At 63.0% G+C, this 55,831-nt stretch carries 53 protein-coding genes, 1 tRNA gene and 1 pseudogene (1 of these 55 cut by a window edge); 16 read left to right on the top strand and 39 right to left on the bottom strand.

Annotation, left to right across the window (positions count from 1 at the left end; translation table 11 throughout):
• Nucleotides 1-421: the 3' end of an acyl-homoserine-lactone acylase QuiP gene (gene quiP / locus HMPREF3014_RS02345; protein ID WP_003112526.1), read on the top strand. It extends 2,123 nt beyond the left edge of the window; the window shows 421 of its 2,544 coding nt (coding positions 2,124-2,544); the start codon falls outside the window, past its left edge; it ends in the stop codon at nt 419-421.
• Nucleotides 422-575: 154 nt separating this feature from the next.
• On the opposite strand, the gene rmuC is transcribed toward quiP, so the two are convergent.
• The 5 genes from rmuC to HMPREF3014_RS02320 form a co-directional block, all read right to left on the bottom strand.
• Nucleotides 576-1,937, bottom strand: a complete 1,362-nt coding sequence (gene rmuC / locus HMPREF3014_RS02340) for a DNA recombination protein RmuC (protein ID WP_073647918.1) — start codon at nt 1,935-1,937, stop codon at nt 576-578.
• Nucleotides 1,938-2,704: 767 nt separating this feature from the next.
• Nucleotides 2,705-3,460 (bottom strand): RES family NAD+ phosphorylase, encoded by a 756-nt coding sequence (locus tag HMPREF3014_RS02335; protein ID WP_003112528.1) that lies wholly within the window; start codon nt 3,458-3,460, stop codon nt 2,705-2,707.
• Nucleotides 3,461-3,594: 134 nt separating this feature from the next.
• On the bottom strand, nt 3,595-3,963 hold the full coding sequence (locus tag HMPREF3014_RS02330) for an antitoxin Xre/MbcA/ParS toxin-binding domain-containing protein (RefSeq protein ID WP_003086329.1): 369 nt from the start codon (nt 3,961-3,963) through the stop codon (nt 3,595-3,597).
• A 72-nt stretch (nt 3,964-4,035) separates the two neighbouring features.
• Nucleotides 4,036-5,322, bottom strand: coding sequence for an L-pipecolate oxidase (locus HMPREF3014_RS02325; RefSeq protein WP_003163134.1), 1,287 nt, complete (start codon nt 5,320-5,322; stop codon nt 4,036-4,038).
• Between the two features lie 55 nt (nt 5,323-5,377).
• Nucleotides 5,378-6,871, bottom strand: coding sequence for an L-piperidine-6-carboxylate dehydrogenase (locus HMPREF3014_RS02320; protein WP_003086325.1), 1,494 nt, complete (start codon nt 6,869-6,871; stop codon nt 5,378-5,380).
• A gap of 174 nt (nt 6,872-7,045) precedes the next feature.
• Here HMPREF3014_RS02320 and HMPREF3014_RS02315 point away from each other — a divergent pair, with 174 nt between their 5' ends.
• The gene (locus tag HMPREF3014_RS02315; protein ID WP_003112531.1) at nt 7,046-7,522 is read left to right on the top strand and encodes a GreA/GreB family elongation factor; all 477 of its coding nucleotides are present in this window, start codon (nt 7,046-7,048) and stop codon (nt 7,520-7,522) included.
• Nucleotides 7,523-7,524: 2 nt separating this feature from the next.
• Here the strand turns inward: HMPREF3014_RS02315 and HMPREF3014_RS34745 are convergent, their stop codons facing one another.
• The 13 genes from HMPREF3014_RS34745 to HMPREF3014_RS02255 form a co-directional block, all read right to left on the bottom strand.
• Entirely contained in the window at nt 7,525-7,800 is a 276-nt protein-coding gene (locus tag HMPREF3014_RS34745) for a zinc ribbon domain-containing protein (protein ID WP_010792073.1), read from the bottom strand.
• 98 nt (nt 7,801-7,898) lie between these two features.
• Nucleotides 7,899-9,149: an OprD family porin gene (locus HMPREF3014_RS02310; protein ID WP_003120635.1), complete on the bottom strand. Its 1,251-nt coding sequence runs from the start codon at nt 9,147-9,149 to the stop codon at nt 7,899-7,901.
• 78 nt (nt 9,150-9,227) lie between these two features.
• Nucleotides 9,228-10,214, bottom strand: a complete 987-nt coding sequence (locus HMPREF3014_RS02305; protein WP_023087686.1) for an NADH:ubiquinone reductase — start codon at nt 10,212-10,214, stop codon at nt 9,228-9,230.
• 15 nt (nt 10,215-10,229) lie between these two features.
• Nucleotides 10,230-11,147, bottom strand: coding sequence for an SDR family NAD(P)-dependent oxidoreductase (locus HMPREF3014_RS02300; protein WP_023087687.1), 918 nt, complete (start codon nt 11,145-11,147; stop codon nt 10,230-10,232).
• A gap of 40 nt (nt 11,148-11,187) precedes the next feature.
• The gene (locus HMPREF3014_RS02295) at nt 11,188-12,333 is read right to left on the bottom strand and encodes an acyl-CoA dehydrogenase family protein (protein ID WP_034016864.1); all 1,146 of its coding nucleotides are present in this window, start codon (nt 12,331-12,333) and stop codon (nt 11,188-11,190) included.
• Between the two features lies 1 nt (nt 12,334).
• Entirely contained in the window at nt 12,335-13,096 is a 762-nt protein-coding gene (locus HMPREF3014_RS02290; RefSeq protein WP_003086299.1) for an enoyl-CoA hydratase/isomerase family protein, read from the bottom strand.
• Nucleotides 13,096-14,160, bottom strand: a complete 1,065-nt coding sequence (locus HMPREF3014_RS02285; RefSeq protein WP_023087688.1) for an acyl-CoA dehydrogenase family protein — start codon at nt 14,158-14,160, stop codon at nt 13,096-13,098. The genes HMPREF3014_RS02290 and HMPREF3014_RS02285 overlap by 1 nt, the downstream gene beginning before the upstream one ends.
• Nucleotides 14,161-14,300: 140 nt before the next feature.
• On the bottom strand, nt 14,301-14,708 hold the full coding sequence (locus tag HMPREF3014_RS02280; RefSeq protein ID WP_003158192.1) for a PaaI family thioesterase: 408 nt from the start codon (nt 14,706-14,708) through the stop codon (nt 14,301-14,303).
• Between the two features lie 23 nt (nt 14,709-14,731).
• Nucleotides 14,732-16,087, bottom strand: coding sequence for an MFS transporter (locus HMPREF3014_RS02275; protein ID WP_003158190.1), 1,356 nt, complete (start codon nt 16,085-16,087; stop codon nt 14,732-14,734).
• A gap of 81 nt (nt 16,088-16,168) precedes the next feature.
• Entirely contained in the window at nt 16,169-17,035 is an 867-nt protein-coding gene (locus HMPREF3014_RS02270; RefSeq protein WP_023084536.1) for a MaoC/PaaZ C-terminal domain-containing protein, read from the bottom strand.
• Nucleotides 17,019-19,166 (bottom strand): acetate--CoA ligase family protein, encoded by a 2,148-nt coding sequence (locus HMPREF3014_RS02265; protein WP_023087689.1) that lies wholly within the window; start codon nt 19,164-19,166, stop codon nt 17,019-17,021. Before HMPREF3014_RS02265 ends, HMPREF3014_RS02270 begins: the two co-directional genes overlap by 17 nt.
• Nucleotides 19,167-19,275: 109 nt before the next feature.
• A complete protein-coding gene (locus HMPREF3014_RS02260) occupies nt 19,276-20,427 on the bottom strand; it encodes a thiolase (protein ID WP_003448986.1) in 1,152 nt (383 codons plus the stop codon).
• Nucleotides 20,424-20,810 carry a Zn-ribbon domain-containing OB-fold protein gene (locus tag HMPREF3014_RS02255; RefSeq protein WP_003086280.1) on the bottom strand — a complete coding sequence of 129 codons (387 nt, stop codon included), beginning with the start codon at nt 20,808-20,810 and terminating at the stop codon, nt 20,424-20,426. Before HMPREF3014_RS02255 ends, HMPREF3014_RS02260 begins: the two co-directional genes overlap by 4 nt.
• A 157-nt stretch (nt 20,811-20,967) precedes the next feature.
• On the opposite strand from HMPREF3014_RS02255, the gene HMPREF3014_RS02250 reads away from it, so the two are divergent.
• Nucleotides 20,968-21,768, top strand: coding sequence for an IclR family transcriptional regulator (locus HMPREF3014_RS02250; RefSeq protein ID WP_003120643.1), 801 nt, complete (start codon nt 20,968-20,970; stop codon nt 21,766-21,768).
• A gap of 39 nt (nt 21,769-21,807) precedes the next feature.
• On the opposite strand, the gene wapB is transcribed toward HMPREF3014_RS02250, so the two are convergent.
• The 6 genes from wapB to dapA form a co-directional block, all read right to left on the bottom strand.
• Complete coding sequence (wapB, locus tag HMPREF3014_RS02245; RefSeq protein WP_073647917.1) at nt 21,808-22,800, bottom strand: 1,2-glucosyltransferase WapB; 993 nt, start codon at nt 22,798-22,800, stop codon at nt 21,808-21,810.
• A gap of 350 nt (nt 22,801-23,150) precedes the next feature.
• Nucleotides 23,151-23,240 (bottom strand) — tRNA-Ser (locus HMPREF3014_RS02240).
• A 93-nt stretch (nt 23,241-23,333) separates the two neighbouring features.
• Nucleotides 23,334-24,044, bottom strand: a complete 711-nt coding sequence (purC, locus tag HMPREF3014_RS02235; protein ID WP_003108622.1) for a phosphoribosylaminoimidazolesuccinocarboxamide synthase — start codon at nt 24,042-24,044, stop codon at nt 23,334-23,336.
• A gap of 28 nt (nt 24,045-24,072) precedes the next feature.
• Nucleotides 24,073-24,831: an MBL fold metallo-hydrolase gene (locus HMPREF3014_RS02230; protein ID WP_003120645.1), complete on the bottom strand. Its 759-nt coding sequence runs from the start codon at nt 24,829-24,831 to the stop codon at nt 24,073-24,075.
• Nucleotides 24,770-25,960: an outer membrane protein assembly factor BamC gene (gene bamC / locus HMPREF3014_RS02225; RefSeq protein WP_003086271.1), complete on the bottom strand. Its 1,191-nt coding sequence runs from the start codon at nt 25,958-25,960 to the stop codon at nt 24,770-24,772. The genes HMPREF3014_RS02230 and bamC overlap by 62 nt, the downstream gene beginning before the upstream one ends.
• A gap of 17 nt (nt 25,961-25,977) precedes the next feature.
• Entirely contained in the window at nt 25,978-26,856 is an 879-nt protein-coding gene (gene dapA, locus HMPREF3014_RS02220) for a 4-hydroxy-tetrahydrodipicolinate synthase (protein ID WP_003086270.1), read from the bottom strand.
• 183 nt (nt 26,857-27,039) lie between these two features.
• Here dapA and HMPREF3014_RS02215 point away from each other — a divergent pair, with 183 nt between their 5' ends.
• Entirely contained in the window at nt 27,040-27,597 is a 558-nt protein-coding gene (locus HMPREF3014_RS02215) for a glycine cleavage system transcriptional repressor (protein ID WP_003086267.1), read from the top strand.
• Nucleotides 27,598-27,608: 11 nt separating this feature from the next.
• Nucleotides 27,609-28,082, top strand: a complete 474-nt coding sequence (locus HMPREF3014_RS02210) for a peroxiredoxin (protein WP_003086262.1) — start codon at nt 27,609-27,611, stop codon at nt 28,080-28,082.
• 60 nt (nt 28,083-28,142) lie between these two features.
• On the opposite strand, the gene HMPREF3014_RS02205 is transcribed toward HMPREF3014_RS02210, so the two are convergent.
• Both HMPREF3014_RS02205 and HMPREF3014_RS02200 read right to left on the bottom strand, forming a co-directional pair.
• Nucleotides 28,143-29,216 (bottom strand): AI-2E family transporter, encoded by a 1,074-nt coding sequence (locus HMPREF3014_RS02205; RefSeq protein WP_003108615.1) that lies wholly within the window; start codon nt 29,214-29,216, stop codon nt 28,143-28,145.
• 33 nt (nt 29,217-29,249) lie between these two features.
• The gene (locus HMPREF3014_RS02200; protein WP_003086258.1) at nt 29,250-29,501 is read right to left on the bottom strand and encodes a sulfurtransferase TusA family protein; all 252 of its coding nucleotides are present in this window, start codon (nt 29,499-29,501) and stop codon (nt 29,250-29,252) included.
• A gap of 162 nt (nt 29,502-29,663) precedes the next feature.
• Here HMPREF3014_RS02200 and HMPREF3014_RS02195 point away from each other — a divergent pair, with 162 nt between their 5' ends.
• On the top strand, nt 29,664-31,097 hold the full coding sequence (locus HMPREF3014_RS02195; RefSeq protein WP_003112546.1) for a tetratricopeptide repeat protein: 1,434 nt from the start codon (nt 29,664-29,666) through the stop codon (nt 31,095-31,097).
• Between the two features lie 108 nt (nt 31,098-31,205).
• Here HMPREF3014_RS02195 and nadA read toward each other — a convergent pair whose 3' ends face one another.
• Complete coding sequence (gene nadA, locus HMPREF3014_RS02190) at nt 31,206-32,264, bottom strand: quinolinate synthase NadA (RefSeq protein ID WP_003112547.1); 1,059 nt, start codon at nt 32,262-32,264, stop codon at nt 31,206-31,208.
• A gap of 747 nt (nt 32,265-33,011) precedes the next feature.
• Between nadA and mvfR the strand changes: the two genes are divergently transcribed.
• Nucleotides 33,012-34,010 (top strand): multiple virulence factor transcriptional regulator MvfR, encoded by a 999-nt coding sequence (mvfR, locus tag HMPREF3014_RS02185; RefSeq protein WP_003108614.1) that lies wholly within the window; start codon nt 33,012-33,014, stop codon nt 34,008-34,010.
• Here the strand turns inward: mvfR and phnB are convergent.
• The 7 genes from phnB to pqsA all read right to left on the bottom strand — a co-directional run bounded on the left by phnB (nt 33,963) and on the right by pqsA (nt 41,645).
• Nucleotides 33,963-34,565 carry an anthranilate synthase component II gene (gene phnB / locus HMPREF3014_RS02180; protein ID WP_023086516.1) on the bottom strand — a complete coding sequence of 201 codons (603 nt, stop codon included), beginning with the start codon at nt 34,563-34,565 and terminating at the stop codon, nt 33,963-33,965. The two genes, mvfR and phnB, sit on opposite strands and share 48 nt — an antisense overlap.
• Nucleotides 34,543-36,135, bottom strand: a complete 1,593-nt coding sequence (locus tag HMPREF3014_RS02175; protein WP_003123211.1) for an anthranilate synthase component 1 — start codon at nt 36,133-36,135, stop codon at nt 34,543-34,545. The genes phnB and HMPREF3014_RS02175 overlap by 23 nt, the downstream gene beginning before the upstream one ends.
• 117 nt (nt 36,136-36,252) lie before the next feature.
• Nucleotides 36,253-37,158, bottom strand: coding sequence for a 2-aminobenzoylacetyl-CoA thioesterase PqsE (gene pqsE, locus HMPREF3014_RS02170; protein WP_003086247.1), 906 nt, complete (start codon nt 37,156-37,158; stop codon nt 36,253-36,255).
• Nucleotides 37,152-38,165: an anthraniloyl-CoA anthraniloyltransferase gene (pqsD, locus tag HMPREF3014_RS02165; RefSeq protein ID WP_003117014.1), complete on the bottom strand. Its 1,014-nt coding sequence runs from the start codon at nt 38,163-38,165 to the stop codon at nt 37,152-37,154. The genes pqsE and pqsD overlap by 7 nt, the downstream gene beginning before the upstream one ends.
• A gap of 42 nt (nt 38,166-38,207) precedes the next feature.
• On the bottom strand, nt 38,208-39,254 hold the full coding sequence (gene pqsC / locus HMPREF3014_RS02160) for a 2-heptyl-4(1H)-quinolone synthase subunit PqsC (RefSeq protein WP_003108612.1): 1,047 nt from the start codon (nt 39,252-39,254) through the stop codon (nt 38,208-38,210).
• Complete coding sequence (pqsB, locus tag HMPREF3014_RS02155) at nt 39,247-40,098, bottom strand: 2-heptyl-4(1H)-quinolone synthase subunit PqsB (protein WP_023087690.1); 852 nt, start codon at nt 40,096-40,098, stop codon at nt 39,247-39,249. The genes pqsC and pqsB overlap by 8 nt, the downstream gene beginning before the upstream one ends.
• A complete protein-coding gene (pqsA, locus tag HMPREF3014_RS02150) occupies nt 40,092-41,645 on the bottom strand; it encodes an anthranilate--CoA ligase (RefSeq protein ID WP_003112552.1) in 1,554 nt (517 codons plus the stop codon). The genes pqsB and pqsA overlap by 7 nt, the downstream gene beginning before the upstream one ends.
• 557 nt (nt 41,646-42,202) lie before the next feature.
• Between pqsA and HMPREF3014_RS02145 the strand changes: the two genes are divergently transcribed.
• The gene (locus tag HMPREF3014_RS02145; RefSeq protein WP_003086236.1) at nt 42,203-42,724 is read left to right on the top strand and encodes a methylated-DNA--[protein]-cysteine S-methyltransferase; all 522 of its coding nucleotides are present in this window, start codon (nt 42,203-42,205) and stop codon (nt 42,722-42,724) included.
• A gap of 79 nt (nt 42,725-42,803) precedes the next feature.
• On the opposite strand, the pseudogene HMPREF3014_RS02140 reads toward HMPREF3014_RS02145, so the two are convergent.
• Nucleotides 42,804-43,094, bottom strand: a pseudogene (locus HMPREF3014_RS02140) (FimD/PapC C-terminal domain-containing protein); the annotation flags it as partial.
• 226 nt (nt 43,095-43,320) lie between these two features.
• Between HMPREF3014_RS02140 and HMPREF3014_RS02135 the strand changes: the two are divergent.
• Nucleotides 43,321-43,623 (top strand): hypothetical protein, encoded by a 303-nt coding sequence (locus HMPREF3014_RS02135; protein WP_010794183.1) that lies wholly within the window; start codon nt 43,321-43,323, stop codon nt 43,621-43,623.
• Between the two features lie 32 nt (nt 43,624-43,655).
• On the opposite strand, the gene HMPREF3014_RS02130 is transcribed toward HMPREF3014_RS02135, so the two are convergent.
• Both HMPREF3014_RS02130 and HMPREF3014_RS02125 read right to left on the bottom strand, forming a co-directional pair.
• On the bottom strand, nt 43,656-43,877 hold the full coding sequence (locus tag HMPREF3014_RS02130) for a BPSL0761 family protein (RefSeq protein WP_010792965.1): 222 nt from the start codon (nt 43,875-43,877) through the stop codon (nt 43,656-43,658).
• Between the two features lie 38 nt (nt 43,878-43,915).
• Nucleotides 43,916-44,917, bottom strand: a complete 1,002-nt coding sequence (locus tag HMPREF3014_RS02125; protein ID WP_003131864.1) for a DNA-binding protein — start codon at nt 44,915-44,917, stop codon at nt 43,916-43,918.
• 105 nt (nt 44,918-45,022) lie between these two features.
• On the opposite strand from HMPREF3014_RS02125, the gene HMPREF3014_RS02120 reads away from it, so the two are divergent.
• From HMPREF3014_RS02120 to HMPREF3014_RS02095, 7 genes are all read left to right on the top strand, one after another.
• Nucleotides 45,023-46,069 carry a site-specific integrase gene (locus HMPREF3014_RS02120; RefSeq protein WP_077488341.1) on the top strand — a complete coding sequence of 349 codons (1,047 nt, stop codon included), beginning with the start codon at nt 45,023-45,025 and terminating at the stop codon, nt 46,067-46,069.
• 29 nt (nt 46,070-46,098) lie between these two features.
• On the top strand, nt 46,099-46,842 hold the full coding sequence (locus HMPREF3014_RS02115) for a DUF5131 family protein (protein WP_003111049.1): 744 nt from the start codon (nt 46,099-46,101) through the stop codon (nt 46,840-46,842).
• 21 nt (nt 46,843-46,863) lie between these two features.
• Nucleotides 46,864-48,180, top strand: coding sequence for a three-Cys-motif partner protein TcmP (locus tag HMPREF3014_RS02110; protein ID WP_003131866.1), 1,317 nt, complete (start codon nt 46,864-46,866; stop codon nt 48,178-48,180).
• A gap of 411 nt (nt 48,181-48,591) precedes the next feature.
• Nucleotides 48,592-50,001 (top strand): saccharopine dehydrogenase NADP-binding domain-containing protein, encoded by a 1,410-nt coding sequence (locus tag HMPREF3014_RS32950; protein ID WP_003111047.1) that lies wholly within the window; start codon nt 48,592-48,594, stop codon nt 49,999-50,001.
• Nucleotides 50,002-50,016: 15 nt separating this feature from the next.
• Nucleotides 50,017-50,745, top strand: coding sequence for a hypothetical protein (locus tag HMPREF3014_RS02105; RefSeq protein WP_003111046.1), 729 nt, complete (start codon nt 50,017-50,019; stop codon nt 50,743-50,745).
• Nucleotides 50,742-51,647, top strand: coding sequence for an EamA family transporter (locus HMPREF3014_RS02100; protein ID WP_003120172.1), 906 nt, complete (start codon nt 50,742-50,744; stop codon nt 51,645-51,647). Before HMPREF3014_RS02105 ends, HMPREF3014_RS02100 begins: the two co-directional genes overlap by 4 nt.
• A 7-nt stretch (nt 51,648-51,654) precedes the next feature.
• Nucleotides 51,655-52,119, top strand: coding sequence for a GNAT family N-acetyltransferase (locus HMPREF3014_RS02095; RefSeq protein WP_003120171.1), 465 nt, complete (start codon nt 51,655-51,657; stop codon nt 52,117-52,119).
• Between the two features lie 169 nt (nt 52,120-52,288).
• Here HMPREF3014_RS02095 and tnpC read toward each other — a convergent pair whose 3' ends face one another.
• On the bottom strand, nt 52,289-52,651 hold the full coding sequence (gene tnpC / locus HMPREF3014_RS02090; RefSeq protein ID WP_003111043.1) for a Tn3 family transposase post-transcriptional regulator TnpC: 363 nt from the start codon (nt 52,649-52,651) through the stop codon (nt 52,289-52,291).
• Nucleotides 52,648-55,662, bottom strand: a complete 3,015-nt coding sequence (locus tag HMPREF3014_RS02085) for a Tn3 family transposase (protein WP_003120170.1) — start codon at nt 55,660-55,662, stop codon at nt 52,648-52,650. The genes tnpC and HMPREF3014_RS02085 overlap by 4 nt, the downstream gene beginning before the upstream one ends.
• Nucleotides 55,663-55,831 lie beyond the last annotated feature (169 nt).

The following is a 55,831-nucleotide window of genomic DNA, read 5'->3' as shown; positions in this document are numbered from 1 at the left end:
GCGCAAGGCCTGGCAATGGGGCAAGCTGCACACCTACGAATGGCAGAGCGACAGCTCGAAAATGGCCCCCTACCTGGGGGCCGGCGAGCGCGCCGGACTCGGCGCGATCAAGGGCTATCTCGATCGCGGGCCCTATCCGGCCGGCGGCGACCACACCACGCTGGACGTATCGGCCTACGGCTGGGGCCAGGACTTCGACACTTGGCTGATCCCGGCGATGCGGCTGATCGTCGACTTCGGCCAGAGCGAACCGATGATCGGCGTGAACAGCAGCGGCCAATCCGGCAATCCGGCCAGCCCGCACTACGCCGACGGTATCGACGCCTGGCTCAAGGGGCGCTACGTCAGCTTCCCGTTCCAGCCACAGAACCTCGATCGCGTTTACGGCAACAAGCGGCTGACGCTCACTCCCGCTCGCTGAACGGACGGCGCGGAACTTTCCTCCGCGCCGTGGCTCTGAACAGCCGACTTACTCCATGATCATCTTCAGGGCGTCCTTCCGGACGCCCTTCTTTTATCCCCCTCCCGGAAAGCCTCCGTTTTCTCGAAAGCCCGGGCACGGGATCGAACCGATCTCACTCCTCTCCGGCCTCTTCCACGGGCGCCACCAGCGCCCGGTCCAGCCAGTCCGTCGGCAGGCTCTTGCTGGCGCGGGCACCGAGCAGCTTGAGTTGCTCGCTGCGACTGATCAGGTTGCCACGTCCCTCGGTGAGCTTGTTGCGCGCCGCGGCATAGGCCTTGTCCAGTTGCTGCAGGCGCGAACCGACCTCATCGAGGTCCTGGACGAAGAGCACGAACTTGTCATACAGCGAACCGGCACGTTCGGCGATTTCCCGCGCATTCTGGTTCTGCCGCTCCTGGCGCCAGAGGCTGTCGATTACCCGCAGGGTGGCCAGCAGGGTGGTCGGGCTGACGATCACGATATTCTGCGCGAAGGCGTCCTGGAACAGGTTCGGCTCGGCCTGCAGGGCCGTCGAGAAAGCCGCCTCGATCGGCATGAACAGCAGGACGAAGTCGAGGCTGTGCAATCCTTCCAGGCGTCGATAGTCCTTGCCGGAGAGGCCTTTCACATGGTTGCGCAACGACGTTACGTGCTGCTTCAGCGCCTGCTGGCGCAGCAGATCGTCGTCAGCGGCGATGTACTGCTGGTAGGCCGTGAGACTGACCTTGGCATCCACCACCACCTGCTTGTCGCCGGGCAGGCGGATCAGCACGTCCGGCTGGAAGCGTTCGCCCTCGGCACCCTTCAGGCTGACCTGGGTCTCGTATTCCCGGCCTTTTTCCAGGCCTGCATGCTCGAGCACCCGCTCCAGCACCAGTTCGCCCCAGTTGCCCTGGGTCTTCTGGCCCTTGAGCGCGCGGGTCAGGTTGGTCGCTTCCTCGCCCAGGCGCAGGTTGAGCTGCTGCAGACGCTCCAGTTCCTTGCTCAGGGAGAAACGCTCGCGCGCTTCCTGCTGGTAGCTTTCCTCCACCCGCTTCTCGAACGCCTGGATGCGCTCCTTCAGTGGATCGAGCATCTGCCCCAGGCGCTGCTGGCTGGTCTCGGCGAAACGCTGTTCGCGCTCGTCGAAGATCTTTCCCGCCAGTTCGGCGAACTGTGCCCGCAACTCGTCGCGGGCCGACTGCAGGTCGGTCAGGCGCTGCTGGTGGCTTTCCTGCTGCTCGCGCAGTTCCGCAGCCAGCGCAGCCCGTTCGGAAGCCAGGCGACGCAATTCCTCTTCCCGGCCCTGGCGCTCGCTGGCCCAACGTGCCTCCGCCTGGGACGCCCGTTGCCGCTCCTCCCCCATCAACTCGGCTTCCCGACGCAGCGCGGCGACCTCACCGGCGAGCCTGGCATGGCGCTCGCCGAGTTGCTGGTAAGCCTCCCTGCTGGTCTCCAACTGCGCATTCAGCCCGTCCTGGGCCAGTTGCGCGGTCGCCAGTCGCTCGCCGAGCAAGGCTATCTCGCGCTCCGCCAGGCTGGCCCTTCTCTGTAGCTGCCATGCCAGGCCGGCCAGGGGAATCGCGGCAGCCAGCAGGCCAAGCAACAGGTTCGGTAGATCGACGGGCATGGGGCACTCCAGCGGAAAACGACGCAACACCCGCCTGGCAGGCGCGCGTGCAGCGGATTCTAGGTTCTTGGGAAAAGACCGTCGAGCGAATAGCGCCGCGCCGAACGAGCACTCCGCTTCCGAGCTGTGCGTACCCCATGCGCAGGACATCTCAGATACTTCCGTAACGGAAGCCATCGCCCTGCGCCCTTCGCCGCCAGGACATTTCTGCTTCCACGGCATTTTTGTCGCGGCTACAGGGCTTGCCTTGGAGCGTGCGATGTGCTGTCGAGCAAGCGCTTGGGAAATCCACAGATCCTGTGGATAACCCAGTGGAAAAGCCCCTAAAAAACTGCCGAACCCCCGATGGAGTGGGGCTATGGGACAGATTGACGATTTTTTCACCAACTATTTTTATCGTTATTTTTCAATAAGTTACGTTTCAAACATGAAAAATCAAGCGTTTAGAGCCTAACGCTCTCAACCCTTGACAAGCTGCTTTCCATTTGTGCACAAATTTTCGCCGAAGCCTCTTGCCGCCCCATTGCAGGGCAATGCCGTTCGAAATCCTCAGCCGCTCTTTCCCTCGGGGCATGCAGGCCAGCCCTGCCCAACAGGCAGGTGGCGGCCTTCAGACGGTGCCCCCGGATCGCTGGCAACCGAGCCCCCTCCACTCACGCCGGATGCGGCAACTTTCCGTCCACCAGGAACAGCTCCCAGGAGAAGATTTTCGGCGACCCCGGCACATGCGCCGGCTTGAAGGCCACGTAACCGGCCGTGGTTTCGCACAGCCAGGGCGTCAGGTTGCGAGGACGCTTTTCGGTGAAGGCCGCGGGCGTGAACAGGGCGACATTGCAGCCGCGCTCCGGGCAACGCGCCGAACGGTATTCGAATGCCTGCACCCCGGCGCTGCGCATGGCACTTCCCAGTTCCTGGGGAGCGCGGTAGTCGGCGATGTCGGTCAGCGCAGCCTCGTGATCGGAGAAAGGCGGCGCCTGCAGACGGATTCCCCGCTCCACCTTCCAGCCCGCCTCGAACGAAGCGTGCTCGGACAGAATCCTCCCGCTCGGTGGCGGCACCACCATGCCACTCCACAGGACGCAACGGTAATACGCGCTTTCGGCCATGGCCGTTTCCAGCTTCAGCGCGGCGTAGAACAGGCTTGGCTCGTGGCGACGGCCAAACCGCGACCCCCAGCGCAAGGGCGGATAACGGAACGGGGTCTTCAACAGGTAATGCAATGGCTCGGCATCCGCCGGCACCGGCGGCTTGCTCGACTCGAGCAGTTCCTCGAGCAACGCCTGTTCTTCCAGGGTGTCGACCAATTGCAGGGTCGCCACCTGCTCCTGGCTCTCCACCAACCGCACCAGGCGCCCCTGGAGCGGTCGGATATGCCGCTCACCCTTGCACTGTCGCCAGATCTCGCTCACCTTCCGCCCCTCGCTTCCTGTGGTGTCGGATGCCAGCGTAGCGGCACCGCAGTCTCCATTCAGCCAGGCTTGTCGCCTCTGGCTGCCAGCCTTTTCCGTGACAGGCGTAGGCCCCCGTACAGGCGCGCCGGGTATCAGACCTTGCCGCGGATCGCATCGAGGTATTCCAGCACATGAACCAGGCCCTGCACCTGTCCCATCAGTGCCAGCGGCTCGCCCGCCAGGTGATGGTTGGGAGTGCGCAGGAAGTGGCGCATGTCCTCCTGCTGCCCGCCGAACAGGGCATACAGTGCGCGATAGACTCGCACCAGCAGCAGAGCCAGCTCGCCGGTCTTGCTGTCCACCCGCAGGCCCTGGGTCTTCCAGCGGCTGATGGCGCTGCGATCGACGCCGACGATGCCGGCCAGTTCGAGCTGCGTCAGCCCCAATTGCTCGCGCGCGGCCAGGACGGCCTTGGCCAGGACGGCATCGGCGCTGGGACGTTCCTTGATGAGAGCGCTCATGACGACCTCCTCATGTGTGTTTACAACAAACTATCATTATTTTGCTGAAAACACACCTTGATTCGGTCGAGCCTAGAGAACCACGCGCAAGCATTGACCGGCGTGATAGAGAGAAAAACCCATCTCGTAGGCGCAACTGCGCAGCCTGGCCGCGGGGACGGGCTTCATGTCACTGAACGGCAACGGCAATGTCGCTCGCTCGCCGCTCAGCAAGTAGTCGGCGAACGCCTTGCCCACTACCGTACCGGTGGTCACGCCGCGTCCGTTGTAGCCGGTCACCGCCAGCAAGCCTTCCGCAGGCTCGAACAGGCGCATCAGATGATCGGGGGTGAAGGCGATGCAACCCGTCCAGCTGTACTCCCAGTTGACCTGGCCCAGGTCGGGAAAGTAATGGCTCTGGATTCGATCGGCCCATTGCCGCAGGAACCAGGCGGGCTTGTTCGCGCCATTGCCGAGGCTTCCCAGCAACAGGCGACCCTGGGCATCGCGACGAATGCTGCTGAGCACCGTCCTGGTATCCCAGGAACCCTGGCCGTGAGGCAGGATGCGCTCGGCCGCGGCGCCGTGCAGCGGCGCCGAAGCCACCTGGTAGTAGTAGCCGGGAAAGAAGTGCCGCCTCAGGTTGGTCCACTCGCCCTCGGTATAGGCGTTGGAGGCGATCACCACCTGTTCCGCCAGTACCGCCCCCGCGGCGCTGCGCACCGCCCACAGCGCGCCCTGCCGCTCCAGGGCGAGCACCGGCGAGCGCTGGTACAGTTGCCCACCCCGCTGTACGACGGCGGTAGCCAGTCCACGCGAATAGGCCATGGGATTGAGAGTGCCGGCGCGTCGGTCGAGCAACGCCGCGCTGATTCGCCGGGTGCCGCAGGCCTCGTGGCAAGCCGCGCCGGTCAGCAACTCCAGCGGAGCGCCGCGGCGCGTCCACTGCGCGTGACGGCGTTGCAGATCGGCCACGCCGCTGGCGTTGTGCGACATGTGCAGGGTGCCCTCGCGGCGCAACTGGCAATCGATGCCGAGGCGTTCGATGGTCTCCATCACCAGCGCCGGCGCCCGCCCCAGCACGGCGTTGAGCTTTTCTCCCTGCTCGGCGCCGAGGGTGGCGACCACCTCGTCCGGGGGAATCCAGGTGCCGGCGTTGATCAATCCGACATTACGTCCCGACCCGCCGTGGCCGACCTCGTACGCTTCCAGCACGCACACCGAACGGCCGGCCTCCAGCAGGTGGAGCGCCGCCGAAAGCCCGGTGAAACCGGCGCCGATCACACATACGTCGGCGCGCTGCTCGCCGTTCAGGCTCGCCGCTCCGGACAGGCGAGGCGTAACCACTTCCCACAGACACCGTTGCTGCAAACCGCCCATGCGCGACTCCGCTGCCAGCCTCATTGCCATGCGGCGGGAGCCCGCCGCGCCCCGTTCAATCGAAGGTGATGCCCTGTGCCAGCGGCAGCTCGCGGGAATAGTTGACGGTGTTGGTCTGCCGTCGCATGTAGGCCTTCCAGGCGTCCGAGCCGGACTCGCGGCCGCCGCCGGTCTCTTTCTCGCCGCCGAACGCCCCGCCGATTTCCGCCCCGCTGGTGCCGATGTTGACGTTGGCGATCCCGCAGTCACTGCCCGCCGCGCCCTGGAACAGTTCCGCCTCGCGCAGGTCGGTGGTGAAGATGCACGACGACAGTCCCTGGGGAACCTCGTTGTTCAGGCGCAGGGCCTCGTCGAAATCGCGGTAGCCGACCACGTACAGGATCGGTGCGAAGGTCTCCGTGCGCACCACTTCGGTCTGTCCCGGCATCTCGACGATGGCCGGCGACACGTAGTAGGCATCCGGATAGCGCTCCTGCAATTGCCGCTCGCCGCCGAACACCCGCCCCCCCTGCTCGCGGGCTCGCGCCAGGGCGTCCTGCATGGCCAGGTAGCTGCGTTCGTCGATCAGCGGCCCGACCAGGTTGCCCTCCAGCGGATGACCGATACGGACCCTGGAATAGGCTGCCTTGAGGCGCTCGACTATCTCGTCCTTCACCGACTCATGGGCAATCAACCGGCGCAAGGTGGTGCAGCGCTGCCCGGCGGTGCCCACCGCGCCGAACAGGATGCCGCGCACCGCCAGGTCGAGGTCGGCGCTTGGCGCCAGGATCATCGCGTTGTTGCCGCCCAGTTCGAGGATGCAGCGAGCGAAACGCGCCGCCACCCGCGGCGCCACTTCGCGCCCCATGCGAGTGCTGCCGGTGGCGCTGACCAGGGCGACGCGACGGTCGTCCACCAGCGCTTCGCCGGCCTCGCGGTCGCCGATCAGCAATTGGCTCAGGTGCGCCGGCGCATCGCCGCCGAAGGCCCGCGCGGCACGCTCGAACAGTGCCTGGCAGGCCAGTGCGGTGAGGGGGGTCTTCTCCGAAGGCTTCCAGACCACGGAATTACCGCAGACCAGCGCCAGCGCGGTATTCCACGACCACACCGCGACTGGGAAGTTGAACGCGCTGATCACGCCTACCACGCCCAGCGGGTGCCAGGTCTCGCGCATGTGGTGGCCGGGACGCTCGGATGCGATGGTAAGACCGTACAACTGGCGCGAGAGGCCCACCGCGAAGTCGCAGATATCGATCATTTCCTGGACTTCGCCGAGGCCTTCCTGGGTGATCTTGCCCGCCTCCCAGGACACCAGTTCGCCGAGTTCGGCCTTGTGCCGACGCAATTCCTCGCCGAACAGCCGCACCAGTTCACCACGGCGCGGCGCCGGCACCTGGCGCCAGGCGCGGAACGCCTGTTCGGCGCGCTCGACCTTGGCGGCAACGGCGGCGCGCCCCTCCAGTCGCACCGCAGCCAGGCGACTGCCGTCGATGGGGGTATGCACGGCAAGCTCGCCATCGCGAAAAGCATTGGGGTCGAGGCCGAGACTGCGCAGCAATCCGTCGATCATGTGAGGTTCTCCTGGCTGTTCGTTTCCGCTCGTTTTAGTCGGTTTGCCCGGTAGCGACAAACGACCTTTATTCGCCACGTCATTCCGAGTTTTCATACTGGCTCCGAGCTGTCGCGATCCGCCGTCTTTCCCGTACCATGCACGCCTTCGCCGGCCAGCCCCCGCCTACCCGACATGGACAAGAAAAAGCTGTTGCGCCTGATCACGGAAAAGCTCGCCGCGGACCTGGAAGTCGCCGTCCGCGCCGCGCAGACCGCCCATGAGACGGCAACCCACGAAGAGAACGTCGCCGAGAACAAGTACGACACCCTCGGCCTGGAAGCGGCCTACCTGGCCGCCGGGCAGTCGCGCCGGGTCGAGGAGATCCGCCAGGCGCTGGGCCTGTACCGCAACCTGGTGCTGCGCGATTTCGACGAGGAACAGGGCATCCAGCTCACCGCGCTGGTCACCCTGCTGAACGCCGACGGCAGCCGGCGAACAGTGTTCCTCGGCCCCGAGGCGGCCGGGCTGAAGATCGATTGCGAAGGTCGCGAGGTGTTGGTCATCACGCCTCGCTCGCCACTGGGCCAGAGCCTGATCGGCAGGCACCCGGGCGACGAGACCGGGGCGAAGGACTCCCCCCTTGCGGTGGAAATCCTCGCCGTCGACTGAGGCTACTGCTGCGGCGCACCGCAGGCGCCGCAGAACTTCGCGCCCGCCGCGAGATCGGCGCTGCAGGCGATACAGCGCAGCGGCGCCAGGGCGCCGCCGCAGCCCTGGCAGAATCGTGCCGTCGCCGCATTCGCGGTGCGGCAGGCGCGACAGGCCATTCCCGCCGCGACTGGCGCCGGCGGATAGCCGCCCTGACCGCGGTGATGACCGCCGCCGTGATGACCACCGCCCTGTCCATGATGACGCCCACCCATCAACAACCGTTCGAAGAACCCCATGGCACAACCCTCTCGTCTGGATCTGACGGCTTCCAGTGAAAAGGCTGTAGCCACTACAGGGTCAATGGCGCGGAAACATCGGGAAACTCAAGTCCGCTTCACCACAGCGGCAACGCGTAGCTGACGATCAGCCGGGTCTCGTCGATGTCGTTGCCGAAATCGCTGCGGAAGGTGCCGTTGCGCAACTTGATCCCCAGGTTCTTCAGCGGCCCCGATTGCACCAGGTAGGCGATATCGGTGTCCCGCTCCCATTCCTTGCCGCGCCCACCGCCGTCCAGAAGGTCGATGTGTTCGCCACGCAGGTAGCGGCTCATGAATGTCAGGCCGGGCAGGCCGATGGCGGCGAAGTCGTAGTCGTAGCGCAACTGCCAGGAGCGCTCGTCCTTGTTGGCGAAATCGCCGATCTGCACGAAGTTGACCAGATACGGATCGGTCCCGGCCAGGTAGGCGAAGCCGCTGTCGCCGGACATGCGCTGGTAGCCGAGGCCGAAGGCGTGGCCACCCAGGCGATAGGTGAACAGCGCATTCAGCGCGCGATTGTCGACGCGGCTGCCGCCCTCGTCGGTGGAACGCGCCCAGCGGATGTCGGACTTCAGCGACTGGTCATCGGTGAGCGGCAAGAGGTGCTGCACGCCGAGATAATGCTGGCGGTAGAAATCCTCCAGGTTGGCGTAGTGGTAGCTGCTGCTCAGTCGCTCGCTCCAGCGGTAGGTACCGCCGGCGAAGTCGAAGCGGTCGCTGCCGGGGTGCCGGCCCGCCAGTACGTTGCGCTTGTTGCCGCGGGTGATGCCGAGGTCTTCGGCGTTGGTCGAGTCGCGCTGCTTGACCTGGCGCAACTGGCCAAACTGCAGCGCCAGCCCGTCGATCTCGTTCACTTCCAGCAGTCCACCCTGGAAGGTTTGCGGGTGCAGGCGCGTGTCGTTGAACTGCACCACCGGCAGCCTGGGCATCAGGCTGCCGATCTTCAGCGTACTGTGCGAGACCCGTAGCTTGGCGGTCAGGCCCAGGCTGGAATAGTCGTGGGCGGCGCGCCGGTCGCTCGTCGAATACGGCAACAGACCACTACCGGATCGCTCTGGCGAGGAGTCCAGCCTGACGCCCAGCAGGCCCAGCGCATCGACGCCCAGGCCGAAGAGCCCCTCGGTGTAGCCGGACTCGTAGCGCAACAGGAAACCCTGCGCCCACTCCTCCGAATAGGACTGGCTGGCGCCGGGCTGGCGATAGTCGCGATTGAAATAGAAATTGCGCAGTTCGAGGCCGGCCTTGCCGTCGGCGAAAAACTCCGCCTGGGCGAACGACGGCAGCAACGCCAGCCCCGCGGCCAGCATCGGAACGGGAAGAATTTTCATTGTTGTTGTCTCTTCGTCGTCAGTGGATAGACACGGCGCCGCGACCACTCCCTGCCGCGACCGCCGTGGCGGAGCGGATCAGACCCCGGCGAGCATGCCCTCCAGGCGTTGACGCACCAGTTGGCGCGCCTGCTCGACGATGTCCCTGAGCAACTCGGCGCAGGCCGGTTCGTCGTCGATCAGGCCCTGGACCATGCCGGCCGACCAGATCCCCAGGTCGGCATCGCCCTGCTGGTACACCTGGCGACCGCGCTGGCCGCTGACCAGCGCGGCGATATCGGCGTAGCCGCCGCCGCCGCGTGCCTCGATCGCCAGTACTTCCTGGCTGATCGCGTTGCGCGCCACCCGCGCGGTATTGCGCAGGGAACGCATGATCAGGTCGGTGGAACGCTCGTCGGCCGCACGGATCGCCGCCTTCACCGCAGGGTGTATCGGACATTCGCGAGTGGCCAGGAAGCGCGTGCCCATGTTGATCGCGTCGGCGCCCAGCGCCAGCGCCGCGACCAGGCCACGTCCATCGGCGAAACCGCCGGAGGCGATGATCGGCACGCGTAGCCGGTTGGCCGCGGCCGGCAGCAACACCAGGCCGGGGATGTCGTCCTCGCCCGGGTGGCCGGCACACTCGAAGCCGTCGATGGAGACGGCGTCCACGCCCAGTCGCTCGGCCTTGAGCGCATGGCGCACGGCGGTGCACTTGTGGATCACCTTGACGCCGTGTCGACGGAATTCGGCGATGTGCTCGCCGGGGTCGTTGCCGGCGGTTTCGACGACGCGGATTCCCGTCTCGATGATGGCTGCGCGATATTCGGCATAGGGCACCGGCTTCTGCGTCGGCAGCAAGGTCAGGTTGACCCCGAACGGCCGATCGGTCAGCTCGCGGCAGCGGGCAATCTCCGCAGCCAGTGCCTCCGGGCTCGGCTGGGTCAACGCCGACAGCGTCGCCAGGCCACCGGCGTTGGCCACCGCCGCAGCCATCTCGGCACGGCCGACCCACTGCATGCCGCCCTGCATGATCGGGTGTTCGACGCCGAAGGTCTCGGTGAAACGGGTCCTGAACACGCCCATGGATTGCCTCCTCGGTCAGATCGGGTCCCAGGAGAACACGTCCGGGCTGCGCGCCAGGTCCATGAAGCTGCCGCGCAACGCCGGCATGCCGTGCTCGGCGATGCTCTGCGGGGTCCAGCCGTGCTCGCTATGCACACTGCGCAGCGGCCGGCTCTGGCTCATCAGGAAGAGTTCGTGGTGACGCGCGGCGAACACCTGGCCGGTGACCTCGCGGGCGGCGCCGGACGCCAGGTAGACGGCCAGCGGCGCGTTCTTCTCGGGGGTCATGCGCTGCAGCTTGTCGACGCGGGCCTTCTGCTCCGGGGTTGCGGCCGGGATCGAGTCGGTCATCCGGCTCCAGGCGAACGGCGCGATGCAATTCGAACGCACGTTGTAGCGCTGCATGTCGAGGGCGATGGATTTGCTCAAGGCGACGATGCCCAGCTTGGCCGCGGAATAATTGGCCTGGCCGAAGTTGCCGATCAGCCCGGAAGTGCTGGTCATGTGTACGAAGGCGCCGGCCTGCTGGGTACGGAAGCGTTCGGCGGCGGCCCGGCTGACGAAGAAGCTGCCGTTGAGATGGACATTGATCACCGACAGCCAGTCGTCGGCGCTCATCTTGTGGAAGATCGCATCGCGCAGGATGCCAGCGTTGTTCACCACGATATCCAGACGCCCGAAACCGTCCATGGCGCATTCGACGATACGCCGCGCGCTGTCCCAGTCGGCGACGCTGTCGGTGTTGATCAGACCTTCGCCGCCTCGCTGGCGGATCAGGCCAAGGGTCTCTTCGGCCGGCGAGGCCGACCCGCCCTCGCCCTGTAGCGATACGCCGATATCGTTGATCACCACCCGTGCCCCGGAATCGGCCAGGGCCAGGGCGATCTCGCGGCCGATGCCGCCGCCCGCGCCGGTAACGATCGCGACCTTGCCTTCATTGAGTCTGCTGCTCATGGGTAATCCTCTTCGTCCCGTGGATGTCGTTCGGTTGCGCTCAGCCCGGCAGGCCGAGGACGCTCTTGGCCAGGATGTTGCGCTGGATTTCGTTGCTGCCGCCGTAGATGGTGGTCGGCCGCGACTGGATGAAGATCCCCGCCGGATGCAGCTCGGGGTCTTCGGCGAAGGGCTGCAGCAGGGCCGAGTCCTCCCCGGCGACCTCCAGGCCCAGCTCGCTGATGCGCTGGAACAGTTCGGACTGGAAGATCTTCAGCATGGATACCTCCGGGCCGAGGCTCTCCCCACGCCGCAGGCGTTCGGCGAAACGCTCGTAGAGCGCCTTGTGGCTGTCCAGGTCCATGCTCAGCGCGGCGAAGCGGCGCACGAACAGAGGGTCGTGCCACAGTCCCAGGTGCCGGGCCAGGCGCTCCAGGCGCTGGAGAGCGAAGGTGGACTGCTTGGGCGAACCGAGGAAGATCCGCTCGAAACCGAGCAGCGCCTTGGCCATGCTCCAACCCTGGTTGATTCCGCCGACCAGGCTGTCGTAGGGCACCCGCACGTCGTTGAAAAACACTTCGCAGAACTCGCCGTGCAGCTCCAGGTTGAGGATCGGCCGCACCTCGATGCCCGGGCTGTCCATCGGCACCAGCAGGAAGCTGATGCCGTGCTGCGCCTTGGCGCTGCGCTCGGTGCGGACCAGCAGGAAGATCCAGTTGGCCTCAGAGCCCATGGTGGTCCAGGTCTTCTGTCCGTTGATCACCCACTCGCCGTTTTCCAGGCGCGCCTCGGTGCGCAGGCTGGCCAGGTCGGAGCCGGCGTTGGGCTCGCTGTAGCCCTGGCACCAGATGTCTTCGCCGCTGAGAATGCGCGGCAGGAAGCGCGCCCGTTGCGCCTCGTCGCCATAGCGGATCAACAATGGGCCGAGCATGGTCACGCCGCTGTCGGGCAGGCGCGCGCAGCCGTACTCCTCCATTTCCTCCATCATGATCAGTTGCTTGCCGGCGCTCAGCCCCATGCCGCCGTACTCCCCGGGCCAGCCGGGACACAGCCAGCCCTGGCGCGACAACAGCAGGTACCACTCGCGGGTTTCCTCGCGCCCCAGGCGACGGGGCGGATTGCGGATGCGCTGCGGATAGTTGGCGGCGATCCACTCACGGACCATCAGGCGAAAGGCGTTGTCGTCGAGACTGTCGTAGTCGGTCATCTCAGTTTCCTCTGAATACGGGGGGACGCTTGGCGAGAAAGGCCGCCTTGCCCTCGGCGTGGTCGGCGCTGAGAAACAACTGGCTCTGCAACTCGCCCTCCCGCTCCAGCAATAGGTCAAGGCCCTCGGCGAGCAACGCCTTGGTCATCGCCAGGGGCAACGGCGCCTGCTGCTCCACCCGCCCGGCCAGCTCCAGCGCCATCGCCAAGGCGCCGCCAGCGGCGCAGAGGCGGTCGGCCAGGCCGATGCGCAGTGCCTCCTCGGCCTCTACCACCTGGCCGAACATCAGGATCTGCCGTGCCCGCCCCCAACCGATGCGCGCCGGCAAGGTATGCAACTGGCCGAGGTCGGCGAGCAGCCCGACCTTGCCGAAGCCGGCGGCGAAGCGGGCGCCGGCGCCGCAAACGATGCTGTCGCAGGCCAGCGCCACGGACAGCCCGGCCCCCACCGCCCAGCCCTCGACCGCGGCGATCAGCGGCTTGCCCATGCGCACCATCTGCCGCACCAGCCGCGCGTTGTCCTGCATTCGCGCCCTGCCGGCGGCCAACTCGGTCACCCGCATGTCGCCCAGGTCGCCGCCGGCGCAGAACACCTCTTCGCCACCGGTCAGCAGCACGCTGCGGATCGATGGGTCGCATTCGGCCGCCTCCAGGGCCCGCAGCAATTCCATGCGCAGCGCCGGCGACAGTGCGTTGCGCCGGGCCGGGTTGTCGAAGCGCAACAGGCGCACCGTGCCGCGCGTTTCCTGCAACAAACCGCTCATCAGGCCACCTCCCGCTGTAGCAGCGCGGCGTAGCGCGCCTTGTGGAACGCCAGCGAGCCGTGGGCATTGAGCAGTACCATGGCGCGGCGCAGGAACAGGCCGATGTCCGCCTCGTCGGTGTAGCCGATGCCGCCGTGCAACTGGATGGCCTGGCGGGTCACCAGCAGAGCCGCTTCCGAGGCCCGTACCCGTGCGCTGGAAACCTGCCGCTGGCGCTCGCTTTCCGACGCCCCGGCATCGATCGCGGCGGCGGCCTGCTCGACCATGGCGCGCGACAGTTCGATCTGGATCCTCAGGTCGACCATGCGGTGCTGCAGCGCCTGGAAACTACCGATCTCGCGGCCGAACTGGCGACGTACCTTGAGGTACTCCAGGGTTCGCTCGAAGGCGCCATCCATCAGTCCGACCAGATAGGCCGCGCAGGCCAGCGCTGCCTCGTCCAGAACCTGTTCCGTTACCTCGCCGGACAACCACCGTGCCGGCGCATCGCGGAAACGCAGGCGCGCCAGGTGAGCGCCATCCTGGGTCGCCTCGCAGAGCAGTTCCACGCCATCGGCATCGCGCTCGACCAGCGCCAGGCCCTGCTCGCAGGCCACCAGCCAGGCATCGGCGGCACCAGCCAGATGTACGTGAGCGACTTCGCCGTGCAACCGCCCTTGCTGCATACGAGGGCGTCGCCGCCCATCGCGGTAGGCGATGCCCGCCGGCAGGACCAGCCGCTCAGCGGCCAGCAACGCAACGCGCTCGTCTTCCGGCAGCAGCGGCGCCACCAGCCCGGCCTCGATCAGCGGCTCGGGCAGCAGGCCGCGCCCCAGCGCCTCCAGCAACGCCGCGTATTCGCTCATGCCCAGGCCGCTGCCGCCCAACGCTTCATCCAGGCGCAGCGCCGGCCAGCCCATGGCGCAGACCTCGCGCCAGGCCTGGCGGTCCACCCCGCTACCGGTGAAACGACCGCGGCGCACGCGGGTCAGGTCGCCGTCGCGTAGCACCAGCGAAGCCGCGCTGTCGCGGATCATCCGCAGACGCTGCTCGCGCTCGCCGGCCCACTCGTCTTGCTCACTCATCTGTTCGCCCTCCTGTCGATACGCCGTCCGCCCGTCCGTCATCTGCACGGGAGGCGCCGGCTTGTCCGCGCGGAGCGACCGCGCAGGCCGTGGTCCGGACGCGCGACGGATGGCTCCGCTGCCGCGCCGCCGGAACTCCGCTACGGCTTAGCCGCGCGGTACCTGAAGCTGCCCGAGGCCATGGCGATGACCTCGCCGTCCTCGTTGCAGATTTCCGCCGTGCAGAAGCAGATCGTGCGGGTCCGTCGCACCACCCTGCCAACCGCACGAAGCTCGCCGCGGGCGCTACCCATGAAGTGGGTAGCCATGTCGATGGTCACCATCGAGCAGTCCGGCAGGCAGGCACGGATCGCCTGGGCCATGGCGGCGTCCAGCACCGACATCAACACCCCGCCGTGGAACTGTTGCAGGTAGTTCATCAGTTCCGGGCGATGCCCCAGGCGCACCCGCGCCACCCCGTCGGCATCGGTCCAGCGCTCGAGGCCGATGAACTCCTGGAAGCTGGCGGGCCGCTGCTCCGCCGCTGGCTGTCGTGGAAAAGAACTCATGGATGTGCACTCCTTCCGCAGGATCAGGCCTTGGCCGCGCGCCGCTCGGCGGTATCCCCGGCACTGCCCGGCGCTTGCCGTCGGGAAGCGCTCTCGGCATCGCGGGACTCGCGGTTCGGGTCGTAGAGCCGGTCCGCAATGAACAGCGCCGGGATCAACCCGGTGAGCACGTAGGTGATGCCCATCACCAGGAAACCCGCGCCGATCGACACGTGGGTGGCCAGCAGGCCGATGCCGGCGGGCGCCACCGCCGCGCCGATACGACCCAGGTTGTAGGCGGTGCCCACCGCCGAGCCGCGGACGCGGGTGGAGAAGCTCTCGGTCATGTAGGTGGCCAGCACCCCGACCGGAACGCCATAGATGAAGCCGAAGGTGATGAGGATCCAGAGGATGTTGGAAGGCGAGTGGTAGAACACGATCAACGGCATGAAGGCGGCGCTGCCGATGGCCCCGGCGGCGAAGGTCAGGCGCCGGCCGAAGAGATCGGCGCAGACGCCGGCGGCGACCTTGCCGAGGATCATCGCACTGTAGGTGCCGACCATGTAGCCGGTCATCGACTTGAAGTTCATCCCCAACTCGCTCTCCAGGTAGGACGGCATCCAGTTGTTGGTGCCGTAGTAGCCGAACAGCAGGAAGCAGGAGGTGAGGCTCCAGAGCAGGAACATGCCGCGCGTTTCCGGATCGCCCAGCATCCGTCCCAGCGGGCCGGCGCCGCCAGCCTCGGCGTGGCTCTGCGGAGCCGCGCCGGGACGCTGGCGCCCGGCCTGGGCCGCGAGCCAGGACGGCGACTCCGGCACCCAGGGCCGCAGGGCCAGGCAGACCAGCGCCGGCGCCACGGCGGTGAAGAACAAGGCGCGCCAGCCGAACTCGGGGATGATCTGCCCCGCCAGCAGGGTCGCCACCAGGTAGCCCACGGTCCAGCCGGCCTGCATGGCGGCGAGGATGGTGGTGCGGTACCTGGTTCCGACGCACTCGGACATCAGGATGTTGCAGGCGACGAACAGCGAGCCGAGGCCGAGCGAGGCGACGAAGCGGATCAGCGCGAACTGCCAGTAGTTCTGGGTCAGCCCCAGCAACGCGGTACCGATGGAGAACAGCACGATGGTCCAGGTCACCACTCGCACCCGGCCGAAGCGGTCGCAGCACCAGCCGCCATAGATACCACCGACGGCCATGCCGGCGAGAGTCAGGCTGCCGAGGGAGCCGGCTTCGAAGTTGCTCAGGCCGAATTCGGCCTTCAGGCTGTTGAGGCTGTAGGCCAGGAACATCAGGTCGACGCCGTCGGCGAGCAGGCCGAGGAAGCAGAAGACGAAGGCGATCAGCATGGTGCGCCGGGAAATGGCCGGCGCCGGGTTCGGGGAAAGCGCGGTTGCATTCATTATTCTTGTTCTCGCAAGCAGGATTTCGGTTGATCTTCACGGCAGCCCGACGGTCGTTCCCTCGCGCCGCCGCCCTTCGCTTCAGTCCGGCCGCTCTGGCGGCGGACCTACCCGGCCGTTGTCCAGCACCACCACATCGCGCTCGACGACGCGAGTGCGGAACGAGCCGTCGCTCCACATCTCGGTACGCAAGGTCTCGCCGGGAAACACCGGAGCCGAGAAACGCACCTGCAGATGTCCCAGTTGCTCCGCGCGGTAGTCGGCGAGCCCGCGCAACACCGCGTGGAATGCCACGCCGAGGGTGCACAGGCCATGCAGGATCGGCCGCGGGAAGCCGGCCCGCAGCGCTGCCGCGGGCTCCGCGTGGAGCGGGTTGTCGTCGCCGTTGAGGCGGTAGTACAGGGCCTGCTCCGGACGGGTCGGCAGGTCGAGTCGCAGGTCGGGTGTCCGTTCAGGCAAGCGATGCGGCGTTTCCGGCACCTGCCGGGAACCACCGAAGCCGCCGTCGCCGCGAAGGAAGGTGGTGCTGCGGGCGACAGCCAGCACCTCGCCGCTGAGCGCGTCGCTGAGCACCTTCTCGCTGTAGAGCAGCGCGCCCTTGTCGGCGCCCTTGTCTACCAGACCGGTGACCCGGGTCCGGCCGATCACCTCGCCTTCCGCCGGCAACGGCCGCCGCCACTCCAGGCGCTGCTCGCCGTGAACCAGGCGCAGCGCGTCCACGCCAGTCGCCGGATTGCCCAGCCAGAAGCCCGGATGACCGAGCACCAGGGCCATGCACGGCAATGCCTGGAGATCGCGGCACGGATCGACGTAGGCCAGTTGGCGCTCGTCCAGCGGGTCGCCGCCCAGACCGAGGCTCAATGCGTAGAAGGCGCTGTCGCGCCGGCTGTAGCGCTGGCGTACTTCGGGGATCGGGTAGTTCAGGAGCACCTCAGGATCGAGCGCCATCGGCCACCTCCTCGACTTCCAACACCGCATCCACCGCCCAGGCGCCCTGGCCCTCCGGCAAGGCGATGACCGGGTTGAGGTCCACCGAGCGCAAGCGCTCTCCCGCCTCCCAGGCGAACCGCGAGAGATTCGACAGCAGCCGTGCCAGCGCCGCGACGTCGGCCCGCGGCCGGCCACGCGCGCCGAACAGGAGCGGCGCGCCTCTGATGCTACGGATCATCGCCTCGGCTTCGTCGACCTCGAACGGGCAGCGGCGGAACACCACGTCCTGCAGCACTTCGACGAAGATCCCGCCCAGGCCGAACAGCGCCACCGGGCCGAACAGCGGATCGCGCTGGATCCCCATGAAGCACTCCACCCCGCCCTGCAGTTGGCGCGCCACCAGGACGCCATTGAGACGCGCCTGCGGCGCCTTCTCGGCGGCCCGGCGCAGGAGCAGTTGGAAACCGGCGCGTACCGCGTCCGCATCGCTTACGCCAAGCAGCACGCCGCCGATTTCCGACTTGTGCTGGATGTCCGCCGAGGCGAGCTTCAGCACCACCGGGTATCCGATGCCCTCGGCGAAGGCAACCGCCTCTTCGGCACTGCCCAGCACCGCCTCGGCGGCGGACTCGATACCGGCGCGCGCCAGCAGGCGCTTGGCCTCGGCTTCGCCGGGCGTGGAGGCGGGCAACTGTAGCCCGCCGGCAGGCCGGCGCAGGCGCAACGGCCGGGCGAAGGCTTCGCCGAACCGCCCCATGGCCTGGATCGCCACTACCGCCCGGGTGGGGTCTTCGAACAGTGCGAAGCCGGCCTCCTCGTAGGGTGCCAGCTCCTCCCCCTCGCCCATCACCGAGACCACGAACAGACGCTCGGGATGAGCCTCCTTGATCCGCCGGAACTGCTCGGCCAGACGCGCGCCGATGGAGGCGGCGGTGCCGGCCTGGGTGAAGAAGGCGAGCAGCGAACGGTAGCCACCGTCGACCACCATCGACTCGGTAAAGTCGCGCACCAGCGTCAGGTCGTTCAGGGCCTGCGCGGTGCAGTCCACCGGGTTGATCGGCGAAGCGAAGGACAGCCGTGCCTTCAGCCGCTCCTGGGCCATGTCCGGCATCGGCGGCATCGGCAGGCCGACTTCCTCGGCGACATCGCTGACGATGATCCCGGCGCCGCCGCTGACGGTGATCATGCCGAGGCTGTTGCCCACCGGATAGATACGCCGGGTGGCGAGGTAGGCGATGTCCATCAGTTCCTCGGTGGTCCTGGCGCGGATCACCGCATAGTCGCCCAGCACGGCGTCCAGCACCTTGTCGTCGCCGGCCAGCGAAGCGGTGTGGGACAGCGCCGCGCGGCTACCCAGGGCGCTGCGCCCGACCTTGTGCAGGATCACCGGCTTGCCGGCGCGATGCGCGGCCTCCAGGGCGGCGAGGAAGCTGTCGACGTTGCGGATGGATTCGGCGTAGGCCATCACCACGTCGATCTCCGGCGACTCCACCAGCCAGCCGATGCTGTCGCCCAGGGTGACGTCGGCCTCGTTACCGGTGGCCACGCAGATAGGGGTTCCCAGGCGGCGCTCGCGCGCCATGCCGAGCAGGTGCGCGCCGTATGCGCCGGACTGGGTGGCGATGCCTACCCGGCCGGGCAGCGGTACGCCACGTTCCAGGCTGGTGGAGAAGAACGCGTAGTAACCGAGGTTACTGTTGAACGCGCCCAGCGCATTCGGACCGAGCAGACGCATACCGTACTCGCGGGCAGCGGCTACCACCGCATCCTGCATCGCCGCGCCGGCCTCGCCGACCTCGCTGAATCCGGAAGAGAACACGATGGCACTGCGCGCCCCCTGGCGGCCCAGTGCCCGGACGGTCTCCAGCACCTGAGGCGCAGGCACCGCGACAATGGCCGCGTCCGGTGCCTGCGGCAGCTCCGCGACGCTGGCGAAGGCCGGTAGCCCCTGGATTTCAGCACGGTTCGGATTGACCGGGAGGATTTGCCCGGCATAGCCATGGCGCAGCATGTAGGCGATGGGTCGGCCACCGATGCGGGTCGGGTCGCTGGAAGCGCCGATCACCGCGACCGAGCGTGGTTCGATCAATGGAGTAAGACTGGCGAAACGGGGAGCGTCGATGAGCTGTTGCGAGTGGTTCGCTGACATGGGTTCACCTGATCCGTTTGTCTGTGGCCGGCACGACAACCTTCTCGCGGGCGAGCGCGCCCGCGGGACGCCGCCACGGCAGCGCCCGGAAGGCCTGTCGGCCAGGGGTCTAGAGCGTGTCGCCGGTACCGAGCAACGCGGTTACCTGGCTGGACAGCGTGCCGCCGTTGCCGTGCAGCAACGCCACGTCGGCCTTGGCCAACTGCCGCTCGCCGCCCTGGCGGCGGAGCTGGGTCACCGCCTCGATGATCAGGAACATCCCGTACATCCCCGGATGCACGCAGGACAGCCCGCCACCGTTGGTGTTCACCGCCAACTCGCCGCCGGGCGCGATGCGTCCGCCCTGGACGAATGGGCCGCCCTCGCCCTTGGCGCAGAATCCCAGGTCCTCGAGGAACAGCAGGGTGTTGATGGTAAAGGCGTCGTAGAGCATCACCAGGTCGATGTCGGCGTGCCGCACACCGGCCATCTGCATGGCTCGCGGAGCGCTTTCCGAGGCCGCCGTCACGGTGAGGTCGGGCATCGACACGATCGAGCGATGCCACTGCGCTCCGGCCGCGCCAAGGAAGTACACCGGCGCATTGGGCAAGTCGCGGGCGCGCTCGGCGCGCACTACCACGCAGGCGCCGCCGCCGTCGGTGACCAGGCAGCAGTCGGCGGCGCTCAGCGGGTCGCTGACCATCCGCGCGGCAAGGACGTCATCGACGCTCAACGGTCCGCGGGCGAACGCCTCGGGATTCAGGTTGGCCCATTGCCGGGCAGAGACCGCCACCTCGGCGAGCTGCTCGCGTGTGGTGCCGTACTGGTGCATGTGCCGGCTGGCCGCCAGGGCATAGGCGGTGATCGGGTGGCGCGGCTTGTAGGGCGTCTCGTGCCATTGTGGCTCGCTCATCGATACCAGGCGGCCGCCGGCGGTTCGCTGGTTGGAGCCGTAGCAGATCAGCGCAGCGTCGCAGAGACCGGCCTCCAGTGCCAAAGTGGCCTGCAGCAGGTGCAGCTCGAAACTGGAGCCGCCGATATTGGTGCCATCCACGAATTTCGGGCGGATGCCGAGGTATTCGGCGACCGACAAGGTGGGAAAGGCATGGGAGCTGGTGGCTGCGAAGATCGCGTCGATGTCGGAAAGCTTCAGGCCGGCATCGGCAATGGCCCTGAGCGACGCCTGGCCGAGCAGTTCGATGGCGCTGTAGCCCGGCGCCTCGCCGACGCCGGCGCTACCGATGCCGACGATGGCGGTCTTGCCACGGATGGCTGCGCTCATGGTCGTCCCTCCTGGTGGGGAACGAACACCACGACATTGGCACCATCCTGCTCGACGATGCGCGCCTGCACACGGGTGCCGATCGGCAGGCTCTGGTGCCCGTCGATCCGCGACATCATGCGCACGCCCTCGTCCAGGTCGACCAGCGCGACATTGTGATTGCCGCCGCGGGAGCGATTGACAGTGATCGCGTAGAGCGTACCCAGGCCGCTGGCGGGAACCCACTCGAGATCAGTCTCGCCGCTACCCGGCACCAACTGGCGCGGGTAGAACACATGGCGACCGCTGGAACGGCTGCGCTGCAACATGAAACGGCCCTGGGCGAGAAACGCAAGGTACTGCGCCTCAGGTCCCGGAGTACTGCCATCGGGAAGATCTGCCACGAGGTTTCTCCTTTGTTCTTGTCGACCTTTGCTGCAAAGTGCATCGCGCTGGACGCCGAACCGGATACTGCTTCCGCCCCCGGTTGTACGTTCCGGAAGGCCAGAATATATTCACTATCGTGAATGTCAATCACAATACTGAATGAAAAGAGGAAAAATGACCAAGGACGCCACAACCAAAGGCACCAGCAGCAAAGATGTCGGCGCGGTAGTGAACGCCATTCAGATACTTCGCCACCTGGCCCACGCCGACGGACCGCAAGGCGTGGCCGCCATCGCTCGCGCCACCGGTATCAGCCCGAGCAGCGCCTTCAATATCCTGCGCACCCTGAGCAACGAACGACTGACCTCCTTCGACGATGCGGGCAAGACCTACCAACTGGGCCTTGGCCTGTCGGAACTGGCCGTAGGATTCGTCGGACGCAGCTATGCCGACCTGATCCAGCCAGAGCTGGAGCGACTAAGCCTTGCCCACCACATCCTCATCGCCCTGTGGCAAGTCACCGACGATGCGCACATCCGCGTCATCGCCCTTGCCGCGCCGCCCGTCGCCCACGTCAACGTCGCCGTCGGCACGCGCCTGCCGGAACTGGTCGGCGCCGCCGGGCGTTGCATTGCCGGCCTGCGCGAACTGCCGGAGGACGAACTGCGCCGCCGACTGACCCGCGTGCGCTGGGAAAATCCGCCGAGCTTCGAGCGCTACCAGGCCGAAGCGACCGAGGCCGTCGAGCGCGGCTGGGCTATCGACCAGGAACACCTTTACCGCGGCGTGAGCATGGTCGCCAGCGCCATCACCGACCGCGACGGACAACCGCGCTTCGCCATCTCCGCGATCGGCATCAGCGCCCAGCACCAGCCCGACGACCTGGAACGGATCGGCACCAGCCTGCGGGATACCGCGCGCTTCGTGAGCCGCGCGCTATTTCCCCAGGGCGAGGCACTGAAGGGGAAATCCTGAAATGATATTCAACCCACTGAAAGATTAGCCGGCCCGCCGTTATCGACCCGCGACGTCGGTACCACCTTTCAACCCGAGGACCGGCAGATAACGGAGGAAGCGCCAGAATCGCTTCAGCGTCACCCGGTCCCACGCCCGCAGCGGCACCGAGCGGAACAGCTGCCAGGCATATCGCCCATCCTGGACAACAGCCTTCTTCAGCGCCTTGTTCAGGATCAGTTGCCGGGCCCGGCGATAATTCGGGTGAGCCCGATAAGGCTCGATGGCTTGCATATCCGCCTCGTAATTGAGCTTGTACCTGCCGGACAGACCGCTTCCATGCCGACGATAACGCCCCATGTAGGCCGGTAGTCGATGAATTTCATAGCCCTGCGCCGCGATCCTGAGGGTGATCTGGAAATCCTGCACGCGAATCGACGGGTCGAAGAAATCCGCCCGCTTCATCGCGTCCATGCGGTAGAGCGCCGTAAGCGGCATGACCACCAGGGTCTCGGCCAATGCTGCATCGAACCCCCAACGCTCCACACAACCCTCGCTGAAACCGTCTCGCGCCACTTCGTTACCGGCACTGTCGATACAGATATTGAAACCGCCCACGCACCCGACCTCGGGGTGCGCAAGCAAGTAGTCGACGCGCGTGTCGAGCACTCCAGGCAGGACAATGTCGTCGAGGTCGGGAGTCATCACGAACTCCCCCCGCGCATGACGCAAACCGTGATTGAGCGCATCGCTCACCCCTCGGTTAGCCTGGCGGTAGAGCTGGAAACCGTGACGCTCGCGGAGCATGGCGAGACGCTCATAGGTGTCGTCCGTGGATCCGTCATCCACCACGATCAACTCGAGATTGGGATAGCCCTGCGCGTAGATGCTGGCAATCGCCTCGTCCAGATACTTCGAGATATTGAAACAGGCGCAAACGACGGAAACGAGCGGTCGCATTTCTTCCTCCCCAGCCCCGGCTCCGGGACTCGGCACAAACCGATAACCTGGCTGTCCGCTGGAAGGAAACCGTGCCATGCAGCTCGGCCACACATCCGCGGCGCCTTCAAGCGCCGGGATACTAAGAAGAACCGCCCCGACCATCGAAACCGGCAGGTCGCCCGACCCGGCGCTCGAAGGACAGAAAATCGGAAGCAATGGAGAAATGAGCGCTCAGCGCACCCACGAAACCCAGACAGAGCGGGACGACCACCCAGAGGAGAAGGAAGGACAGAACGAAGGAAGGGCCCGCAGCATTCCTAGGAGAACTGCACGACCTGGCCAATACCCGAAACCATGGCACGGCTTTCTCGCCCGCCCCGCAGAGGGGACGCCCGAACGCTCGCCAGAAAAGACAAAGCCCCTGGAACGCCAGGCATTCCAGGGGCTTTGCTCATATGTAATGGCGGAGAGATAGGGATTTGAACCCTAGGAGCCATTGCTGACTCAACGGATTTCGAATCCGTCCCGTTCGACCACTCCGGCATCTCTCCGTGCGGCGCGCATGATACCAGCTTGTACGAAGAACGCGAAGCTTTCTTGAAGATTTTTTCGCGTTCTTTCAGATGGTTGCGCGCATTTAGAGGTTAAAGCGGCACGCCCAGGCGCTTGGCTACCTCTTCGTAGGCTTCGATCACATCGCCGAGGCCCTGGCGGAAGCGGTCCTTGTCCATCTTCTTGCGGGTTTCCTTGTCCCACAGACGACAGCCGTCCGGGCTGAACTCGTCGCCGAGGACGATCTGGCCATGGAACAGGCCGAACTCCAGCTTGAAGTCCACCAGCAGCAGGCCGGCGTCGTCGAACAGCTTGTTCAGCACTTCATTGACCTTGAAGGAATAGGTCTTCATCTGCGCCAGTTGCTCGGGAGTGGCCCAGCCGAAGGCCTGGACGTGGGATTCATTGATGAACGGATCGCCCAGGGCGTCGTTCTTCAGGAACAACTCGAAGGTGGGAGGAGTCAGGGCGATGCCCTCTTCCACGCCGAGGCGACGCACCAGGCTGCCGGCGGCGAAATTGCGCACCACGCACTCGACCGGGATCATGTCGAGCTTCTTCACCAGGCACTCGGTATCCGACAGCAGCTTGTCGAACTGGGTCGGAATGCCGGCAGCTTCCAGCTTCTGCATGATGAAGGCGTTGAACTTGTTGTTCACCGCGCCCTTGCGATCGAGCTGTTCGATGCGCTTGCCGTCGAAGGCGGAGGTGTCGTTGCGGAACAGCAGGATGAGACGATCGGCATCGTCGGTCTGGTAAACCGACTTGGCTTTGCCGCGGTAGAGTTCTTCGCGTTTTTCCATGATGGGCTCCGCTTACGGGTAATAGGGCCTAGGCGATCTCGCGCCAATCCAGGCCTGAATGCTGATCGGCCACCTGCAGCCAGTCCGGATCGCACCCGAGGGTGTCGACGAAGGTTTGCCGGGCCAGCTGCGGCGAGTTGTTCTTTTCGCTGAGATGGGCCAGCACCAGGTGCTGCATGCGGCCCCAATCCAGCTGCTTCACCAGTTCTGCGGACTGATGGTTGTTCAAGTGCCCTCGCGAACCGCCTACGCGGGCCTTGAGAAAATAGGGATACGGGCCACCGGCAAGCATCGTGCTGTCGTGGTTGGCCTCGACCACCAGAGCATCCACCGCACGATAGCACTCCAGCACCTCGGCCGTGGCCATTCCCAGATCGGTGAGCATGCCGAAGCGCCGCTGCCCATCGGACAGCACGAACTGGGTAGGCTCGCGGGCGTCGTGCGAGACGCCAACCACCTGCACTTCCAGCCCGCGGATCGCCAGGCGCTGGCCGGCCCTCAACAGCTCGGCGGGGTGCACCGGGCGGCGCATGCCGCTCAGGGTACCCGCACTGAGATAGACCGGGATTTGGTAATGCCGCGCCAGCAGTTCGACGCCATGGATGTGATCGGCGTGTTCGTGCGTGACCAGGATCGCGTCCAGCTGCGCGGGGCTCAGCCCCAGGCGCGCCAGACGCTTGATGATTTCACGCAGCGGGAAGCCGCAATCGATCAGTATCCGGGTGTCAGAACTGCTCACCAAGGCCGAATTGCCCCGGCTTCCGCTGCCCAGAACCGCGAACCGCATTGCGCATGCTCTCCTGGAGTTTTTCCAGTACGTTTTGCGCGACATCGGCCGGCGCAGAGGTGTTGATGTCCTTGTCGACGGTGACCTGCACGGCGTCGCTGACGGTGGTCAGGCGGACCTGGTAGCGCTGCGCCTTGGCGTCTTCCTCTTCCTTGGTCTTCTCGCCGCCGCCGAACAGGCGACTGAAGAACCCGGGCTTGTCTTCGTCGGGCTTCTTCGCCCCTTCGGCGATGTTCACGTAGTACACGCCAAGGCTGCGGTTGAGGTCGTCGACGCGGATATCGGCGTTATCCAGGGCACGCCCGACACTGACCCAGGAGCGGTCGAAGTCGGATTGCAAGGTCAGCACCGGGTTGCCGCTGCCGTCCTTGCTCAACTCGAAGGTGCCGGGCGTGTCGTAGATCGAGTTGGCTGCCAGCAGGGAGACCGAGCCGCCCTGCTCGGCGCTGCGCGCCATGCTCGCGACCATCTCGTCGAGCAGCGCCGCGTCGAGGCTCGGCGCCACCGACTTGCTCGGCCAGCTCGGGCTGCTGGTGTCACCGGCGGCGCGGGTCTGGCTGAGCACGTAGACCTCGCTGGTATTGCTTTGCACGCCGGGCTCGATACGCACCCGAACCCGTGCCTGGCCGTCCGGCTCGACACCGCTCACGCGGCTGCTAAGGCGGCGTGCCAGCGGCGCGGAAAGCTGCGACAGCGATTGCCAGTCGGAACTGAACTCGCCGGTCTGCGGGCGCTCGTCGGCGATGCGGAAACCGTTCTCCTCGAAGAACTGCCGGGCCACCGGCCAGACTTCCGCCGGCGGACGCTGGGCCACGACCCAGCGGCTATCACCGCTGCGCTGCAGGCTGTAGTCGCTGATGTCGCCGGCGTTGGCCAGCGGCTGCGGACGCGGAACCTCGTACTCACCCTCTTTTTCGTGGGTGGTGGCGACGTTCAGCGGAATCGGCAGCAGCGGATCGAGCGGCTTGCTGTGCACCCCTTCGGGCAATTGCATGGGAGGCGTTTCGCGGGCGCCGAGGTAGTCGTCACCGCGGTCGCGGAAATAGCCCTCCGGCCCCCACAGCCAGCCGCAGCCGGAAGTGTTGCCGATAACCAGGGCGAGGGCGGTCAGTCCAGCCAGTCGCTTCATTGCGTGGAGCTCCTTGATCAAGCCAATACGCCGGTCTGGCGCATGGCCTGACGCAGCGGCTCGTGGCAACGCGGGCTGAGCCAGGTCAGGGGCAGGCGGATGCCCTCGGGGATCAGACCCATCTCATGCAGGGCCCACTTCACCGGAATGGGGTTGGATTCGATGAACAGCGCCTTGTGCAGCGGCATCAGGCGATCGTTGATGGCGCGCGCGGCTGCGGCGTCGCCGCGCATGGCGGCGGCGCACAGGTCGCTCATGGCGCGCGGCGCGACGTTGGCGGTCACGGAGATGTTGCCCTTGCCACCCAGCAGCATCAGCTCGACGGCCGTGGCGTCGTCGCCGGAATAGACGAGGAAGTCCTTGCCGACGCGCTCGATGACTTCCTTGGCGCGTTGCAGGTCGCCGGTGGCCTCCTTGATGCCGATGATGTTCGGCACCTTGGACAGGCGCTCGACGGTCTCCGGAAGCATGTCGCAGGAGGTGCGGCCCGGTACGTTGTAGAGGATCTGCGGGATCGCAACGGCTTCGGCGATATGGCGGAAGTGCTGGTACATGCCTTCCTGGGTCGGCTTGTTGTAGTACGGCGTCACCAGCAGGCAGGCGTCGGCGCCGCCGCTTTTCGCGGCCTCGGTCAGCGCCACCGCCTCGCGGGTGGAGTTGGCGCCGGTGCCGGCGATCACCGGGATGCGGCCCTTGACCTGGTCGACCACGCGACGGATCACCTGGATGTGCTCTTCCACGTCCAGCGTGGCCGATTCACCGGTGGTGCCGACGGCGACGATGGCGTTGGTGCCTTCCTGCAAGTGGAAGTCCACCAGCTTGGCGAGGCTGTCCCAGTCCAGTCGACCCTGAGCATCGAAGGGGGTGACCAGTGCCACCATACTGCCCGCAATCATGCAACCGCTCCTGCCGCGAAATTAAAGCGGTAATGGTACTGTCGGCGGCAGGCCTTGCACAAGACGAGCGCCACCTCGTCGGAAGCCGCTGACAGGCGGCAGACGTTTCCCTCGGCGGCGCTTTTCGCTACCCTTCCCGCTTTAGGTACGGCCCGTGCCGCCAGCGTATTCCAGGAAAGTTGAATGTCCACCAGCCAACCCCGCGAACAATTCCTTCTGATCAGCGCCCTCGGCCCCAATCCGATGGAGCTGACCACCCTGCTCTGCCGCGCCTGCGTCGAGAGCCGCTGCGCCGTGGTCAGCAGCCGCCTGACCCGCCACGGAGAGTTCAGCGCCCTGGTGCTGCAGATCTCCGGAAGCTGGGATGCCCTCGCCCGCCTCGAGGGCAGCCTGCCGGCCCTCACCAAGCGCGGCGACATCACCCTCAGCATGACCCGCAGCAACGCCCACGTGACCCGCGCCCAGGCGTTGCCTTACGTGGCCTATGTCAGCGCGGTGTATCGCCCGGACATCCTCAACGAACTCTGCCAGTTCTTCATCGACCACAACATCGAGCTGGAGAACCTGACCTGCGACACCTACCAGGCGCCGCACACCAACACCACCATGCTCAACGCCACGATTACCGTGACGCTGCCCGCCGGCACCCAGATCAGTTGGCTGCGCGACCAGTTCCTGGACTTCGCCGACGCCCTGAACCTGGATGCCCTGATCGAACCCTGGCGCCCCCAACACCCCTGAGGAGCCGAGCCATGCCGGTCGCAATCGACAAACCCGTACCCGACTTCACCGCCCCCGCAACCAGCGGCAAGGAGGTGACCCTGTCCGCGCTGAAGGGCAAGCAGGTCGTCCTGTACTTCTACCCGAAGGACAGCACCCCCGGTTGCACCACCGAGGGCCAGGGCTTCCGCGACCAGTACGCGGCGTTCCAGAAGGCCAATACCGAGGTCTTCGGCATCTCCCGCGACGGCCTGAAGTCCCACGAGAACTTCAAGTGCAAACAGGAATTCCCCTTCGAGCTGATCAGCGACAAGGATGAAGCGGTCTGCCAGCTGTTCGACGTGATCAAGCTGAAGAAGCTCTACGGCAAGGAATACATGGGCGTCGACCGCAGCACCTTCCTGATCGACAGGGACGGCGTACTGCGCCAGGAGTGGCGCGGCGTGAAGGTGCCCGGGCATGTCGACGCGGTTCTCGCCGCCGCCCAGGCGCTCAACGGCGCCTGAGCCCCGCCCCGAAAAAAAAGGCCGCATCCGCGGCCTTTTGCATTTTTCATGCGGCCGATGCTATCGCGTGGCTGCCGGAGTCTCGGGAAGGTCCTTGGGCCAGGCATCCAGCACCGCTTTCACCAGGGTCGCCAGGGGGATCGCGAAGAACACGCCCCAGAAGCCCCAGAGCCCGCCGAACAGCAACACCGCGCAGATGATCGCCACCGGGTGCAGGTTCACCGCCTCGGAGAACAGCAGCGGCACCAGCACGTTGCCATCCAGCGCCTGGATGATCGCGTGGGCCACCATCAGGTAGATGAACTGGTCGCTCCAGCCCCACTGGAAGAAGGCGATCATCGCCACCGGTACGCTCACCACCACCGCGCCGATGTACGGCACCACCACCGACAGGCCGACCAGCAGGGCCAGCAGCGCTGCGTAGTTGAGCCCCAGGTAGGCGAAGGCGATGTAGGTCACCGCGCCGGTAATAACGATCTCGATGACCTTGCCGCGAATGTAATTGGCGATCTGCTGGTTCATCTCGGCCCAGACCTGTTTCATCAGCCCGCGCTCGCGCGGCAGGTAGCGGTGGAACCAGGTATGGAAGCGCTTCTTGTCCTTGAGGAAGAAGAACACCAGGATCGGCACCAGCACCAGGTAGATCATGACGTTCACCACCACCGGCAGGCTGGCCAGCGACGAGGTCAGCGCCCACTGGCCGATCTGGCCGAATTCGCCGCGCGCGGTCTCGATGGCCTTGAGCACCTGCTCCTCGCTGATCAGGCTGGGATAGCGCTCGGGCAGCATCAGCAGCACGCTCTGCCATTCGCCGAGCATCCGCGGCAGTTCGTTGAACAGGGTGAACAATTGCTGCCAGAGCAGCGGCAGCAGGACCACCAGGAACAGCGCCAGCAAGCCGAGGAACAGGCTGTAGACCAGCCACACGGCGAACAGGTGCGGCACCCGGAAGCGTTCCAGCATGCCGACCACGCCCTGGATCAGGAAGGCGATCACCATCGCCGCCAGTACCGGCGCGAGCATCCCGCCGAAGGCGAGGATGACGCTGAAGCCGAGCACCAGCATGATCGCCAGCACCACTGCCTCCTCGTCGGAGAAGTAGCGCTGCATCCAGTCGCGTAACACCTTGATCATCGGAAATCCTGAATCGGAACGGCGAAGGCTCCGCTAACGCTTGCGCAGCCAGTATCGATAGACGCCTTCGGCGGCCTCTTCGCGCAGCAGTTCATGGCCGGCGAGCTGGGCGAAGGCCCGGAAGTCTCGCTGCGACCCGGCATCGGTGGCGATCACCTTGAGCACCCCGCCGCTGGGCAGGCGGTTCAGCTCCAGCTTGGCCTTTAGCAGGGGCAGCGGACAATTGAGACCACTGGCATCCAGCTCCGCGTCACATACCAGGGGGGATGAATCGTTATCCGTCATGACAGCCTCTCCCGAAGGGCCGACAAGCATACCCAAGCCTATCCGCCGCTGGCCAGTTGAAACGGCGCTCGAAGTCCAACAGCTTCGGGTCTCGGGCAGATACCTAGGCAGTGCCGATAACCAACGGCTAAAGTAAGGCCTTTGCCAACCTGAGCCTCCTGCATGAATGTACTGCGCCCTGCCCTGTTGACGCTCGCCTGCATGCTCGCTTCGCCGGTCATGTCGGACGATCTGCCCTCCCTGGGCGACGCATCTTCCTCGATCGTTTCGCCGGAGCAGGAGTTCCAGCTGGGCCGCGCCTGGCTGAGCATGCTGCGCAACCAGGTCGATGCGATCTCCGACCCGCAGCTCAAGGACTTCGTCGAAAGCAGCGTCTACCGGCTGGCCGAAACCAGCGACCTGCAGGACCACCGGCTGGCCTTCATCCTCATCCGCGACGCACAGATCAACGCCTTCGCCGCGCCCGGCGGCGTGATCGGGGTCAACGGCGGGCTACTGCTCAACGCCCAGACCGAAGGCGAGTATGCCGCGGTGCTGGCCCACGAACTCGGCCACCTGATCCAGCGCCACTTCGCCCGCGGCATCGAGGCACAGCAGCGCATGCAACTGCCGGTGATGGCAGCGATGCTCGCCGGCATCGTCGCCGCGGCCGCCGGCGCAGGGGATGCGGGTATCGCGGCGATCGCCGGGACCCAGGCGGCGGCGATCCAGAACCAGTTGCGCTTTTCCCGGCAGAACGAGCAGGAAGCCGACCGCGTCGGCGTCACCAACATGGTTCGCGCCGGTTACGATCCGCGCTCGATGCCGAACATGTTCGAGCGCCTGGCGCGGCAGTACCGCTACGACGGCAAGCCGCCGGAGTTCCTCCTCACCCACCCGGTCACCGAATCGCGTATCGCCGACACCCGCAACCGCGCCGAACAGTATCCCCAGGGCGGCAAGGAAGACAGCCTGCGCTACCAGCAGATGCGCGCGCGCACCCAGTTGCTCTTCGAGGAAACCCCGGGGATGGCCGGCAAGCGCTTCCGCGCCATGCTCAACGACAATCCCAAGCTGGATGCCGCGCGCTACGGACTGGCCATCTCGCAGACGCGCATCGGCCAGCTCAACGATGCCCGTGACAACCTCAGGCAATTGCTGGCGAAGGCACCCAACGACGTGGCCTACAACCTGGCCCAGGTCGAGCTGGACATCACCGCCAACCGCCTTCCGGATGCCGATCAGCGGTTGAAGAAGATGCTCGCCCAGTTCCCCAGCAGCTACCCGCTGAAACAGGTGCGCGCCGACCTGATGCTGAAGATGGGCAAGCCGCAGGAATCGGAGAAGATCCTCGACGACCTGAGCAAGGCGCGGCCGCTGGACCCGGATGTCTGGAACCGTCTGGCCGAGGTGCGCAGCCTGACCAACAACGCCATCGGCGTGCACCAGGCCCGTGCCGAGTACCTGTCTCTGACCGGCGACTACCAGGCCGCCATCGAGCAGCTCGATTTCGCCAAGCGCCGCGCTGGCGGCAACTTCCAACTGGCTGCGCGACTCGACGCTCGCCAGCAGGAAATTCGCCAGCAGGAAAAGATGGTCAAGGAAATGTTCCGCTGAGCGGCATATCCGAGGAAAAACACCCGGCGAAGCTCATCGAAACAGGGGGTTGGGCGAACAACCGCACCGCGCTTACTCGCCCTACGCAGCGGCACGCCCTCGCCAGGATCAGGCGTTCCCGGCCTGGCGCAGGCGCGCGGCCTGGGTGAAGTCGAGCATGCGCTTCAGCGGACGGACCGCCCTCGGGATCAACGCCGGGTCGACGAAGATTTCCCCGCTGCCCTCGCGCAGGCAGGCCAGGGTCCGCTCGAGCGTGTTCATCGCCATCCACGGGCAGTGCGCGCAGCTGCGGCAGGCGGCGCCGTTGCCGGCGGTGGGGGCCTCGATGAAATCCTTGTCCGGGCACAACTGCTGCATCTTGTAGAAGATGCCGCGATCGGTGGCGACGATGAAGGTCTTGTTCGGCAGGGTCTGCGCGGCCTTGATCAACTGGCTGGTCGAGCCCACGGCATCGGCCAGCGCGACCACGCTTTCCGGCGATTCGGGGTGGACCAGGATGGCGGCGTCCGGGTAGAGCGCCTTCATGTCTTCCAGCTGCTTGGCCTTGAACTCCTCGTGGACGATGCAGGCGCCATCCCAGAGCAGCATGTCGGCCCCCGTCTCGCGCTGGATGTAGCGTCCCAGGTGCTGGTCCGGCGCCCAGAGGATGGGCTCGCCGTTGTCCATCAGGTGTTCGACGATCTCCACCGCGCAACTGGAGGTCACGACCCAGTCTGCGCGTGCCTTCACCGCCGCGGAGGTGTTCGCATAGACCACCACGGTCCGTTCCGGGTGCTGGTCGCAGAATGCCGAGAATTCATCCACCGGGCAGCCCAGGTCGAGCGAGCAGGTCGCTTCGAGGGTCGGCATCAGCACACGCTTCTCAGGGTTGAGGATCTTCGCCGTCTCGCCCATGAAGCGCACCCCGGCCACGACCACCGTCTGCGCCGGATGCTGGTTGCCGAAACGGGCCATCTCCAGCGAATCGGATACGCAACCGCCGGTCTCCTCGGCCAACGCCTGGATCACCGGGTCGCAGTAGTAATGCGCCACCAGTACAGCATTTTGCGCCTTCAGTTCGGCCGCGATCGCCGCGCGATGCTCGGCGCTCTCCTGCTCGCTCAACACACGGGGTTGCTTGGCGGCCAGGTGGGCCTGTACCAGGAGTCGTTCGGAAATGTGCGTCATAGTCGCTACACCTGAAGGCGCAACAGCGCGTCTCTCGATTTTATACCCGGCGGCAGGCTGGACCGCAGGGAACTGACGATTGCAGGTTTCGGGCACGGCACCCGTGTCCCCTTGAGCAAACCCCGGGGATCCGCCTGCAAGGCCGCGGATTCTAACCGCATAGGTCGCGCCAGGGCCATCCCGGCATCCGTACCGGCCTGGCCGGTGGCTACGCTAACAAAAGACATAGGTTTCGGTCGTTAGACCTACGCGACATAATTTTTTCGTTTCTTAGAACCGTCCCTGGCTCGGCTCGCTCCACGACCGAACACGACATGCCGGCATGCCAGCGTTAATACTTTGGTATTAGGCCCTTGGTATTAACGTTAAATAACCGGTAAATATCCGGATTTTCTTTTCGTCGAATTTACGAGCAATATGAAACATATTTCGTTGAAATAAGCTCTTCTTTCACATAATTATAAAAATATCCTGAAACAGAGCCGTCATCCCTCACCTCCAAAACGACGACTCCCCGTGCCGTGCGCCCGCCGCGCAGAAAGCGAGCCGGCGGCCGATTCCACCCTCGCACGCCAGCCCTTGCGCTTCACTGACCGACGGGAGGTTTCCCCGATGAAAACGTCATCCAGAAGACAAGTTGAAACACTCGGGCGCTATCTATCGAGTCCTCGACGCTTCTTCCACAGTAGCGGCAACCTGACCCGATCAAGGGAAGCGGCACGCGCCACCCAATAAAAGGAATAAGGGATGCCTATTCATAACCTGAATCACGTGAACATGTTCCTCCAGGTCATCGCCTCCGGTTCGATTTCCTCCGCTGCGCGGATCCTGCGCAAGTCGCACACCGCGGTCAGCTCGGCGGTCAGCAACCTGGAAATCGACCTGTGCGTGGAGCTGGTCCGTCGGGACGGCTACAAGGTCGAACCCACCGAGCAGGCGCTTCGCCTGATCCCTTACATGCGCAGCCTGCTGAACTACCAGCAGCTGATCGGCGACATCGCCTTCAATCTCAACAAGGGTCCGCGCAATCTCCGGGTGTTGCTGGACACCGCCATCCCGCCGTCGTTCTGCGATACGGTGAGCAGCGTACTGCTCGACGATTTCAACATGGTCAGCCTGATACGCACCTCGCCCGCCGATAGCCTGGCGACGATCAAGCAGGACAACGCGGAAATCGATATCGCCATCACCATCGACGAGGAACTGAAGATCTCCCGCTTCAACCAGTGCGTGCTCGGCTACACCAAGGCGTTCGTCGTCGCCCATCCGCAGCACCCGTTGTGCAATGCCTCCCTGCACAGCATCGCGAGCCTGGCCAATTACCGGCAGATCAGCCTCGGCAGCCGCTCCGGGCAGCATTCGAACCTGCTGCGGCCGGTCAGCGACAAGGTGCTCTTCGTGGAAAACTTCGACGACATGCTGCGTCTGGTGGAAGCCGGCGTCGGATGGGGCATCGCGCCGCATTATTTCGTCGAGGAACGCCTGCGCAACGGTACCCTGGCAGTCCTCAGCGAACTCTACGAACCGGGCGGCATCGACACCAAGGTGTATTGCTACTACAACACCGCGCTGGAATCCGAGCGCAGCTTCCTGCGCTTTCTCGAAAGCGCCCGCCAGCGCCTGCGCGAACTCGGCCGCCAGCGTTTCGACGATGCGCCGGCCTGGCAACCGAGCATCGTCGAAACGGCGCAGCGCCGCTCAGGCCCGAAGGCGCTCGCGTACCGCCAGCGCGCCGCACCAGAGTAGAGCGTTCTCCAGCAGACGCTGGCCGTGGGTGGTGAGAATCGACTCGGGATGGAACTGCAAGCCCAGCTGTCGATTGCGCGGATCGGCCATCGCCATGATCTCGCCATCGGCATCGGCCAGGCAGTCGGAACCTTCCGGCAGGCGACTGACCACCAGCGAGTGGTAGCGCGCGACGCGCAGGTCAGCGATGCCGTCGAACAGCGGGTGACGCTGATCGAAACGCAGGGACGTGCTCTTGCCGTGCAGCGGCTTCCTCGCCTCGCCCACCGCGCCACCGGCGGCCAGCGCCAGCGCCTGGTGGCCGAGGCAGACGCCGAGCACCGGCAAGCGCCCGCGGGCCCAGGCGAGCAATTCCAGCATGCAGCCGGCGTCTTCCGGCCGACCGGGCCCCGGCGACAGCACCAGCAGTTCGCAACCGTCGGCCAGCAATGCCGCCTGGATCGTCGGCAACGGCGTATCGTTGCGCATCACCCGGACCTCCGCGCCGAGCAGGCAGAACTGCTCGACCAGGTTGTAGGTGAAGGAATCGAAGTTATCCAACAGCGTGATGCGCATCGCGCTCTCCCCTTTCGCGTTCGGCAGCGGCCACGGCGGTCAGCACCGCCAGCGCCTTGTTGCGGGTTTCCTCGGCCTCCAGCCGTGGATCCGAATCCAGCACCACGCCGGCGCCTGCCCGGACCCGGGCGATACCTTCGCGGACCTCGGCGGAGCGGATGACGATGCTGGTATCGAGGTTGCCGGCGCTGTCGAGAATGCCGATCGCGCCACCGTAGCTGCCGCGATAGCCATCCTCGTACTGCCGCAGCAACTGCATGGCACGGACCTTCGGCGCACCGACCAGGGTGCCCATGTTCAGGCAGGCACGGTAGGCATGCAGCGCATCCAGTTCGCCATGCAGTTCGCCAGCCACGCGCGAGACCAGGTGCATCACGTGGCTGTAGCGATCGACCTTGAGCATGTCGCGCACCTGCCGCGTACCGCTGCGGCAGACCCGCGCCAGATCGTTGCGCGCCAGGTCGACCAGCATCATGTGCTCGGCGATCTCCTTGGCGTCCAGGCGCAACTCCGCTTCCAGGCGATTGTCCAGTTCCGCATCGATGGCGCCCCGGGCATCGCGTCCGCGCGGGCGGGTGCCGGCGATGGGATAGAGTTCCACCTCGCGACTCTCCGCGTCGTACTTCAATGCCGACTCCGGCGAAGCGCCGAACAGGCAGAAGTCCCCCGCATCGAGGAAGAAGCGGTACGGGCTGGGGTTGCGCAGGCACAACTGGCGATAGGCCCGCCAGGGGTCCGCACACGGCATGCTGAAGCTGCGCGACGGTACGATCTGGAACACGTCGCCGGCCCTCACGTGGGCCTGCAGGCGCTCTACCTGGCGGGCAAAGCTCGCATCGTCCAGGTCGACCTGGTAGTTGCCGGCCCGTACGCCTGCCACCGGCGACTCGGAAGCCTCCTCCACGGCGCCATGGAATTCGTCGGCACACTGGCGCAGGCTGGCGGCCAACCGGTCGTGCCCGGCCGGATCGTGGACGAACGCCTGCAGCGAAGTCCGGCGCGCCAGGTGATCGATGTCCAGCAGCAACTCCGGCACCAGGAACAGGTAGTCCGGGCAATGCCGCGCAGGTTCGGCCGGCGCCGGCAAGGGTTCGAACTGCTCGGCCAGGTCGAAGCTGAACAGGCCGCCCAGCAGCGCGGGCCCCTCCGCGTCGCCCAGCGTTCCGAGCACGCGGCGCAGCGCCTCCAGGCTGGACAGGCCATGCAGGCGTCGCCACTCGTCCGCATGCGACTCTTCCTGGGGGAAGCGCCAGTGCAGGGTGTCGCCGTCACGCAAGCAGGTGACCTGGGCCGGACAGGCCTCGCTCAACGGCGCCAGCAAGGCGCGTCCGTTGGAGTTCAACGCCCGCAGCACCACATCGCGCCCCCAGCACTCGATGCGCAGGCAGCTGGAAAGGATCGCCACGCTACGCCGCGCAGCCTTGCTGTCCACGTCGAAGCAGTCGAACAGCATCCGGTTGGCGCCGGCCATGCGCCAGATCGACAGCGCCTCCGGCACCAGCGTGCGGTACTCCAGACTTTCTTCCAGTCGATAGCCAACCCCGCTCACGAGCCACCTCCTCGCGCCCATGGGCGACTGGCCTGCGCGACGCTAGCGCGCAACGGCATGTTCATCATCGGTAACCCCCCTTTTCCCCCAATTGCGACCGCTGCCGTCGGCGGCGATCGCCGCAATGGATGTCCCGTCTCAGTCCAGAGGCAGCGCCTGGCGGGAGAGAATCTCCAGCATCCGGCGCATGCTCCCCAGGTGCAGTTCGCCGGGCAGGAAGTCGACGCTCTGCCCACCCCAGGCGCGGTGCAGCTCCTCGCTCAGTTCGTCGAGGGATTCGCCCATGGACTGGCGCCAGAGCAACCGCCGGCACAGGCGCAGACACTCGGTATAGGCCGACTCGGCCCCATCCGCGGCCAGCCGCCCCCGCAGCAGGCCGCCGTGTCCCGGGATCAGTTGCAGCAGGGTCGGCAGACGCTGCAGACGTTCCAGGGACTCCAGGTAAGCCTCCATGTCGTCGAACACCAGCGGCCGCCACACCCCCTCTGCCTCGTCGAACTCGCCCAGGGCATCGCCGCAGAACAGGCGTCGGCGTCGCACGTCGTAGAAAACCACGTGATCGTCGCTGTGGCCGTGGGCCTCTATGACCTGCAGGCGATGCCGCGGTCCCAGCTCCAGCCACTCGCCGTCGGCCACCGCGCGAACCGGCAGAGCGTCCCAGGCACAGGCCTCGGGCAACCGCTGCTCCGCACGCAACAGTTGCCGGTTCAAGCGCTCGACCACCCGCACCGCGCTTTCCGACTTCCAGGCCTGGCAGGTCCGCTCGGACGCCAGGACCTGTACGTTCGGCAGCCGCGGACACAGGTAGGGCAGCAGGCCGCAGTGGTCGTAGTGCTTGTGGGTGATCAGCCAGTAGTGCACCTGGGACGGGTCGGCGACCCAGCGGCACAGGTCCGCCCAAACCAATTCGGCATCCCGGCTGATCCCTCCTTCAACCAGCGCCCAGCTCGCCTCACCGAGACGCAGCAGGAACACCGGCACCTGGACGTCCCCCAACAGGCACAGGTCATCATCCAGTTGACCGGGAGCCGAAAGCCTCAACATGGCCGGTTCACCTCCTCAGGTTTGCGGTACAGCGCCGCGCCCCAGGTCGCGCCGGAGCCGTAGGTCAGGACCAGCACCCGCTGTCCCGGCTGGATGTCCGGCCAGAACATCGCCAGCGTGACCGGGGTCGAGGCCGAAGCCATGTTGCCCAGACGATCCACGGTCACCGCGAACTTGTGCTGGGGAATGCCCAGTTGCTCCTGCACCGCATCGAGGATGCGCAGGTTCGGTTGATGGCAGATCACATGGTCGATGTCGTCCAGGGTCAGCTCATGGGCCGCGAGCATTTCGCCGGCGATCCGTACCAGGGTCTGGCTGGCATGCTCGAACATCGGCCGGCCGCGCATGAGGAACTCGCCCCCGCCCTCGCGCAGGACATTCTCGTCGAGGAAGGTCGGCGAGGCACTGCCCGGCGCCGCAGTCATCAGCAGGTCGAAGTAGTTGCCGTCGGCGCCCAGGCGCAAGTCCAGCAGGCCGTCGTCGAGGCTCTCGCCGGCGCTGACCACCACTGCGCCGGCACCGTCGCCGAGCAGGATCGACAGGTTGCGGCCGCGGTCCGAACAGTCCATGCGCTTGGACAGCACCTCGCCGCAGACCACCAGGACATGCCGTGCCAGCCCGGCGAGGATCTGCCCGCGAGCCATCTGCAAGCCGTACAGCAACCCGCTGCACTGTGCCCGGATATCCAGTACCGGGATGTGCCGCAGGCCCAGCAGCGGCTGGATCAGGCAGGCCTGGGACGGGTCGTGGTGGTCCGGCGACAGGGTGTTCACCAGCAACAGGTCGATGTCCTCCGGCAGCAGCCCGGCAGCCTCGATGGCCTGGCGCGCCGCCGGCACCATCAGCGCGCTGACCGCCTGTTCCGGCTCGACGTGATAGCGGGTGCGCACGCCGGTACGTTCGACGATGAACTCGTCCGACGTATTGATGCGCCCTACCAGGTCATGATTGCTGACCTGGCGTTTCGGCAGGCTGAAACCCAGCCCGGCCAGGATCGGATTACCCATGTGCAGCCCTCCTCGGACACCGTGGTTCAACATGGCGATGCCTCAGCACACCAGCACCTCGCCCAATTGCCAGACCTGGGCGGCGAACCCCCAGCCAGTGGCTGCGCCGGCCATGACGATACGATCGCCGGGGCGGATCTTGCCCTCGCGCAGGCCGGTCATCAGGGTGTACGGGATGGAAACGGAGATCATCACGCCGGTATCGCCCATCGTCAGTTGGTACTGCTCAGGACGGGCACCGATGCCCTCGGCCCAGGCCTTGACCAGGAACGGCGCTGGCTGGTGGAAGACGAAATAATCGATGTCATCGCTGCCCAGGCCGGCCTTTTCCAACGCCCGGCGCATCGCGATCGGCACGTTGGTCGGGACGAAGCTGGCCATCTTGTTCTGGCCGTCGCTGAACAACGAGAAATAAAGCCGCGGCTTGGCCTCGCCGGTCGGGTTTTCCGGCAGGCGCCAGCGACCGGTGGCCACTTCATAGAACGTAGCGTCGCTGTGTTCGGCCGAAGCCAGCAGGTCGCAGCTGTCATCGTCGCCGCGGGTCAGCAGGGCCACCGCGCAGCCATCGGCGAACAGGGTCGAGGTACGCGAGGTGAAGTCGAGCAGGTTGGAGATGTACTCGCTGCACACCACCAGCACTTTCTCGGCCTTGCCCTGGCGGATCATGCTCGCTGCCAGGCGCAGGTTGAGCAGGAAGCTGGCGCACTCCATCTGCGAATCCAATGGCAGCGCCCGACTCAGGCCGAGCTGCTTGGACAGCACGTTGGCCATGCGCGGGTAGAGACGTCCGCGCAGGTCCGGCAGGACATCGCCGGCGTCGGTCATGATCGGCGAGGAAGCCGAACAGATCAGCATGTCCACGCTATCCGGCGCGGTATCGCTGCTACGCAGCAGGCGCTCGGCGGCCCGGACCACCAGGCTGAACTCGTTCTCGCCGTTCCGCGGGTCGAAATAGCCCCGCCGATTGACGCCCCAGAATTGCCACCAGGACTCGCTGAGGTCCGGTACCGCAGCGAACACCGGATCGTCGTTTTCGTAGCTGCGAGCCGGAAGTTCACAGGTGATCGCTGCCAGTTTGACCTTATGCATGAGCTTCTCCCGCCAGTTCCAGGGTCACGCCCTCCACCACCATGCCGAACGGATCGAAGCTGATCAGCAGCAGTTCATCCAGACGGTCGCGCTGTGCCGCGCGCAGTTGCGACGCCAGTTCGAACGGCCCCAGGCAACGACCATCGGGCCGTCCCTGGCCGAACCATTCCTCGCGCACCCAGTTCAGTTGCGGGAAGTCCCCGGCCAGACGGGTGAATCCGGCGCGTACCGCTTCGGGCAATCCAGGTTGGGCCGGCAGGTTGAGGTGTCCCTTGACGTCGCCTACCTGGCGAATATCGGTATTCAGCGGAATGCTCAGCGGCAGCCATTCCTGCGCCGGATCACCGCCCAGCGCACCGCGACGGAACGCGGCCTTGCCGGTCGGCCGGCAGAGCAGCGCCAGGGCGCCGTCGGCAAGGGCGAAGCCGGACTCGCTGTCCACTTCCAATCCCTGGCTGGATTCGCCGCGCACGACCAGGACGTTGCGATAGCCCTGGTCGCTGGCGAGGGTATCGACCACGTAGAGGGCGCGGGCCAGGCTCGAGTCGGTGAGGTCGAAGACATGCGCGCGATTCGCGCCGAGGACCTTCTGCAACGGATGGCCAATCTTCGGCGCCATGATGTCGCGGTTCTCGATCAGATGGTCGGGAGACAGGGCGAGGCCGACGATCAGGTCGATCTCCTCGGGCTTGACCGCCGCCTCGTTCAGGGCTTCGCGAACCGCCGGCAGCAAGCGCTGCATCAGCATCTCGTCGCCCTGGGCGCGAGGGCGTTCGCCTCCCAGCGGCCCCTCCAGACACACATAGGATGGGGGCAGGTTCACCCCCACAGCCTGAATCAACATGCCCGTTCCTCCGGAAGGTTGTCGTGATAAAGGGTGTCGGCCAGGTGGCGCAGCTCGGCGCGCGCCAACTTGCCGTTGTCGTTGCGCGGCAAGGCCGGCAGCACATGCAATTGGCTGGGCAGCATGTGCGAGGGAATCTGTTCGGCGAGATGCTGGTCGATGCGCTGCGCCAGCAGGATCTGGTTGTCGTCCAGCGGAGTGGCCAGGGTGACGAACAGGGTCGGACGCAAGCCGTCGTGCAGCCGGCAGGTAGGAACCAGAACCGCCTCGCTCACTTCCGGCAGATGACGGCAGATCGCCTGCTCGACCTGGGTCGGCACCACCCAGCGGCCATTCACCTTGAACAGATCGTCTTCCCGCCCACAGTGACGGTAGGCACCCGACTCGTCGCGCTCGAACAGGTCGCCGGTGCGGTACCAGCCACCTGCGAAGCGCGCCTGCTGCTCTTCGCTGGCCCGCCAGTAACCCGGACTCAGCCCAGGGCCACGCACCAACAGCACGCCTTGCCGGCCCGCTTCCTCGATAGTGTGTCCTTCGCGGTCCACCAGCCGGCACTCATAGCCAGGCAACGGCAGCCCGGTGCTGTCGGCACGCGCCTGGCCCGGGCGGTTGGCGAGGAACACATGGCCGACCTCGGTAGCCCCGATGCCGTCGCAGATCTCCAGCCCGTGCGCGGCCCAGAATTCGAACTCGCCGCGCGGCAGCGGCGAGCCGGCGGAAAACGCCAGGCGCACGCTGCTCAACAGCTCCCTGGCCTGCGGACGCAGCGAGGCATAGATGGCCGGCACCCCAAACAGGACCCGGGGGCGGAAGGCGACCAGGTTCTCCAGAACCCGCTCCGGGCTCGGCCAGGTATCGTCGAGCAGCGCCGAGGCTCCGCTGAACCAGGGAAAGAACAGGCTGTTGCCCATGCCATAGCCGAAGAACATCTTGGGAATCGAATACAGCCGGTCTCCCGCCTGCAATGCCAGCAACTCCGTAGCGAACGCCCGGCAGAAACCGAGCGTGTTGCGCAGGCTGTGCATCACCCCCTTGGGCGCCCCGGTGGAACCCGAGGTGTATTGCAGGAAACAGGCTGCCGCCGGGTCCTGGCGATGGAAGGCACTCCAATCGAGGTCCGCAGGGCCGACCAGCGCGTCCAGCGAGAAATCGTCGAGCAAAGGGCGACCGGCGGCCGCACGCAGGGTCAACGGCGCCAAAGGACCGCTCAGCGACGGTGCATCGGCTTCACGCACCACCAGGCTGGCCTGGCAGTCGGCAGCGATATCGGCCAGGGCCTGCTCGCGGGACTTGGGATTGATCACGGCGGGAATGGCGCCGACCGCGATGCAGGCCAGGAACAGGCAGGCCAGCGAAGGCGAGTCGTTCAACGCCAGCACCACGCGATCGCCGGGCTTGAGCAGGCGGGCCAGTTGGCTGGCCTGGGAGAGAATGTAGGTCCGGCATTGCAGCCGGCTGAGAGTCTGGCCCCGATAGTGATAAACGGCGGTATCGGGATCGAAATCGAGGCGGAACAGAACCTCGGTCAGGTTGGCCAATGTGGACATGACAGAACGTTCCCTCTTCAGCGATATGCATCCGGATCAGGAGATGCCTGAGCCAGAGCGCTTGCTTTGTCAGGAACGGGAAACTAGCGGCGCTGGGCGAAGCGCGATATTCGGAGTCCGAACGAAAAAGTTTCGGGGAGAAGAACCAAGGGCTTCGTAGGCCGCGGCAATCGGCGCGATCCAAACCGCGAGAAATTTGGCACACCCACCGGGCTGCGCGGGATCCGAGAACGGCAACCAAGCAAGAAGGGCGGCAGCCTTTTTACGCAAGAGCCCATTGGCCAGACAAAAACCGTTACAACCCTTGCTCGAGGCCTCGTCCGAACCCATGAGATGGCAAACCAATGACAACCCACTTTGCTCGGCAAATCGCCTCCCAGATCTCACAGTTCGAGGCGCTCGGCCTGGGCTCCAAGGGGGCGACGGCATGCCTGGAAGCAGGCGGCCATCCATCGGGCCGATAGCGCTCCGCCCCGCCTCGCCTGCCATTTGCAGGCTTCCCTGTTGAAATCCCATTGCGTAGTACACTGGGCGAGCCTGCCGAAGAGGACACCTACATGCCCCATAGCTACAGGAAAATGGAATCGCCGGTCGGGACACTGACCCTGGTAGCCAGGGACGATGCCTTTCTGGTCGCGATTCTTTGGCAGCATGAGCGTCCCAACCGAGTACCGCTGGACGAGATGCGGCTCTCCGAGGACAGCTCCCTCCTGGCGGAAACCGAACGCCAGTTGCGGGAATATTTTTCCGGCAAACGTTCCCGGTTCGAACTCCCGCTCGACTTCCAAGGTACCGAATTTCAGAAAAAGGTCTGGTCCGCCCTGCTCACCATTCCATTCGGCGAGACCCGCAGCTATACGGAAATAGCCGTGCAGATCGGCAGCCCCAACGCAGTACGGGCGGTTGGAGCCGCCAACGGACGGAACCCACTGTCCATTGTTGCACCTTGCCATAGGGTGATCGGAGCCTCTGGCGGCCTCACCGGTTTCGCCGGTGGGTTGGCCGCCAAGCAGTGGTTGCTGCGTTTGGAAACCCGAGGCAGGACACCAGACCTGTTGAGCATGATCGAGGACGAGTGAGCTGCCGCTTGCCCTCGCGCCCGGTGTTCACCGGAAAAATCCTCGCCTTTTGACTTGACCCGACTGCAGCGGGGACATTTCAGATCGAGGACCGACGGCAACTGAGCGCAACTCGTTCGTAAGTCAGGTCCTTGTTCCTGGGCGGCAACTGATAGTCGACGGAACAGGAGCCATCGCTCCAGCGAATGGACAGGCGCCCCTGGTCCTCGATACCGAACACCAGCAAACGGGACAGGTTGTCGACCATTCCCACGACCCGCTCTTCCTTGTCGTATGCCTGTGCACCGAAGGGAATCTTTCCTCCAGAGTCCATGCTCAGGTCGAACTGCACCCGCCGACCGGACTCCGCGGAGAAACGCTTGGCGATCACGGGGGCATGCCGAGATAAGGGGGAAATTCATTCATTTGGTCTGTAAGTAGCTGTTTTTGATCATGAAAGCCCTAGGGCGATGATCGCATTAACCACACCCGCCTCTATCTTGTGCTGCGAACTCCATTCCCATCCGCCGACAGCGTTTTTGATCCGCTCGTAGCGCAGAAACGACTTTGAGGCTTTTGGATGGCCCTTTCCTCAACCGTCGCAGGAGGTACTGATCATGGAGCACACTGCCGCTCAACCGGTTGAAACGGTCGTAGACATTACCTGTGATGTTTGCCGCCAGAGCACTAGCGTTGAAGGTTATGGTCAACAGTTTGGAACCCTTCAGGCACACTGGGGGTATGGCTCCAAGCATGATGGCGAGCGCTACAAGGTTCATCTTTGCGAGCTTTGGTTTTTCCGCACACTAAGCGGCCTACGTCGCGAGCGCATGGTCAACGCCATGTTCGACGAGGAGCCTGATTCCACGAAGGATGAGTTCGGCCTGGTGCGGCGTGACGAATTCTGGGGCGATGGCTGAGCCTGAGCGCAGATATCAGGAGTGGTAGCCGTTCAGTCTTCAATCGAAGAGCTGAAGACAGGCTCGAAAATCGAACCCGCCGCTTGCTCCTCATTCCGGCCGGCCTGCAGCATGTCGCCCTTGCTCGGGTAGTGACACAGCAGCCGCCGAGCCTCATTGCGGATGGACTCCGACAAGGTGGTGTCACGAGAGAGCTCGACGAGAAACTCCTGGGCCTGCACCACCGAGCGGGTACGTTCGTAGGGTAGCGTCATCTGAACCTCCACTCCGCTTCTGACCTCAGTGTGCCGGATCATGAGCTACTTGCGCCACCGCTGCTCGTGGGCGGTGCCTGCCCGAGCAATTTCAGTTGCGCGGTGGCTTTAGCCAGACGCTCCTGCAGGCTCTGGGTTTGCTGTGCCTGAATCGAGGAGGCTTCACCAAGCCGGGTCACCTCATCCTGCAGAGCGTGGCAGCGCTGCTCCAGGGCTTCATTCGTACGTACAATGCTGGTCAGCGTGTTCTGGGCGACCTCCAGAGCCTGAGCCTTCTGCGTCAGTAGCTTCTGCTGCGCATGCTGATCCTTCTGCTGCTGCCGCGCCTCGGCAAGCAGGCGCGCATTGTCGCGGTTCAGGTGGGTCAGCTCGTCCTGCTTGACGATCAGGGTCTGCTGTAGCTGTCGCAGTTCCAGTTGCAGTTGTTGTACCTGCGACTCGTGCCGGCGCTGCTCTTGCTCACGCTGCTCCTTGCTGGCCTGGCGATAGTGCTCCAGGGCATCACGGGCATGCTGATGCTTGTCCTCCAGCGAGCGAATCTGCCCGTCGCGGTCTTGCAGGCGCGCTTCCTGGTCGTGGTTGGCTTGCTGCAGGCGGGCATTCTCGACCTCGGCCTGTTGGCGCAGCTGTTGTTCCTGCAGCAGTGCTTGCTGGGCAGCCTGGAACTGCTCCGTGAGCCCAGCGCGCTGACCTTCCAGCTGCTGGATACGGCTTTCGGCCTGCCGAATCTGGTTCTGGTAATCGAGTCGTTCCCGTGCCAGTTGTTCGCGCTCCTGGGCCATGTCGGCCTGCGCTTCCTCCTTGAGCTGATCCGCCAACTGGGCCACCAGGTTGGCCAACTGCTCGCTGAGCGGCAATGCGGCCGCGTTCCGGCCGCGGTCGGCGTCTTCGAGTTCTTTCAGGTAGCGATGGATGGTGGTTTTCGAGCCGGTATTGCCCAGCTCGACCCGTATTGCGTCGATGCTGGGATTCTCACCCCGCGCCAGGATGGCCTGGCGGGCTTTCTGAACCAGTGCCTTGTTGATGCCGCCGCGGGCCATGGTCTGCTCCTACGATTTCATAATGGATTACATACCATGTATTTACATACTAAATTGTCATGAAGTAAAGCAGGATTTGAAGGCTTGTTTCAGATAAAATAACCGATGATTATTCAATATGATTGGCAAAAACGGCTGCTTCGCGGTCGTTTCCCAGTACACAAAGGGCACGCACGGGCGATGAAGGACGTCGAGCGCTACCTGCAAGCCGGCACGCGGGAAAACACCCGGCGTAGCTACCAGTCGGCCGTCGAACATTTCGAGGTGACCTGGGGCGGCTTCTTGCCGGCCACGAGTGACTCCATCGTGCGTTACCTGGTGGACTACGCCGACACGCTGAGCCTCAACACGCTAAAGCAGCGCCTCGCCGCCCTCGCGCAGTGGCATATCAGGCACGGCTTCCCCGATCCCACCAAGACCCCGACCGTACACCAGGTACTGAAGGGAATTCGCACCCTGCACCCGAGCCAGACAAAGCAGGCCGCGCCGCTGCAATTACAGCATCTGGAGCATGCGGTTGAGTGGTTGGAGCAGGAGGCTATGTGTCTGTTTCAAGCCGAAGACCTGGCGGGATATTTGCGCTGTCGGCGGGATACGGCATTGCTACTAATCGGCTTCTGGCGAGGCTTTCGTAGCGATGAACTGTGCCGCTTGCAGGTGGAGCACATTCAAGCCGAAGCCGGTGCTGGCATGACGCTGTTTTTGCCTTGGAGCAAGGGTGACCGGGACAACCTTGGCACCACTCACTACGTACCTGCGCTGAGGCGGCTGTGCCCAGTACAGGCCTATCTCGACTGGATCGGTGCAGCAGGGATTGCTCGAGGGATGGTTTTTCGTCGGCTGGACCGTTGGGGCAACTTGAACGAGGCTGGCTTGAATCCTGGCAGTCTGATCGTCCTACTGCGGCAGATACTCCAGCGTGCGGGGATCCAGGCTGACCTTTACACCAGCCACTCATTGCGTCGAGGCTTCGCCACCTGGGCCACGGCCAATGGCTGGGACATTAAGGCGTTAATGACCTACGTGGGGTGGAAGGACATCAAATCGGCGATGCGCTACATCGACCCTGCCATCTCCTTTGGCGGCCTCGCTGCGAGGCCTGCTCTCGAACTAAATGCCAGCACTTTGACTCAAGTGCCAGCTTCTCACTAACATCGACGCACGACAGGAGTGACGGTGCAATGAGTACGCAGACCAGCATCGAATGGACGGAAATGACCTGGAACCCGGTGGTGGGTTGCACCAAGGTGTCGCCGGGCTGCAAACACTGCTATGCCGAGAACATGGCGCGTCGCTTGCAGGCCATGGGCACGCCCGGCTACGAGAACGGCTTTCGCCTCAGCCTGCGCCCAGAGAAACTGCAGGAGCCTCTGCAGCGCAAGAAGCCGACCATCTACTTTGTCAATTCCATGTCTGACCTGTTCCATGAGCAGGTGCCGGACACCTACATCGACCAGGTGTTCGCGGTTATCCACCAGGCCTCACAGCACACCTTCCAGATCCTCACTAAGCGGGCCGAGCGCCTGGCCGACTATTTCAGCCAGCGCACACCGCCGGCCAACGCTTGGCTGGGGGTCTCGGTCGAGGACCGGGAGTACGGCGTGCCCAGAATCGACTGCCTGCGTGGCATCAACGCCGCGATCCGTTTCCTCTCCGCGGAACCCTTACTAGAAGACTTGGGTGAACTGAACCTGACTGACATCCATTGGGTCATCGTCGGCGGCGAGTCCGGCGCCAAGGCCCGGCCAATGAAGCAGGAGTGGGTGGATAACATCCACCGCCAGTGCGATGCCTTTGGCGCTGCTTTCTTTTTCAAACAATGGGGCGGCTGGGGCTCCGATGGCGTGAAGCGTTCAAAGAAAGCTAATGGCCGGCTGCTGAAGGGCCAGACCTGGGATGAAATTCCGCTGCTGACCCTCGCCTGATACCAAAACAAGGACGACCCGATGGCCAAGGATGACGAGAAGTACCGCTGGGACTGGGCAACCCAAACCTTTCCCACCATCGACCCACACAGCAAGATCAAGCACCAGATCATCGACGACTACATCCAGGCCTACATCGATGTCCTGATGCGGAATCAGCAAATGCCACTGCTTGGCCTATCAATTGTCGATGGCTTCAGCGGTGGAGGTATATATAACGACAGCGCAGGCGGTCACCACTTCGGCTCCCCGGTGATCGCCCTGGAAGCAATCCAGGAGTCGGAAGTGCGCAACAACGTGGGGCGCATCAAGTATCGACCGATCTGCTCGCAGCATCACTTTGTGGATGTGAAGCCGAAGAATACTGCTTGCTTGCACGCCGTCCTGGCCAGCCGCGGACATCAGGCCCGCATTGGACAGGACATTCACCTGCATACCGCCGAGTTCACCAAAGCTCTTCCGGCCATTGCGCAAAGCCTCAAGGCCTTTGGAAAAAGCGAGCGCGTTCTGTTTCTGCTCGATCAGTACGGCTACGGAGACGTGCCATTCGGCCAGATCAAATGGATCTTCCAGCACCTCAGCAATGCTGAGGTCCTGCTGACCTTCAATGTCGACTTTCTAATCACGTACCTAGCGGACCGCCACGCCAACCGCAAGGCTATTGCCAGTATCGGTCTAGAACAGTATGTCCCCTGGGAACAGCTACGGCACTTAAAAGCACATAGCTCCCAGGATTGGCAGTACCTGATCCAGCGCTATCTGTCGGACGGGATCAAGCAGGAAAGCGGCGCGCAGTTCATGACGGTGTTCTTCATTCGCCCACACGGCACCAACCCCATGGCCTACTGGTTCATCCACCTGGCGAACAGCTACCGCGCCAACGACGTGATGAAAGCCATACACTGGAAGTACGGCAACAATTTCTCCCACCTGTTATCACCGTCCTGCTTCTTTGGTTACGACGCTAACCGGGATGTGGGGGTGACCGGCCAGCCGGACCTACTCTGCGAAGGAGAACACCAGTTCGACCAAGTGACTGATACCCGGATTCGCGGGGAACTGTCCGAGCTGCTACCCAAACAGGTATTCGAAGTCGAGCGTCGTCCCTTCATCCAGCTCATGACGGAGCTCACCAACTTCACCATGGCAGACGAAAGTCGCGTGAAGCTGGCCCTGGATGTCGCGGTGGCCAACGGCGATATCCAGGCAGTGGACAAGGAAGGCAAGAGCAGGCGGCGCAAAGGCACGAGCATCAAGTCCACCGATATCCTGATCGCGCCGCCGCAGAAGACGTTTTTCTTCTTTCCCCAACAGAAGAAGACGTCCAGGGACACATGACCATCAACACCGCTGCCGCCAACAGTGTTAGATCTGATCCTGGCCTTGTCGACCGAAACGCTGGTCAAGCGCTCCACTGCGGTTAAGGCCTGGCCCCTTCTCTGGGCCTGGCTGCCAGTCTTGATTGCAAGCTCCAACGAGTGCGGCGATAAGAAGGGAGTTTCAAGCGGGCAAGCCCAAAAACTGCATAGTGCGTGATGTGCAAGTGAAAATCATTGTCACTTGCCACGGAGCTGACTAAAACCTGCCCAGTTGGCACCTCCCTCTCCGAAGTTAACTATCGATTAAGTATTTGATTTAAAAAGAAAATATAGGCGATCCAGAAAAATAATTTGACATGCCAGCCAAGTTCAAAGTAGACATGCAGGCATAGGGAAACAGATTTTCATAATAGACAGTAAGGATGCTTGAATGGATTTTTCAATTAATCCCCCCCAGCGAATTGTCTTTGTGGGACTAGGAACGATTGCCCAGTCCTTCCTTCCTCTCCTTTCTAAGGTTCACGACTTATCTACTTTAGAAATCTACGCGATCGATCCAAAAACACCACCGCTTATTGAGTACTTTGCTAACAGTTTTGGCTTAAAATTTATCAACTCTGCAATTGATCAAATCAACTATCGCGACATTCTTGTGCCGATTCTTGGTGAAGGGACGGTTCTAATAAATCTATCAACCGATGTCTCAAGTCTTGCCCTGATAGAATTATGCCGCTCCGCAGGGGCTCTTTATTTAGACACATGCATTGAGCCGTGGAAGGGCGGATATGATGACCCAACCATACCACTGCATAAGCGAACTAACTATCACTTAAGAGAACAAATGCTGTCTCTGAAAAAGAGGCTAGGCTCAGGGGTGACGGCTCTCGTGGCGCATGGCGCGAATCCTGGGTTGGTATCCCACTTCGTTAAACGTGCTCTTTTAGATTTAGCGGAAGAGATATTGGGTGATTGTAAAAAGCCCTCTAATAAAGAGCAGTGGGCTATCCTAAGCCAAAGATTGGGTGTCAAAGTAATCCATGTCGCAGAGTACGACTCGCAAATTTCTCAGAAATCTAGGGAGAGGGGTGAGTTCGTAAATACTTGGTCAGTGCATGGGTTCATAAGTGAGTCGCAACAACCGGCAGAGTTGGGCTGGGGAAGTCACGAGCGAAGTCTACCCACGGATGCGTCAATGCATACAGATGGATGCGGAGCAGCAATCTATATTGAGAAGCCAGGGGCCTCTGTTAGAGTTAAGACATGGACGCCATTTAACGGCCCTAGCTTAGGTTATTTGGTAACTCATCACGAGGCAATTTCAATTGCTGACTTTTTGACGCTCAGAACTGCCGATGAGACATATAGACCAACTGTCCATTATGCCTATCGCCCAAGCGATGAAGCAATTCTCTCTGTACATGAATGGTTCGGCAATGATTGCATGACTCCAGAAAAGACAAAAGTACTTCGTCCTGGTGATATATTGTCGGGTTCTGATTACCTCGGTGTTCTTCTTATGGGGCACGAAAAATCTAGTTATTGGTATGGATCTATCTTAAGCATCGAAAAGGCCAAGGAACTTGCCACTCTCAACACTGCAACAACGTTACAGGTAGCAGCCGGAGTTCTTTCCGGTTACTTATGGATACTGAGCCATCCGTCGGCAGGAATAATTGAAGCCGAAGACATGGATCATGAAGTGGCACTATCTTATATTTCACAGTATCTAGGCGAACTAAAAGGGGTTTATTCGGACTGGAATCCTACCAAAAACAACCCAGGCACCTTTTCGGCCATAGATAGCGACTCTCCCTGGCTGTTCTCAAATTTTGTCCTCTGAACAAGGAGCGTTCAAGTGTCAAATGTTAAGTCGGGTATTGGTCTTAAAAGCTACGAATGGTCATCCCTGGAGTTGCTGAAGGGTTTGTCAATTGAACAGATAAAGTCGAATCCCTCAAAGCTCGAGGAGCGTCGGCCTTTCTTTTGGCATGACATGAGCTCTGAATTTGATTCAATAAACTTCTTGCGCTACTTGTTTGGCCGTCGCGACATTCAATTTAGCAATGAATTTATCGAGTTCGTATGCCTGTGGCATCTCGATGAGCAAAATCATTATCGCGGACTGAGAAAGATTAATAGCGTACTTTACTCCATGCCGGAAGACATGATTGATCGCGAGATTAGATCGAACTCTCCGGACTTTTCTCATATCGAAGACTTCATGAAGGATGAATTCACAATTCTTCTCTCTATCGCATTTGATGAAGTGACCAGCACAAGAGCCTACAAGCAAGATGTAAGCTTCTTTGACTCGTTTGAAAACGAGTCTCTTTCAACCTGGATTAGATATGCTGCCCGTGATGAGGCAGCCCATTACGGTAATGCAATGAAAATTCTTCGCCTTAATCACTCTCATCGCTTTGATGAGGTTGAGGCGATTCTAGACAAGATTGTGGAATTCGAAACTTCAGAGAGCTTCGACTATCAGCGAACCTTTATATTTGACCATGACACCGACGACTTTTCTCATGTTTTATTGAAGGATAGTCGCGATACCATATTAGAGGTACTTCGAGGAAAATGACCTGGTTAGTTATGGCACTTATGGCTCCACTGCTGTGGAGCCTTTCAAATATCCTGGACAAGCTGGCAGTGATCCATCATGCGAATCACTGGACTACATTTATATTTCTCCTGAGCATTGGAAATCTTCTTTATTCTGCGCTGATTTTTCTTCTCTTTACACCATCTGACTTTGACACAACCTCAGCGCTTCTGAACCTGCTGTCAGGATTATGCATTTTTGGAATGTATTTCCTATACGCAATGCCGCTGAAGTCGGTCGATATCTCTACTGCGATTGCGCTTCATCAGTTAACTCCTTTGCTGGTGCTTGTCGTATCGATCCTCTTGCTTGGCTATTCGCCAACAGGGATTGAGCTGCTCGGCATTGCCTTGGTTTTTGTCGGGGTTTACTTTGCTGTGGCAATCGGCAAAGGGAGACCAGGCTCGATAAGTTTATCAGCAGTATTGCTTCTAATAGGTTCAGCAGTTTTTGGGGCGGTGGCTACGCTACTATACGATCACCTGCTCCTGAGTCACAGCCTGCCCTCGGTTCTTATGTTTAACTATGCAGGCTACGGTCTTGGCGGGACTCTGATGCTGCTGGTTCCGAAATGGCGCCATTCCATCGCAAAGGATGTCTCCGAAATGCCACCAAAGGGCTGGGCGGTGTATGCGCTGAGCAATCTCTTCGACGCCGGTGGATACGCGCTTTTTATTGGCGCATTATCTGCTGGTGGAAACGTTGCGGTGGTCTCGGTTTTGGTCAGTCTTCACCCGGTATATGTGCTAGCCTTAAGTCATTGGCTAGCAATAGTTGACCCAAAGATACTCAGCGAAAACTTTAGCTCGTCGGACGCATATAAGCGCATGAGCGCCATAGTCGTAATCGTTGCCGGCGTAATAATGATGACCAAGATCTGAAGATGCCATGAGCAAAAATTCAAATATCAAGTTGATCTCAGCCTCAATAGATGATGAGCTCTTACTCGTGGAGCTAATGAAAAAATACCACCTATACGATGGTATTGAGATGACTGACGAAGACAGGCTGGCTGCACTTCGCCCTCTCTTGTCATCTTCAGAAAAGGGCAACGTTTGGATTATTTGTCTTGGCAGCAAGCAGATTGGATATATTGCTACTTGCAATTGCTACAGTATCGAGTTCAGGGGGATTGAGGTCTGGATTGATGAATTTTATATCGATGAACAGTGCCGAGGACAGGGATTTGGCAGTGAGATTCTAGAAAAGGTCAAGTCCTTCTTGAAGTCTCAAGGTGCCGCAATAGTTCATCTAGAAGTGGACGAAAATAATCCTAAAGCAGTAAGTCTTTATAAGAAGTCAGGTTTCGAATTTCGCGAGCGATTCGTTATGATGAGTCATAGTCTCAAGTAAAGATATACATTTTTATGATTACGCAGCCCCTTGTCAAATTGGCTGCTGAACTGGTCGACGTTCGGGCAATGCCGGCGTTTCTTTGTCGTGATCGCTCAGCGGCTACCGAATCGCTAGGTCACTGATCAAGCCGGGCTGATTCCGGCTCGGCTTGATACGGTTTAACGAGCTACTGCTGATGCTCAGGCTCAAGACTGGTCAAGGGAGTTAGGAAGCCCTGAGCGGAGCGAATCCACGTCGCCAGCGCTTCTAGGCCCAACTGCACAGATTCTGCTTCAGCCCAGATACACGCGTTCTCGGTGGGCGCAGCCGGGGCAGTCCCCTCGACGATAGTCAGTGCCATTGCGTGCAATTTCAGCAGTTCGTCACGCAAGGCGGTGATACCACCCATTTCCGAGAGGCATGCATCCAGACCTTCAACTAGCCGTAGAAGTTGGGATGTATCGAATCCGGCTCGCATTCTGTCCAGTGCTGCGATGTCCACCTCACCGTAGGGTGTGACTCGAAAAGACGCTGACGCAATCTCGATCATATTGCCTCCTCGGCCGCGGCCTTACTGGTCGAGTTGACTCGCAACGAGCCGGCAGCCTGTTGGAATACCGAATCCTTGATCCAGGGCTCCGGCGGTCGGTTGAGCTTAAGGTTGAACTCGCCGAAACGCTTGACGTTACTGGTCAGGTAGGGGCTAAGAAAGGACACGTCCTCATCGGTAAACTGCCACCCTTCGCGGGCTAGTTTTTGCAAGATGCGCATCATGTCCACGGTGTTCTGCAGAATCACCGACGAAGCCACCATGTCGTTGTAACGCAGACGTTTCTGCTGCTCGTCCGGATCGTTTTCGGCAATTACATCGCCGCCAAAAGAGAGCCACTTGGAGAAGCCGTTGTAGGACTCGATCTTGTTGGTGTTCGCAGTGACCTCCTGGCGCAGCTCTCGGCTGCCAATCCAATTGAGCAGGAAAATCGTGCGGATAACACTGCCCAGCGTCTGTGCTGCGAGGTAGAGCTTGTTGCGCCGGCTGTAAGAGCCAAGTTTACGTAGCAGCATGGGCGAGGAAATCTTGCCGGCCTGGATCGACAGCGCAATCTGCATCAGATCCTGCCAGTGAGTTTCGATCAGGTGCCAGTCGGCAGTGTCGGTGAACAGTCGGTTTATGTGCTTGTACGATACGCCTCGATCCGGTCGGCACATCACTAGGTCGCGCCAGTTGCGGATACGCGGCATCAGATTGATACCCAGGAGATGAGTGAAGGCGAATACTGTGGCCGACTGGCCCTGGGTGTCGGAGTAGACCGTATCGGGCTCGACGCTAAGGCTGACTTTGAGCAGTCCCTCTATCACATAGATCGCCTCCCAGATGCCTGGCGGGATGAAGTGCTGGAACACTGCAATGTAGTTGTTGGCCACGTGTCGGTACGCCACGGCCCCCATCTTGCGATAGCGGAAGTGGTAGCCGGCCAGTAGGTTGTCGTCATAGAAGTCGAACTGGGTACCGTCTGCGGCCACTGCTTTGCCATCGCCCCAAAGCTTGGGCAGGTCAAGTTGCAGATAGAGCTCCACCAACTCGCGATTAGCCTTGTCCAGTTTCTCCAGCGAGAGGTGGCGGCGATTGGTATAGGACAGCATATGCGGTGTGACATTACCGGCCAGATGCCGCGCGGCCTGGCTGGGACCGAGATTGCAGCCCATGGCGAAGATCGTCATCAGGTAGCGCTCGGCCGGCTCTTTGAGCTTTGGCTCGTTGCCGGACATCGGTCCGAAATGCCGCGTGAACTGAATCCAGTGCTCAATGTTGGCCATAATGTCCAGCACGTGCCTGGCTGGCATACGCTGCATAAGCGCCGTCTGTAGCGAGATGGCTGAAGGCGGGATGTCCCGTGCCATCACCCGCCGCAGTACCGGCTCGCCTGCATCGTTGATCGACACATCCCCTCGACAGGAAGGGAACTTGTCATCTAACTGTTGCGCGGTTTCCTCCAACTGGCTCTTGAGCGAGGCGACAAACTCCTTCGCTGTGGTAGGAAGGCCCACCTTCTCGCAGTATGCCGGTAGCCGCTGGAGACACTCTTCCCAAGGCAGCAACTGTTTACGGTAGTCGGCGAAGGATTCCGATCCCTGCACGCACAGATCACCCGAGCGCAGTTCACTGGCCAGGTAGGAGAACACGCAGACCTCCAGATAACGTCGGTTGGTAGGCGGCCCTTCACTGGTAGGGCGACGCACGATCTTCACCCAGCGATCTGATGCAAACGACAAGTCGACATGCTCATCGATCCATTCACGGTGCAGATTCTCACTGTCCTGAATGAGCTGAAGCGCCTGGATAAGTGAGCGATCCTGGGTGGTGGGCTCCAACTGGAGAAGGTGGCTGAGGCGAAACAGCAGTGAACGATGGGACTTGAAGTGCCTCCAGATCAGCGGCAAGTAGTTATTACCTCCTGTGGCCTGAACTTCAGCACAAACCTCTCGCAACCGATCCATGTTGCCATCGGGGGAGAGGTATTCTCGAATCAGGCTACCAGCCTCCTGGTCATCCGGCTCTTGAACCAGAATCTGCACCACGCCGTCCAGGGTGGCCGCCAGTTGTTCCAACTTCTGACGTTGACGTGCCTGGATTTGCTCCAGCTCCTCCTTGGCGCGTTTGTGGATCGTGGAGATTCTTCGGATGAACATCTCGGCCAGGTGATCTCGGGTTCGCACCCGCATACGGTAGATCAAAGCAAGCATCAGCGTGTAACGCTTCGGCAGCGAGCAGTCCTTCAGTTCAGATACATCCGACGCCGCAGCTTGGGCAGCAAAGTGGCGAATTTTCGTATCGACGATCCCATCAAAAATGGCATCCAGTTTCCCGAAACTCTCTAGCCAGGCTAGGTGGTCGATCAGTACCTCCAGATGCTTGCGCGAGGGTTTCTTGGGTGCCTGTTTGAGTGTGTTGAGGTCACTCTGCCGACGCCCGAAGTCCGTGTCGAGAAGATCCCTTAGCTTATAGATCACCTTGATTGGAGCTCTGGCTACCACAAGGTTGAAGATTTTCTCTTGTGCTTCTGCACGAGCGGCTTCTGCTAGGTCATTCAAGGTCGAATAGGCGGGCAGCTCGTAGTTTTGGCGCAGCAACTCGTCAATGATCGCATTAATAATGTCAGCGCGCTGTTCGAGGAGGGGAGCCATCAACTGTGCATGCGTGGATGCTATGTCTTGACCATCCGAGCCGTAGAACGGTCGAACCCCAAGTTTTTCCCGAACGGCACTCATATGGCGGTAAAGCTGCATCCACTTGTAGGGTGATAGCGCAACCTTGCTGCGTAGACCTATTTGTGTGCGGATGAAATCGACAACTGGCTCCGGCACTTCAGCGATTTCTGGAAAGTATCGGAGTACCTGAAAAGTCTTGAACAGAACAGCGAGATTCAGTCGGAATGCTGCATTAGAGCGACTTTTGACCCACGTGACTTCTTCCTCGGAGAAGCTGAATTCACGCTGAAGCTCGGCCCTCGAATAGGAGCGCGACAAAACAGGGTAGGCGGTACGTTCGAGGGATGCCATGTGTCACTCCTTTCCTTGAACCAGACGGAAAAGATAGACCATGAGGTGCAAGCCAGCGCTTGCCGGATAGAAAGCCTTTCAGAGCAATGGCTTACATTCCAAATGAATGAATTTTCCCCTTATCTCGGCATGACCCCGATATAAATTGGCATAACGTGGAGCATAAAGA

The sequence above is a fragment of the Pseudomonas sp. HMSC065H01 genome, from assembly GCF_001815235.1.
Classification (GTDB): domain Bacteria; phylum Pseudomonadota; class Gammaproteobacteria; order Pseudomonadales; family Pseudomonadaceae; genus Pseudomonas; species Pseudomonas aeruginosa.
This window is presented reverse-complemented; position numbering and strand designations above follow the sequence as displayed.

Bases quoted from the DNA above. Each gene is read 5' to 3' on its own strand.
- HMPREF3014_RS02100 (WP_003120172.1), top strand. From the start codon at position 50,742: ATGACCTGGTTAGTTATGGCACTTATGGCTCCACTGCTGTGGAGCCTT.
- dapA (WP_003086270.1), bottom strand. From the start codon at position 26,856: ATGATTGCGGGCAGTATGGTGGCACTGGTCACCCCCTTCGATGCTCAG.
- HMPREF3014_RS02130 (WP_010792965.1), bottom strand. From the start codon at position 43,877: ATGACGCTACCCTACGAACGTACCCGCTCGGTGGTGCAGGCCCAGGAG.
- HMPREF3014_RS02330 (WP_003086329.1), bottom strand. From the start codon at position 3,963: ATGAGCGCTCTCATCAAGGAACGTCCCAGCGCCGATGCCGTCCTGGCC.
- HMPREF3014_RS02280 (WP_003158192.1), bottom strand. From the start codon at position 14,708: ATGAGTTCTTTTCCACGACAGCCAGCGGCGGAGCAGCGGCCCGCCAGC.
- HMPREF3014_RS02290 (WP_003086299.1), bottom strand. From the start codon at position 13,096: ATGAGCGGTTTGTTGCAGGAAACGCGCGGCACGGTGCGCCTGTTGCGC.
- HMPREF3014_RS02215 (WP_003086267.1), top strand. From the start codon at position 27,040: ATGTCCACCAGCCAACCCCGCGAACAATTCCTTCTGATCAGCGCCCTC.
- HMPREF3014_RS02320 (WP_003086325.1), bottom strand. From the start codon at position 6,871: ATGATCGACGGATTGCTGCGCAGTCTCGGCCTCGACCCCAATGCTTTT.
- HMPREF3014_RS02175 (WP_003123211.1), bottom strand. From the start codon at position 36,135: ATGGGCGCGAGGAGGTGGCTCGTGAGCGGGGTTGGCTATCGACTGGAA.
- pqsA (WP_003112552.1), bottom strand. From the start codon at position 41,645: ATGTCCACATTGGCCAACCTGACCGAGGTTCTGTTCCGCCTCGATTTC.
- pqsC (WP_003108612.1), bottom strand. From the start codon at position 39,254: ATGCATAAGGTCAAACTGGCAGCGATCACCTGTGAACTTCCGGCTCGC.
- HMPREF3014_RS02295 (WP_034016864.1), bottom strand. From the start codon at position 12,333: ATGACCGACTACGACAGTCTCGACGACAACGCCTTTCGCCTGATGGTC.
- HMPREF3014_RS02230 (WP_003120645.1), bottom strand. From the start codon at position 24,831: ATGCGGTTCGCGGTTCTGGGCAGCGGAAGCCGGGGCAATTCGGCCTTG.
- HMPREF3014_RS02095 (WP_003120171.1), top strand. From the start codon at position 51,655: ATGAGCAAAAATTCAAATATCAAGTTGATCTCAGCCTCAATAGATGAT.
- HMPREF3014_RS32950 (WP_003111047.1), top strand. From the start codon at position 48,592: ATGGATTTTTCAATTAATCCCCCCCAGCGAATTGTCTTTGTGGGACTA.
- pqsE (WP_003086247.1), bottom strand. From the start codon at position 37,158: ATGTTGAGGCTTTCGGCTCCCGGTCAACTGGATGATGACCTGTGCCTG.
- HMPREF3014_RS02315 (WP_003112531.1), top strand. From the start codon at position 7,046: ATGGACAAGAAAAAGCTGTTGCGCCTGATCACGGAAAAGCTCGCCGCG.
- HMPREF3014_RS34745 (WP_010792073.1), bottom strand. From the start codon at position 7,800: ATGGGGTTCTTCGAACGGTTGTTGATGGGTGGGCGTCATCATGGACAG.
- HMPREF3014_RS02265 (WP_023087689.1), bottom strand. From the start codon at position 19,166: ATGTCAGCGAACCACTCGCAACAGCTCATCGACGCTCCCCGTTTCGCC.
- HMPREF3014_RS02135 (WP_010794183.1), top strand. From the start codon at position 43,321: ATGGAGCACACTGCCGCTCAACCGGTTGAAACGGTCGTAGACATTACC.
- HMPREF3014_RS02085 (WP_003120170.1), bottom strand. From the start codon at position 55,662: ATGGCATCCCTCGAACGTACCGCCTACCCTGTTTTGTCGCGCTCCTAT.
- HMPREF3014_RS02120 (WP_077488341.1), top strand. From the start codon at position 45,023: ATGATTATTCAATATGATTGGCAAAAACGGCTGCTTCGCGGTCGTTTC.
- HMPREF3014_RS02300 (WP_023087687.1), bottom strand. From the start codon at position 11,147: ATGAGCAGCAGACTCAATGAAGGCAAGGTCGCGATCGTTACCGGCGCG.
- mvfR (WP_003108614.1), top strand. From the start codon at position 33,012: ATGCCTATTCATAACCTGAATCACGTGAACATGTTCCTCCAGGTCATC.
- HMPREF3014_RS02305 (WP_023087686.1), bottom strand. From the start codon at position 10,214: ATGGGCGTGTTCAGGACCCGTTTCACCGAGACCTTCGGCGTCGAACAC.
- HMPREF3014_RS02325 (WP_003163134.1), bottom strand. From the start codon at position 5,322: ATGGGCGGTTTGCAGCAACGGTGTCTGTGGGAAGTGGTTACGCCTCGC.
- pqsD (WP_003117014.1), bottom strand. From the start codon at position 38,165: ATGGGTAATCCGATCCTGGCCGGGCTGGGTTTCAGCCTGCCGAAACGC.
- HMPREF3014_RS02275 (WP_003158190.1), bottom strand. From the start codon at position 16,087: ATGAATGCAACCGCGCTTTCCCCGAACCCGGCGCCGGCCATTTCCCGG.
- HMPREF3014_RS02125 (WP_003131864.1), bottom strand. From the start codon at position 44,917: ATGGCCCGCGGCGGCATCAACAAGGCACTGGTTCAGAAAGCCCGCCAG.
- HMPREF3014_RS02250 (WP_003120643.1), top strand. From the start codon at position 20,968: ATGACCAAGGACGCCACAACCAAAGGCACCAGCAGCAAAGATGTCGGC.
- phnB (WP_023086516.1), bottom strand. From the start codon at position 34,565: ATGCGCATCACGCTGTTGGATAACTTCGATTCCTTCACCTACAACCTG.
- HMPREF3014_RS02285 (WP_023087688.1), bottom strand. From the start codon at position 14,160: ATGAGTGAGCAAGACGAGTGGGCCGGCGAGCGCGAGCAGCGTCTGCGG.
- tnpC (WP_003111043.1), bottom strand. From the start codon at position 52,651: ATGATCGAGATTGCGTCAGCGTCTTTTCGAGTCACACCCTACGGTGAG.
- HMPREF3014_RS02200 (WP_003086258.1), bottom strand. From the start codon at position 29,501: ATGACGGATAACGATTCATCCCCCCTGGTATGTGACGCGGAGCTGGAT.
- HMPREF3014_RS02210 (WP_003086262.1), top strand. From the start codon at position 27,609: ATGCCGGTCGCAATCGACAAACCCGTACCCGACTTCACCGCCCCCGCA.
- purC (WP_003108622.1), bottom strand. From the start codon at position 24,044: ATGGAAAAACGCGAAGAACTCTACCGCGGCAAAGCCAAGTCGGTTTAC.
- nadA (WP_003112547.1), bottom strand. From the start codon at position 32,264: ATGACGCACATTTCCGAACGACTCCTGGTACAGGCCCACCTGGCCGCC.
- HMPREF3014_RS02270 (WP_023084536.1), bottom strand. From the start codon at position 17,035: ATGGCGCTCGATCCTGAGGTGCTCCTGAACTACCCGATCCCCGAAGTA.
- HMPREF3014_RS02205 (WP_003108615.1), bottom strand. From the start codon at position 29,216: ATGATCAAGGTGTTACGCGACTGGATGCAGCGCTACTTCTCCGACGAG.
- HMPREF3014_RS02195 (WP_003112546.1), top strand. From the start codon at position 29,664: ATGAATGTACTGCGCCCTGCCCTGTTGACGCTCGCCTGCATGCTCGCT.
- HMPREF3014_RS02260 (WP_003448986.1), bottom strand. From the start codon at position 20,427: ATGAGCGCAGCCATCCGTGGCAAGACCGCCATCGTCGGCATCGGTAGC.
- HMPREF3014_RS02145 (WP_003086236.1), top strand. From the start codon at position 42,203: ATGCCCCATAGCTACAGGAAAATGGAATCGCCGGTCGGGACACTGACC.
- bamC (WP_003086271.1), bottom strand. From the start codon at position 25,960: ATGAAGCGACTGGCTGGACTGACCGCCCTCGCCCTGGTTATCGGCAAC.
- HMPREF3014_RS02115 (WP_003111049.1), top strand. From the start codon at position 46,099: ATGAGTACGCAGACCAGCATCGAATGGACGGAAATGACCTGGAACCCG.
- HMPREF3014_RS02110 (WP_003131866.1), top strand. From the start codon at position 46,864: ATGGCCAAGGATGACGAGAAGTACCGCTGGGACTGGGCAACCCAAACC.
- pqsB (WP_023087690.1), bottom strand. From the start codon at position 40,098: ATGTTGATTCAGGCTGTGGGGGTGAACCTGCCCCCATCCTATGTGTGT.
- HMPREF3014_RS02310 (WP_003120635.1), bottom strand. From the start codon at position 9,149: ATGAAAATTCTTCCCGTTCCGATGCTGGCCGCGGGGCTGGCGTTGCTG.